This is a genomic window from Streptomyces inhibens (assembly GCF_003389455.1).
In the GTDB taxonomy this organism is placed as follows: Bacteria; Actinomycetota; Actinomycetes; order Streptomycetales; family Streptomycetaceae; genus Streptomyces; species Streptomyces inhibens.
Genome location: NZ_QUAC01000483.1, coordinates 1 through 57671 on the forward strand (window position 1 = coordinate 1; position 57671 = coordinate 57671).

At 66.1% G+C, this 57671-nt stretch carries 43 protein-coding genes and 8 pseudogenes; 32 read left to right on the plus strand and 19 right to left on the minus strand.

Annotated elements, in window-relative coordinates:
* Positions 1-43: 43 nt before the first annotated feature.
* Positions 44-2089 (minus strand): prolyl oligopeptidase family serine peptidase, encoded by a 2046-nt coding sequence (locus DY245_RS42660; RefSeq protein ID WP_244943616.1) that lies wholly within the window; start codon positions 2087-2089, stop codon positions 44-46.
* On the minus strand, positions 2082-2981 hold the full coding sequence (locus DY245_RS42665; protein WP_128512500.1) for a TauD/TfdA dioxygenase family protein: 900 nt from the start codon (positions 2979-2981) through the stop codon (positions 2082-2084). Before DY245_RS42665 ends, DY245_RS42660 begins: the two co-directional genes overlap by 8 nt.
* 250 nt (positions 2982-3231) lie before the next feature.
* Between DY245_RS42665 and DY245_RS42670 the strand changes: the two genes are divergently transcribed.
* The 5 genes and pseudogenes from DY245_RS42670 (at position 3232) to DY245_RS47360 (ending at position 8625) form a co-directional block, all read left to right on the plus strand.
* Positions 3232-5184, plus strand: a complete 1953-nt coding sequence (locus DY245_RS42670) for a non-ribosomal peptide synthetase (RefSeq protein WP_128512501.1) — start codon at positions 3232-3234, stop codon at positions 5182-5184.
* The gene (locus DY245_RS42675; protein ID WP_128512502.1) at positions 5181-5939 is read left to right on the plus strand and encodes a thioesterase II family protein; all 759 of its coding nucleotides are present in this window, start codon (positions 5181-5183) and stop codon (positions 5937-5939) included. The genes DY245_RS42670 and DY245_RS42675 overlap by 4 nt, the downstream gene beginning before the upstream one ends.
* A gap of 150 nt (positions 5940-6089) precedes the next feature.
* Positions 6090-7157, plus strand: coding sequence for an AMP-binding protein (locus tag DY245_RS42680; protein WP_128512503.1), 1068 nt, complete (start codon positions 6090-6092; stop codon positions 7155-7157).
* A gap of 35 nt (positions 7158-7192) precedes the next feature.
* Positions 7193-8032: pseudogene (locus tag DY245_RS47355) on the plus strand (GNAT family N-acetyltransferase); the annotation flags it as partial.
* Between the two features lie 137 nt (positions 8033-8169).
* Entirely contained in the window at positions 8170-8625 is a 456-nt protein-coding gene (locus DY245_RS47360) for a sterol carrier protein domain-containing protein (protein WP_244943620.1), read from the plus strand.
* Between the two features lie 550 nt (positions 8626-9175).
* Here the strand turns inward: DY245_RS47360 and DY245_RS42690 are convergent.
* The 6 genes from DY245_RS42690 to DY245_RS42715 all read right to left on the minus strand — a co-directional run bounded on the left by DY245_RS42690 (position 9176) and on the right by DY245_RS42715 (position 17004).
* A complete protein-coding gene (locus DY245_RS42690; RefSeq protein WP_128512505.1) occupies positions 9176-10486 on the minus strand; it encodes an alanine racemase in 1311 nt (436 codons plus the stop codon).
* Between the two features lie 119 nt (positions 10487-10605).
* Positions 10606-11742 carry an aminotransferase class V-fold PLP-dependent enzyme gene (locus DY245_RS42695; RefSeq protein WP_128512506.1) on the minus strand — a complete coding sequence of 379 codons (1137 nt, stop codon included), beginning with the start codon at positions 11740-11742 and terminating at the stop codon, positions 10606-10608.
* A gap of 30 nt (positions 11743-11772) precedes the next feature.
* Positions 11773-12870, minus strand: a complete 1098-nt coding sequence (locus tag DY245_RS42700; RefSeq protein ID WP_220378003.1) for a fatty acid desaturase family protein — start codon at positions 12868-12870, stop codon at positions 11773-11775.
* A gap of 511 nt (positions 12871-13381) precedes the next feature.
* Entirely contained in the window at positions 13382-14473 is a 1092-nt protein-coding gene (locus DY245_RS42705) for an N-acetyltransferase DgcN family protein (protein WP_128512508.1), read from the minus strand.
* A 1-nt stretch (position 14474) separates the two neighbouring features.
* The gene (locus DY245_RS42710; RefSeq protein ID WP_128512509.1) at positions 14475-15728 is read right to left on the minus strand and encodes an MFS transporter; all 1254 of its coding nucleotides are present in this window, start codon (positions 15726-15728) and stop codon (positions 14475-14477) included.
* Entirely contained in the window at positions 15721-17004 is a 1284-nt protein-coding gene (locus tag DY245_RS42715; RefSeq protein ID WP_181924102.1) for an ATP-grasp domain-containing protein, read from the minus strand. Before DY245_RS42715 ends, DY245_RS42710 begins: the two co-directional genes overlap by 8 nt.
* A gap of 1104 nt (positions 17005-18108) precedes the next feature.
* On the opposite strand from DY245_RS42715, the gene DY245_RS42720 reads away from it, so the two are divergent.
* Complete coding sequence (locus tag DY245_RS42720) at positions 18109-18723, plus strand: reverse transcriptase domain-containing protein (RefSeq protein WP_244943621.1); 615 nt, start codon at positions 18109-18111, stop codon at positions 18721-18723.
* A 320-nt stretch (positions 18724-19043) separates the two neighbouring features.
* A pseudogene (locus tag DY245_RS42725) lies at positions 19044-19199 on the plus strand (transposase); the annotation flags it as partial.
* Positions 19200-19252: 53 nt separating this feature from the next.
* On the opposite strand, the gene DY245_RS42730 reads toward DY245_RS42725, so the two are convergent.
* On the minus strand, positions 19253-20086 hold the full coding sequence (locus tag DY245_RS42730; RefSeq protein WP_220378004.1) for a ParB/RepB/Spo0J family partition protein: 834 nt from the start codon (positions 20084-20086) through the stop codon (positions 19253-19255).
* A 386-nt stretch (positions 20087-20472) separates the two neighbouring features.
* Positions 20473-21144 (minus strand): condensation domain-containing protein, encoded by a 672-nt coding sequence (locus DY245_RS42735; RefSeq protein WP_128512512.1) that lies wholly within the window; start codon positions 21142-21144, stop codon positions 20473-20475.
* Between the two features lie 310 nt (positions 21145-21454).
* Between DY245_RS42735 and DY245_RS47365 the strand changes: the two genes are divergently transcribed.
* Entirely contained in the window at positions 21455-21808 is a 354-nt protein-coding gene (locus DY245_RS47365; RefSeq protein ID WP_244943617.1) for a hypothetical protein, read from the plus strand.
* A gap of 325 nt (positions 21809-22133) precedes the next feature.
* On the opposite strand, the gene DY245_RS47370 is transcribed toward DY245_RS47365, so the two are convergent.
* The 5 genes and pseudogenes from DY245_RS47370 to DY245_RS48070 form a co-directional block, all read right to left on the minus strand.
* Entirely contained in the window at positions 22134-22565 is a 432-nt protein-coding gene (locus DY245_RS47370; RefSeq protein WP_244943618.1) for a hypothetical protein, read from the minus strand.
* Positions 22566-22606: 41 nt separating this feature from the next.
* Positions 22607-23332, minus strand: coding sequence for a LuxR C-terminal-related transcriptional regulator (locus DY245_RS42745; protein ID WP_181924104.1), 726 nt, complete (start codon positions 23330-23332; stop codon positions 22607-22609).
* Between the two features lie 649 nt (positions 23333-23981).
* Positions 23982-24176 (minus strand): hypothetical protein, encoded by a 195-nt coding sequence (locus DY245_RS45555; protein ID WP_220378005.1) that lies wholly within the window; start codon positions 24174-24176, stop codon positions 23982-23984.
* A gap of 991 nt (positions 24177-25167) precedes the next feature.
* Entirely contained in the window at positions 25168-25752 is a 585-nt protein-coding gene (locus DY245_RS48580) for a helix-turn-helix domain-containing protein (protein WP_425329527.1), read from the minus strand.
* A 302-nt stretch (positions 25753-26054) separates the two neighbouring features.
* A pseudogene (locus tag DY245_RS48070) lies at positions 26055-26351 on the minus strand (NF041680 family putative transposase); the annotation flags it as partial.
* Positions 26352-26443: 92 nt separating this feature from the next.
* On the opposite strand from DY245_RS48070, the gene DY245_RS48585 reads away from it, so the two are divergent.
* From DY245_RS48585 to DY245_RS45045, 4 genes are all read left to right on the plus strand, one after another.
* Positions 26444-26704 carry a transposase domain-containing protein gene (locus DY245_RS48585; protein WP_425329528.1) on the plus strand — a complete coding sequence of 87 codons (261 nt, stop codon included), beginning with the start codon at positions 26444-26446 and terminating at the stop codon, positions 26702-26704.
* Positions 26705-26725: 21 nt separating this feature from the next.
* On the plus strand, positions 26726-27142 hold the full coding sequence (locus DY245_RS42770) for a hypothetical protein (protein ID WP_128512515.1): 417 nt from the start codon (positions 26726-26728) through the stop codon (positions 27140-27142).
* 173 nt (positions 27143-27315) lie between these two features.
* Positions 27316-28119: an IS3 family transposase gene (locus DY245_RS42775; RefSeq protein ID WP_128512516.1), complete on the plus strand. Its 804-nt coding sequence runs from the start codon at positions 27316-27318 to the stop codon at positions 28117-28119.
* Positions 28116-28295 carry an integrase core domain-containing protein gene (locus DY245_RS45045; RefSeq protein ID WP_181924106.1) on the plus strand — a complete coding sequence of 60 codons (180 nt, stop codon included), beginning with the start codon at positions 28116-28118 and terminating at the stop codon, positions 28293-28295. Before DY245_RS42775 ends, DY245_RS45045 begins: the two co-directional genes overlap by 4 nt.
* Positions 28296-28831: 536 nt before the next feature.
* Here DY245_RS45045 and DY245_RS42785 read toward each other — a convergent pair.
* Positions 28832-29218, minus strand: a complete 387-nt coding sequence (locus DY245_RS42785) for a hypothetical protein (RefSeq protein WP_128512518.1) — start codon at positions 29216-29218, stop codon at positions 28832-28834.
* 1213 nt (positions 29219-30431) lie between these two features.
* Here DY245_RS42785 and DY245_RS42790 point away from each other — a divergent pair.
* Positions 30432-31655 (plus strand): annotated as a pseudogene (locus DY245_RS42790) (beta-ketoacyl-[acyl-carrier-protein] synthase family protein).
* Positions 31656-31854: 199 nt separating this feature from the next.
* Positions 31855-32385 (plus strand): annotated as a pseudogene (locus tag DY245_RS42795) (transposase); the annotation flags it as partial.
* 89 nt (positions 32386-32474) lie between these two features.
* On the opposite strand, the gene DY245_RS42800 reads toward DY245_RS42795, so the two are convergent.
* On the minus strand, positions 32475-34283 hold the full coding sequence (locus DY245_RS42800) for a helix-turn-helix domain-containing protein (RefSeq protein ID WP_128512519.1): 1809 nt from the start codon (positions 34281-34283) through the stop codon (positions 32475-32477).
* A gap of 951 nt (positions 34284-35234) precedes the next feature.
* Between DY245_RS42800 and DY245_RS42805 the strand changes: the two genes are divergently transcribed.
* The 12 genes and pseudogenes from DY245_RS42805 (at position 35235) to DY245_RS42850 (ending at position 50863) form a co-directional block, all read left to right on the plus strand.
* A complete protein-coding gene (locus DY245_RS42805; protein WP_244943619.1) occupies positions 35235-36200 on the plus strand; it encodes a cytochrome P450 in 966 nt (321 codons plus the stop codon).
* Positions 36201-36311: 111 nt separating this feature from the next.
* Positions 36312-37145 (plus strand): helix-turn-helix domain-containing protein, encoded by an 834-nt coding sequence (locus tag DY245_RS42810; RefSeq protein WP_128512521.1) that lies wholly within the window; start codon positions 36312-36314, stop codon positions 37143-37145.
* Between the two features lie 309 nt (positions 37146-37454).
* Positions 37455-37883 carry a beta-ketoacyl-[acyl-carrier-protein] synthase family protein gene (locus tag DY245_RS42815; RefSeq protein WP_128512522.1) on the plus strand — a complete coding sequence of 143 codons (429 nt, stop codon included), beginning with the start codon at positions 37455-37457 and terminating at the stop codon, positions 37881-37883.
* Entirely contained in the window at positions 37880-38221 is a 342-nt protein-coding gene (locus DY245_RS42820) for a beta-ketoacyl-[acyl-carrier-protein] synthase family protein (RefSeq protein WP_181924107.1), read from the plus strand. The genes DY245_RS42815 and DY245_RS42820 overlap by 4 nt, the downstream gene beginning before the upstream one ends.
* Before the next feature lie 267 nt (positions 38222-38488).
* Entirely contained in the window at positions 38489-39286 is a 798-nt protein-coding gene (locus DY245_RS42825; protein ID WP_128512524.1) for a hypothetical protein, read from the plus strand.
* Between the two features lie 505 nt (positions 39287-39791).
* The gene (locus tag DY245_RS42830; protein ID WP_280525058.1) at positions 39792-40487 is read left to right on the plus strand and encodes a TetR/AcrR family transcriptional regulator; all 696 of its coding nucleotides are present in this window, start codon (positions 39792-39794) and stop codon (positions 40485-40487) included.
* Between the two features lie 244 nt (positions 40488-40731).
* The gene (locus tag DY245_RS42835; RefSeq protein WP_280525059.1) at positions 40732-41469 is read left to right on the plus strand and encodes a TetR family transcriptional regulator; all 738 of its coding nucleotides are present in this window, start codon (positions 40732-40734) and stop codon (positions 41467-41469) included.
* Positions 41470-42230: 761 nt separating this feature from the next.
* Positions 42231-42797, plus strand: coding sequence for an amidohydrolase family protein (locus tag DY245_RS45560; protein WP_220378006.1), 567 nt, complete (start codon positions 42231-42233; stop codon positions 42795-42797).
* Positions 42754-42942, plus strand: a pseudogene (locus tag DY245_RS48590) (amidohydrolase family protein); the annotation flags it as partial. The gene DY245_RS45560 and the pseudogene DY245_RS48590, both read left to right, overlap by 44 nt.
* 55 nt (positions 42943-42997) lie before the next feature.
* Positions 42998-43699, plus strand: coding sequence for a Wadjet anti-phage system protein JetD domain-containing protein (locus DY245_RS45570; protein ID WP_220378007.1), 702 nt, complete (start codon positions 42998-43000; stop codon positions 43697-43699).
* A gap of 360 nt (positions 43700-44059) precedes the next feature.
* Positions 44060-45544 carry a helicase associated domain-containing protein gene (locus tag DY245_RS42845; RefSeq protein ID WP_128512527.1) on the plus strand — a complete coding sequence of 495 codons (1485 nt, stop codon included), beginning with the start codon at positions 44060-44062 and terminating at the stop codon, positions 45542-45544.
* Positions 45545-45814: 270 nt separating this feature from the next.
* The gene (locus DY245_RS42850; protein WP_128512528.1) at positions 45815-50863 is read left to right on the plus strand and encodes a hypothetical protein; all 5049 of its coding nucleotides are present in this window, start codon (positions 45815-45817) and stop codon (positions 50861-50863) included.
* A gap of 16 nt (positions 50864-50879) precedes the next feature.
* Here DY245_RS42850 and DY245_RS42855 read toward each other — a convergent pair whose 3' ends face one another.
* On the minus strand, positions 50880-51308 hold the full coding sequence (locus tag DY245_RS42855; RefSeq protein ID WP_128512529.1) for a hypothetical protein: 429 nt from the start codon (positions 51306-51308) through the stop codon (positions 50880-50882).
* A 265-nt stretch (positions 51309-51573) separates the two neighbouring features.
* On the opposite strand from DY245_RS42855, the gene DY245_RS42860 reads away from it, so the two are divergent.
* The 6 genes and pseudogenes from DY245_RS42860 (at position 51574) to DY245_RS42885 (ending at position 57280) form a co-directional block, all read left to right on the plus strand.
* Entirely contained in the window at positions 51574-52950 is a 1377-nt protein-coding gene (locus DY245_RS42860; RefSeq protein WP_128512530.1) for a VMAP-C domain-containing protein, read from the plus strand.
* Positions 52951-52994: 44 nt separating this feature from the next.
* Complete coding sequence (locus DY245_RS42865) at positions 52995-54446, plus strand: SAV_2336 N-terminal domain-related protein (RefSeq protein ID WP_280525060.1); 1452 nt, start codon at positions 52995-52997, stop codon at positions 54444-54446.
* Positions 54447-54765: 319 nt separating this feature from the next.
* The gene (locus DY245_RS42870) at positions 54766-55092 is read left to right on the plus strand and encodes a PadR family transcriptional regulator (protein WP_128512532.1); all 327 of its coding nucleotides are present in this window, start codon (positions 54766-54768) and stop codon (positions 55090-55092) included.
* Complete coding sequence (locus DY245_RS42875; protein WP_128512533.1) at positions 55089-55445, plus strand: DUF1048 domain-containing protein; 357 nt, start codon at positions 55089-55091, stop codon at positions 55443-55445. Before DY245_RS42870 ends, DY245_RS42875 begins: the two co-directional genes overlap by 4 nt.
* Position 55446: 1 nt before the next feature.
* The gene (locus tag DY245_RS42880) at positions 55447-55773 is read left to right on the plus strand and encodes a DUF1048 domain-containing protein (protein WP_128512534.1); all 327 of its coding nucleotides are present in this window, start codon (positions 55447-55449) and stop codon (positions 55771-55773) included.
* 252 nt (positions 55774-56025) lie between these two features.
* A pseudogene (locus DY245_RS42885) lies at positions 56026-57280 on the plus strand (IS256 family transposase).
* On the opposite strand, the pseudogene DY245_RS42890 reads toward DY245_RS42885, so the two are convergent.
* A pseudogene (locus tag DY245_RS42890) lies at positions 57262-57630 on the minus strand (MBL fold metallo-hydrolase); the annotation flags it as partial. The pseudogenes DY245_RS42885 and DY245_RS42890 overlap by 19 nt on opposite strands.
* Positions 57631-57671: the final 41 nt, after the last annotated feature.

Sequence of the window (57671 nt, forward strand, 5' to 3'; positions counted from 1 at the left end):
GCCCCCGGACATCGTCCGGGGGCGGCGGCCGTTCGGCTGAGACTTATGCTGCCTGCTCGGTCCGGAGGCCGGCCGTCAGCTCGGTCCGGGGCACACCCGGCGCCTCGAAGCCGAAGCTCTGTGCGTAGGCGGAGAGTTCGGCGTGCAGGCAGGCGACAACCGTCTCCGCCCGGCGGAAGCCGTGCTGCTCGCCCGGGAACGTGAGATACGCATGCGGCACCCCGCTGTCCTTCAGCCGCTCCAGGAAGGCCTCCGCCTGGGACGGCAGACAGATCGGGTCGTCGAGGCCCTGCAGAAGCACGAACGGCGCGCGGACGCGGTCGGCCCCGCGCAGCGGGGACACCTCGGCGTACCGTGCCGCGGCCTCCGGCCAGGGGCCGACCAGGCTGTCCAGGTAGCGGGACTCGAAGTCGTGCGTGCCGCGTTCGCTCCACCCCTCCGGGTCCAGGAGCGGGTAGTAGATGCCGGCGACGCAGTACAGCTCCGGCTCGGTGACGAGGGATGCCGCCGCCGTCCAGCCGCCCGCGCTGCCGCCGCGGATACCGAGGCGCTGCGGGTCGGCCAGGCCCTGGGCGACCAGCCCGCGGGCGGCGGTCGCGCAGTCGCGTACGTCGACCACGCCCCACTGACCGCGCAGCCGGTCGCGGTAGCGCCGGCCGAAGCCGGTGGAGCCGCCGTACTGCACGTCGACGACGCCGATGCCGCGGCTGGTGAAGAAGGCGACGGACAGATCGGCTACCAGCTGGCTGCGGGTGGTGGGGCCGCCGTGGGCCTGCACCAGGAAGGGCGGGAGCTCCCCCTCCGGTGCCGTGTGGCCGGAGTGGTGGGGCGGGTACACGTAGGCGTGTACCTCCTCGCCGTCCTCGCCGTGGAAGACGGCGTAGTAGCCCGGCGGGAGGTAGTCCGCGTACGCCGTGTAGGGCGCGCGCAGGACCTCGGCCCCGGACACCGGCTCGTCCCCTTCCGGGTCGATCAGGAGCAGGGTGCGCGGGTGGCGCGGACCCGCGGCGGTCGCCACGAGTCTGCGGCCGTCGGTGGCGAGCACCGCCCACTCGGTGTACTGCTCTGCGCCGTTGAGGTCCCGCAGCGTACCGTCCGCCTCCAGCACCGCGAGCCTGCGTCCGGCGGTGCCGTGGGCCACGAACAGGCGCCCGCCGCCGACGGGGAAGAACCACTGCGCCCCGATGCGCCACAGCGCCTCGCCGAACTCCTCGGCACGCGGGCACAGGGCCCGGCTCATGCCGCCGGGGGTGAGCTCGTGGAGATTCCACCAGCCGTCCTGGTCGCTGAGCAGGTACAGAACGTCCGGCCGGTCCGGGTCCCATTCGACCTGGCTCACGGAGGCGCCGGGCCCGCCCGCCACCACTTGGGCCGTGCCGAGCGCGCCGTCCGGGCCGATCGGTGCGCACATCACGACCGTGCCGTCCCATGGCATGGCCGGGTGGTCCCAGCCGAGCCAGCACACCCGGGTGCCGTCCGGCGACACCTTGGGGCCGGACATGAAGTGGTGGCTCGCCGCGAGCACCCGCACCGCCGCCGGGTCCCGTCCGGCCGTGCCGTCGAGCGGCAGCGCCACCAACTCGCGGCGCACGTCGGCCTGGTGGCTGCCGGTGGCCGCCTCGCGCAGGCACCACACCTCGTCGCCGACCCGCGTGACGTCGCAGTAGCGGGCGCCCTGGGGCACGGCGGGCTCCGGACTGATCGGCTCCGGCGTGCTGCCGGGCCGCATCCGGTACACCCGCTGGTCGGCCCAGTGGGTGAAGACGCAGCCCGCCGCCGGGTCGTCGCCGAGCGGGAGCCAGGGTCGGCCGCCGTACTCGATGACGCGGGTGCGCACGTCCCAGTCGGGGCCGAGCACCTCGCCGACCGTGCCGTCCGGGGTGCGGCGGACGAGTGCGCTGCGGCCGCCCTCGGCGGGCCTCAGCTCGGTCCACCACACCTCGTCGCCGACGAAGGCAACCCATTCGGTCCGCGCCTCGCCCGCCGCCGCGGCGGCCGCGGTGACCGGGGAGGCCCAGCTGCCGTACGGTGCGCGCGGTGTCTCCTGTCCGGGCCGCAGCGTCGGCCCGGACAGCCCGCGGTCAGTCACGGCTGGTTCCGTACGCCGTGGTGTCGCCGCGCAGCGCCTCGCTGGGGCGGCCGTCGACGCCGACCGGTACGGGGGCGACGACGGTGAGGCGCTCGCCGTGACGGTACTTGTTGCCGTAGTCGTAGATCGCGTAGTGCGCCGTGGCCTGGTTGTCCCAGATGGCGATGTCGCCGACCCGCCACTGCCAGCGGAAGGTCTGCTCGGGCCGGGTCAGGTATCTCTGCAGCAGCCGGATGATGTCGCGGGACGCCTCGGGGCCGTAGCCCACGACCCGGCGGGCGAAGCCGCCGAGCAGCAGCGACCGTTCACCGGTCTCCGTGTGCACGCGGACCGCGGGGTGCTCCGCCTCGTAAGGGGTGGCGATGTAGTGGCCGCGTTCGATGACGGTGTCGTCGGTGAAGTCGCAGTCGTTGCTGTGCACGATCCGCAGCCGGTCGGCGAAGTCGCGCAGCTCGGGCGGCATCCTCTGGTACGCACTCGCGGCGTTGGCCCAGAAGACGGTGTCCCCGCCGACCGGCGGGATCACATTGCTGTGCAGGAACGCGAAGGCCGGCGGGCGTTCGATGAAGGTGAGATCGGTGTGCCAGTGGCTGGCGCGGGTGCCCTGCTTGGAGTCCATCTCGCGCAGGTTCGGTCGGCCTTCGGGGGCGCTGTAGATCGGGTGCCCGAGGGGCAGCTTGCCGAAGCGCCCGGCGAAGGCGGCCTGGGCGTCGTAGGCGAGGTCCTGGTCGCGAAGGAAGATCACCTTGTGCGTGAGGAGCGCGGCACGGATCTGCGCGACGGTCGCGTCGTCGAGCGGGCCGCTCGCGTCCACGCCGCCGATCTCGGCACCGATGTTCGTGGCGAGCGGCGTGACGGTCACGCCGGTCTGCGGAAGCAGAGTCTCCGTCATGGCTGTTGCCTTTCCGTGGAGTTTCCTGGACCGGGATGTCGCACATCCAGACTTGGCAAGAGATTGCCATTTTTGTGACTAGGCTGGCAATATCGATTGCCGTGCAGCTCCACGAGGCGGCGGGACACGTCTGTCGGGCCGGGGATCCGCAGCCCACGGGGGCGTACGAGGACGCCCCGCCTCACCGCCGCTTCGCGCGGACCGCCGCGTCCACGAGTCACCGGTCAGCAGCACCAGCAAAGGAGTCCTGATGGCATCGCTGAAGCAGTACGAGGCGCCGGCCATATCGCCCGCCGCCCCCCGACCGCCCGGACACGGCGAACCACTGCCCGCCGGACCACTGTCCCCGGTCCACGAACTGGTGCGCCGCTTCGCGCGGGGCACCCCGGCGCGCACGGCCGTACGGAGCGGAACGGACAGCATCGGCTACGGCGAACTCGACGCCTGGGCCGAGCGGATAGCCGCCCGCCTCATCGCCGAGGGCGTCGGGCACGGCGCGCGCGTCGGGGTGCTCGCCGAGCCGTCCACCGCCATGATCGCCGCGGTCCTCGGCATCCTGCGCTGCGGCGCCGCCTACGTGCCCGTGGCCCCCTCGCATCCGGACCGGCGCATCACCGGCATCCTGGCGGACGCCCAGGTGAGCGCCGTCGTAGTCACCGGCACGGGCGGGAAACGCCTGGCCTGCACGGGAGTGCCGGTGATACGGGCGGACAGCCCCGGTGACGAGGCCGGGAGTGCCCCAGGGCCGCCCGCCGCAGCCGTGAGCGAGAGCGACCCCGCGTACCTCATCTACACCTCGGGCAGCACCGGGGAGCCGAAGGGAGTCGTCGTCGACCACGGCCGGCTCGCCGCCTCCACCGCGGCCCGCCGCATGGTCTACCCCGGCGAGCCGGTCTTCCTCCTCGTCTCCCTGCTCGCCTTCGACTCCTCAGTCGCAGGACTGTGGGGAACCCTCACCGCTGGTGGATGCCTGATCGTGGCCTCCGCCGACGAGGTGCGGGACCCCGAGCGCCTGGTCGAGCTGGTCGAGCGGCACGAGGTCACCCACCTGCTGTGCGTGCCCTCCCTGTACAGCGTGCTGCTCGACGCCGCCCGGCGGCTGGGCAGCGACCGGTTGCGCTCCCTGGACACCGTGATCGTGGCGGGCGAGCCGCTTCCGCCCGAACTGGTCACCCGGCACTTCGCCCAGCGCACCGGCCCGACCGCACTGGTCAACGAGTACGGGCCCACCGAGGCGACCGTGTGGGCGAGTTACCACCGCTTCGACGCCCCGGGGCCGGTCTCGATCGGCCGCGCGGTGCCGGGAGCCCGGCTGTACGTCCTGGACGACGCGCTGTGCCCCGTGTCGCCGGGCTGCGAGGGCGAGCTCTACATCGGCGGTGCGGGTGTGACGCGCGGGTACCACGGCAGGCCGGAGGCGACCGCGAAGGCGTTTCTCCGGGATCCGTTCGCCGAGTCGCCCGAGGCGCGCATGTACCGCACGGGTGACCTCGTACGCCAGGAGCCGGACGGCACGCTGGTGTTCCTCGGCCGCCGTGACCACCAGGTCAAGATCCGCGGCCACCGTGTGGAGCTGGGCGCCGTCGAGGCGCAGCTGTGCGAGCTGCCGGGCGTGCGCGAAGCGGCCGTCGTCGTGCACGGCACTGGCAGCGCCCTGGTGGGCTTCGTCCTCGCCCCGGCTCCGGTGGACGCCGCATCCCTCAGGGAGCAGCTAGCCGCACGGCTGCCCGCCGCCATGGTGCCCGCGCGGATCGTGGTGCTCGACCGGTTCCCGCGCACGGTCAACGGCAAGACCGACCGAGCGGCGCTGCGCGAGCGCGCCGACGCGCAGCCGTCCTCGGCGGTGCCGGTCGGCCCGGCCCAGCCGGCCGCAAGCGATCTCACCGCGCAGGTGTCCGCGGCCTGGGCCGAGGTGCTCAAGACCGCGCACGTGCCCGTCGATGTCAACTTCTTCGACGTCGGCGGCCATTCGCTCGCGATATACCAGCTGCGGGAGGCTTTGGAGCGGCACACCGGGCAACGGCCGCCCGTGGTCGCCCTGTTCCAGCACACCACGGTGGCGGCGCAGGCCGCGATGCTCCGCGACGGCGCGGGACAGGCGGCGGACAACGGTCAGGACACGCGGGCGCGCCAGGCTGCGGCTCGCAGGGCCCGGGCGCTGCGGGCGGGCCGCCGGGCCGCGGACCAGCAGGAGGCGTCATGAGCGGCGTTGTCAGCACGCACCCCGCCCGCTGGCTGCAGTGCACGGCCCCCGATCCCGATGCGCGGATCCGCCTCGTCTGCTTCCCGCACGCCGGGGGTTCCGCGGCGTTCTTCCGCAGCTGGGGCACGGACCTGCCCGGGATAGAGGTGCACGCGGTGTGCTACCCGGGACGGGGCCAGCGCATCGACGAGCCGCCGTCGACCGACCTGCGGCAACTCGCCCACGGCGTCGCCGACGCGGTCGCGCAGCTGGCCGACCGGCCCGTGGCCCTGTTTGGGCACAGCATGGGCGCACCCATCGCCCTGGAGACCGCCACGGCGCTGGAGGCCCGGGGCGTCCAGCCGGTCCGCCTGTTCGCATCGGGCTCCCGCAACGCCCCGTACCCGCCAGCCGAGGACTGGCAGAACGCGGACGACGAGGACGACGCGGCCGTGGTCGAACGGCTGCTCACGCTCGGCGGAACCGACCCCGAACTGGCCGCCGACCCGGAGTTCCAGGAGCTGGTCCTGCCTTATGTGCGGGCCGACGGGCAGATGTTCCACTCGTACGTCCCCCGGCCCGGCCTCTCCGCGCAGTGCCCGGTGACGACGATCACGGGGGACATCGACGAGGACGCCGACCTGCGGCCATGGGCGGAGCTGACGCGGGGCGGCCTGCAGGAACACGGGGTGTCGGGCGATCACTTCTATCTGGTGTCCGAGCCTCCCTACGCCCTGCTCCGGGAGGCCCTGACGGCGCCCGCCGCCGTGAGGTGACGTGTCCGTCGGGCGCGTGCGTGGCCGCGTACCGGCCACCGTACGTGCCCGACGGACGCGCCGTACGAGTCAGTGCCCGGCCGTGCGTCTCCGGCCACTTCCGGTGGCGCACGGCGCGCAACCAACCGTGGAGCAGTCGGAGGAGTCCCGATGCCCAAACCGGACCATGTCGACGTCGTCCGAACCCATCCGCCCGTGCACGACGTGGTGGCCGCCGTCAGCCGGGAGCTTCCGGCCCGTACCGCCGTGCGCACCGGAACCGACGCGGTCACCTACCGCGAACTCGACCTGTGGGCGGGGCAGATCGCCCGCCGACTCGCTGCGGCAGGGGTGGGCCGAGGCGACCGCGTGGGCGTGCTCGTCGAACCGTCGCCCGCCCTAGTGGCCGCGATGCTGGGCGTCCTGCGCGCGGGCTGCGCCTACGTTCCCCTCGACCCGTGCGCGCCGCTCGCCTTGTCCCCTGCGGCCTTGCGCTGCGCCGTGCTGCGACGCAGCGGCGCGCGCCGCCTCGCCCGGCTGGGCCTGTCACAACTTCCCACGCTGGCCGTGGAACGCCACGGCACCCTGCCGGAAACGGGAGATGCGGCGGGGAACCGCCGGGAACCCGTGATCCATCGGAGCGCACCGGACGATCCCGCCTGCGTGGCCCGGCCGGGCGGCGTAGGCCTCACGCATGCCCAGCTGTCCGCCGCGACGGCGGTGCGGCGCGCGCTGTGTCCGGGCACGCCGGTCCTGCTCCTGGCCGCGCCACTCACCCGCGACTTCGCCGTGGCCGGACTGTGGGCCACGCTGACCGCCGGGGGACGCCTGATCCTCGCCGGCGAGGAGGAAACGCGTGACCGCGAGGCCGTGGCGGGGCTCGTGGAGCGGCACCGGGTCACCCAGCTGCTGTGCACGCCCGCCCTGTTCGGCGAGGTGCTGGAGGCCTCGGCGGAGTCGGGCGTGCAGCGGCTGCGCACGCTGGATACCGTGACGCTGACCGGAGGACCGCTGCCGCCATCCCTGGCGGAGCGTCATGAGGCCGTGCTGGGCGGTGCAGTGGCGCTCGTCGACGTCAATCCGCCCGCCTTTCCCCGACACGATCGGTACGCCGGGCCGGGGCCGTTGGCCGCCGTCGGCCCGGACGCGCGCGGCCGCTTCGGCCGTCCGGACGCCGTCGTCCGCAGGCTCGCCCTGCCGCTCGCCGGCCCGCAGACGAACACCGTGCCCACGCGGTAGCATCCCGGCGCTGAACCCGAAGGAGCACGTCCTGCATGTCCTCCGTCCCGCCTGAACCCGCCCCTCCCTGTCCACTGCGCCCGATCCGTCCCGACGAGTTCGAGGCGTGGGCGCTGGCCGTCGCCAACAGCTACGGCGAGGACCGGACGGCGTCCCAGCTCGCCGTGGAACGCGGCACGAGCGAACTCGACCGCACCCTCGGCGCGTTCGACGGCGGCGTCCCGGTCGGCGGCGCCGCGCTGTACACCCGGGCCCTCACCGTGCCCGGCGCGGTCGTTCCGACCGCTCGCGTGGTCTGGGTGGGCGTGGCGCCGACCCACCGCCGGCGCGGCATCCTCACCTCGCTCATGCGCCGGCAGCTGACCGATGTCTACGCGGCGGGGCGCGAGCCGATCGCCGTCCTCAACGCCTCCGAGGCGGCGATCTACGAGCGCTTCGGCTACGGCGTCGCCTCGTACCAGGCCGACTACCTGGGCGGCACCCGGGCGATGGGCTTCCGCCCCAGTATGGACCTCGGACGGGGCACCATCCGGCTGGTGCCCCCCCTCCAACGGCCCGGCCGGTCCTGGAGAAGCTCTACGACACCGCCCGCACCCTGGCCGTGGGCCGCATCGACCGGCCGGGCCCCTTCTGGGACGACCGGCTGTACGACGAGGAGCACGCGCGCCACGGGGCGACGGCCTGCGCTTCGCCGTGCACACCGAGCCCGGCGGCGAGGTGAGCGGCTACGCCTCTACCGGCTCAACGGCGGCGGCCACGAGAATCCGGACAGCGCGGTGGAAGTCGGCGAGGTGGGGACCACGACCCGGCCGGCGTACGCAGCCCTGTGGCGCTACCTGATCGACATCGACGTCCACCCGTGGATCCGCCACTGCGGCGCGCCGGGCGAGCCGCTGCTGCACCTGCTGGCCGACATGCGGGCCTGCGCACCACGGTCTCCGACGGCCTGTGGGTGCGTCTGGTCGACGTCGGCCGGGCGCTCGCGGCGCGCCGCTACGCGGCACCCCTGGATGTGGTCCTCGAGGCCGAGGACGCGTTCTGCCCGTGGCACACCGGGCGTTACCGGCTGTCCGCCGACGGCGAGCACGTCTCCTGCGAGCGCACGACGGACCGCCGCGCAGCTCAGGATGACGGCGGCCGAGCTCGGCGCCGCGTACCTGGGGGCACGACGCTGGAAGCACTCGCCCTGGCCGGCTCACCGAGCTGGTCCCGGGCACACTGGCCCGCCGCTCACTCGCCTTCCGGGGCAGCCAGGAGCCGTGGTACTCAGCGGAGTTCTGAGCTCGGGGGGAGGCAGCCGGACGTGTGCGTACGTACGGACACTGCTCGGCGTCGTGCCACCCCGCCGCTGTCCGCACGTACGCACCGTGTCTCCACGCCGCCGGAAGGCCGCCGGTCAGGGGTGTCCGCTCGTGGACCCAGCGGCGACGACCGGCAGGCCACGGTTCCTGGGACGCGGGGCGGCTGAGCTGCCGCCGGACGGCGGCCGACCTCGCCGCACCGGGCAGGCGCGGCATGAACGGTCCCGCCACGAGTAGCGTCAGCGCTGCCGCGTCCAGGGCGGCGAGCGTCGCGAAGGGCACGCCCGGGCCGACGAGGAGGGAGACGAGCACACCGAGCGGCGACCCGGCGCTCCAGACCAGGACCGTGCCCGCCGGTGTCGCACGTGGCCTGATCGCCGTGGCACATCCGACCAGGCACATGAGTACCGCCACCGCCAGCTGCGGCAGCAAAGGGCCGACGGCCAGTCCGGCCTCGGCGACCGCGCCGAGACAGAGTGCCAGGGCGGAGCGCGTGCGAGCGCGGACGCGTCGCGCAAGGCACGCACCGAGCGTCGCCGCGGCCGCGAGCGCCGCGGCGAGCACCGCCCCGAAGGCGTAGCCGCCGGGCATTGGGCCTGCCAGGAGCCGGCTCGCCGGAAGGGCGACGGCCGTGTGTAGGGAGTACAGAAGCCCGGTCGCGTTCACGCTTCGCTGTCCGGCCGGCGTCATCCGTCGCCCCCCTTCCGCTGCCGCACGTCAGAAGAACGTCCGTACGAAATCGATCACGGTCTCGCCGCGGGTCACCGGTATCAGCTGCCATTTGTCGAAGGCCGTGCACGGGTAGGCGAGGCCGATGCCCGCCCAGTCGCCGACGCGGATGTCGTTGCCGGGCGCCAGGCGGATGAAGGCGTGCTGGTCGTTGATCTCCTTGATCACACAGTCGTGCAGCGGGTGGGTCGATCCGTCGTCCCGGCGGACCAGCTGCGGCTCGGGCTGCCAAGCATCGAAGGACAGATCGCGCTTACCGGCCGTGACCAGGGCGAGGCCCGGTTCCGGCCGCGAGGTCACCCGGCCCCAGGCGCGCAGCGCGGGGCGCAGTGAGCTCTCTCCGGCCGTCTCCCGCGAGAACGGCGACATCCAGCGGTAGAACCCGTCGTCGTGGACGATGTAGCAGCCGCTGCGCAGGACCGGCAGCACGGTCAACCCGGCCGGCCACGGCGCGGTGAGCACGTCGGCCACCTGGTCGAAGAAGCAGCTGCCGCCGGCCGTCACGATGACCGTGTCGGTCTCGAACAGACCATCCTGATGGATGAGTTCCGTTACCTCGCGCATCCGGCGCAGGAAGGAGTCGATCACTTCGAGGCTGTACGGCGAGGGGTCGTTGACCAGGACGCCTTCGTATCCCCCGACCCCGACTAGGCGCAGGACCGGGCTTTTCGCCACCGCGCGGGCCGTCGCGAGGGCGTCCGCCACGGTGCGGGCGCCGGCCCGGCCGCCCGTACGGCCGATCTCGACCAGGACGTCGATGGGCCGCGTCGGCGCGGGCCGCAGCGCGGTGAGCGCGTCGTGCATGCGCTGGACGACTTCGGGCGAGTCGGCGAAGCAGCTGAACCGGTAGCCGGGGTCGCGGTCCAGGTCGGTGCTGATCCAGTGCAGGGAGGGGGCGTCGGCGAGTTCGTTGGCGAAGAGCACGTTCGCCACGCCGAAGGCGCGGTAGACCCGCAGCTGCGCGGTGTTGGCCGCGGTGATGCCCCAGGCTCCGGCGTCGAGTTGCCGGGCCCACAGCTGCGGTGCCATGGTGGTCTTGCCGTGCGGCGCGAGCTGGACGCCGCGTTCAGCGCACCATTTGGCCATGGTGGTGGTGTTGTGCTCCAGGGCGTCGGCGTCGATCGTGAGCACGGGCCCCACGAAGCCGTCGTCGAAGACGTTCGGCCGCCGGGCCGCCAGCTCCGCCACGGTGCTGGCCTCCGCCGAGACCGGCAGCCCCTTGAAGCGCCAGTCGATGCGCTCGTCGCCGAGGGCGCGCAACGCGCCCCGGTCGATCCCCTCGTGCGGTGTGGTCACCATGCCTCCTGCCTCGCCCGAGTCCTCGGGCCGAACGTGAAAAGAGAATCGTCAAGTGGAGGTGCGCAGCACGCCATTGCCCGGCGCGGCCGCGCACCGTGGGGCGCCAGTAAGGTGTGGACTCAGCCGATGATCGCCCGCAGTTCCCGGGCGAACACGTCGATGTCCTCGGCGCCGTTGTAGTAATGGGGCGACACGCGCACGGCGTGCTCGACCCCCTCCTGTCGCATGAACAGGGGCGTGTGGCTCCCCTGCGCCACCCACACAGCGACCCCGCGAGCGGAGAGTTCGTCCCGCAGTCGCCTCGCCGGGACGCGGTCGCAGACGAAGGTGACGATGGACGCGTGACGGGTGCCGGGGTCGATGAGCCGGGTGCTCGGCAGTTCCCCGACGGCCGCGCGCACGAAGTCGCGCATCGTCTCCCCGAAGGGCCCGCAGACGGCCGGTGGATGGCGGAGGTGGTGCCGCAGGGCCGCGTCGAGTCCCATGACCGCGGCCGTGGCCCGCTCGGCGTACTCGAATCGCCGTGCGCTGCCGGTGTGCACCTCGTAGGTGTCGTTGGAGGTCATGTCGGCTACGTGCAGATCGTGGAAGGGCGGCCGAGCCGTGGCGCGCAGGCGCGGCCCGATGTAGGCGAAGCCGGTGCCGCGCGGCCCGCACAGGAACTTGCGGCCCGCACCCGTCAGCAGGTCGCAGCCGATGTCCCGTACCGAGACGGGGAGCTGGCCCACCGACTGGCAGGCGTCAACGAGATACAGGCACGGCCAGGGTGCGAGGAGCTGTCCGATCTCCTCGACGGGGTTGACGATGCCACACCCCGAGGGCACGTGCGGGACGGAGACGACGGTCACGTCCTCCCGGATGTTGCTCCGCATCCAGTCCAGATCCAGGTCGCCGCAGGGCAGCAGAGGCACGACCTCGATCCGCACCCCGGTGCGCCGGCGCAGCTCGGTCCACAGGATGAGGCTGCCCGCGTACTCATACGGGGTGATCCAGATCCGGTCCCGTGACGTCACGGACAGGGTCGTCACGGCCGATGTCCACCCGCGCGTGGCGCTGTCGAACAGCGCCAGGTCTTCGACGGGCGCGTCGAGCACGCTGGCGAGGTTTTCGTAGACGCCCTTCTCGAGCGTGTCCGCGTACCGTGTCTCCGTCTCGTACGCGCCGTCCAGCGCTTCTCGGCGCAGGCAGCCGGTCATAGCGTCCACCACGGCGGCCGGCATGAGTCCGGCGCCCGCGGTGTTGAGGTGTATGGGCATGGCGCTCCTCCTCCGTTCCAGGTGTGCGGGTCAGGAGGTCCGGCCCAGGGCGGCGACCTCGGCGAAGGAACCGTCCTCGCCGAGCTGCTGCGGAGCCCCTCCGGCGCGGCGCCACTGGCGGTACTTGGCGGCGTAGCTGAGCAGGGTCTCCTGCTCCCACCGCCCACGGGGCCGGGTCAGGATGCCCGCCCACAGGCCGTCCCAGCGGGCGTAGGCGCTGTCCTGGAGCAGGACGTGGTGGGCGCGCTTCATGTGCCAGAACGGCACACCGGTGTTGAGGTGGTGCACCAGGTGGTAGTTGTCGTGGTGGCGGCCAAGCAGGAACCGCTCGATCGCCCAGCCGTGCCGGTTGCGCGTCATCAGGATCTGCCGGGACTCGCTCTCCGGCAGCGGGTAGTGCTCCGCCAGCTCCGACAGCCAGCCGATGGCGATGGCGGTGGTGAACAGCGGGACGAACCAGAAGAGCAGCAGCTCCAGCAGCCAACCCTGCCAGGCGCACACGGATCCGATCAGGATCCACTGCACCAGCAGCAGCACACGCTCGGTGCGCTGGCGGACCGGCATGGACACCGCGACGTCGTCGGCCTTGAAGAGGATGCGGTCGCGTACGACGTACGTCACGTACGCAGCGGCCCGCAGACCGAGGACGGCGCACGCAATGTTGCGGAGGAAGAACCTGCGGTCGGACTGCGTGTGGTCGTAGATGCCGATACCGACGTGGAAGTTGTAGTCGGGGTCCTTCTCTGGGTCTCCGAGGAACCGGTGGTGGAAGCCTATGTGGGAGTTCCGGTACGGGTTGTACATGTGCAGCACGAGATAGCCGGAGAACACCGTGCCCAGTAGGAGGTTGAGCCGGCCGTTGCGGGCGAGCACCTTGTGCGAGGACTCGTGCAGCAGGTTCACGAAGGCCCGCTGCGTGGACCCGATGAGGACCACCGAGACGGGATAGAACCAGTAGGAGACGCCCACGCACAACCAGACCGAGGCGGCGAGGAGCAGGTAATCACCCAGCAGCGCCAGCGGAGCGTGGTGATTGTCCAGCGTGCACAGCTCTCTGAGCTCCTTGCGTACGCTGCGGTCGAGCCTGCTGAAGTCGAGGGTGCGGAAGTCGTTCCGTACGGTTGTCATCATGTTTCTTCTCCAGGTGCAGGGAAGGCGGCACGGCGCGGACCGAGGCAGAGTGGGCGTGCGACAGCTCGCGGCGTGATGGATCGAACTGGCGGTTGCGCGGGCGCTGTGAACGCAGACAGATCCCGGACCGGGAAGGTCGTCAGGTTGTCCCGCATGCCGCCCTCGCCGATGCTGGCGACGCGTGCCGGCCGGCTTGGCCGACGTACTCGGTGCGGGTGTGCAGCGCTTGTGCGGGGGGCCGGGGCGGTGCCGGCCGGCGTAGTGTTGCGCGCCCGAGGGGGGTATCACATCGCGCGGGATCGCGAACGCCGACGGATCGCGGCAGCGATCCCCCCTCGGCGCGGGAATCAGGTGACCGGGAATCGGGACGCGGGAATGGGGTGGCCGGGAGGCAGCTGCCGTTGCGGAGGCCGAACGCCACGGCCGGTCGTCATCGAGGTCGTGGTTCCGCTGGACGCTGATACCCCGGTGGGTCAGGCCGGGACGCTTCCCCGACGGCTTCGACGGTTCAGGCGGTCGGGCCGGCGAGGATCGCGTCCAGCAGCGGCGCGGCTCCGTAGCGGACCACATCCGTGGCCGGCAGGCCGGTGGCCGCCTCGATCGCGGCGATCTCCTCGCGTGCCCGGTCGTCCGGCAGCCCCGCGGTGATCAGCGAGATGCCCACGATCGGGCAGCGGCCCTTCGGCCACAGCCAGCTCGCTCCCTCCGCGTGCATCTCGATCGCCCGCTCCAGCGACGGCAGCGGGTGGTCCGGCAGGAGCTTGATGGTGGGCCGGCTGAGGTCGTGGCACATGATCAGGGAGTCCGCGCGGCTGCCGTGCATCAGAAACAACGGCCCGCCGGAGCCCCGCGGGTGGTTCAGCGCACCCTGGCCCTCGACCAGGACGAGGTCGCTCTCCTCGACGGCGGCGCACACCTCGTCCTCGATGATCTTGGCGACGTAGTCGACCATGATCGCGTCGATCGACACGCCCCTACCGGTGATCATGGTGCCGATCTGCCCGGTCGCCACGAACGCGGGCGCCAAACCACGGTGTAGCGCCTCCCTCTCGATCTCCAGCATCGTGGTCATTTTGCCGATGCCGCAGTCGGTGCCGACCGCGAGCACCGTGCGCGAGCCGGGGCGGTGCTTCCTGATCTCGAAGACCGGCTTGCCGTCCTCGCGGAGCTCGACGGTGTAGCGCTCCTTCGGCTCCCGGCGGACGTCCCAGATCCGGGCCCCGCTGCGCTCGGCCGCGGCGCTGAACTCCTCGTCCTCGCCCAGCATGGTGTGCAGGCCGTTGATCACGTCGAGGCCCCTGCCGATCACCTCCAGGATCAGCGGCCGCCAACTGGGCGGCAGAATGCCGCCGGTGGGCTCGGTTCCCAGCAGGACCGAGTCCGGCTCGAAGGCCATGGCGGCCGCGATGTCCGCCACGATCGGGATCCCAGCGCCGAGGCCGCCGCCGACGGCCTCCCCGGTGTCCCGGCCAGCGTTGTGGTTGTCGACCACCGCGACCACCCGGTCGGACCGGTACCGCAGAATGCCAGTCAGGGTCTTGGCCGGGCTCGGCGTAATCTCGTCGTCGGCGAGGATGACGATGCGCTTCAGGTGGTCCATTTCAGTGCCCTTCGTCTGGACGTACAGTGATGGTGGTGTGAGCCTTCGCCAGGCGGAGGCAGACGCCGGCGACGGTGGCCGTGCCGAGCGCCAGCCAGTACCAGTCGCCCCCGCCGTGGTGGTAGCAAGCCAGGAAGACGGCTCCGCCGAACAGCGATCCGAGGGCCTCGCCCGTGGTCAGCGAGACACCCTGGAGGTTGGATGAGGTGAGGGGAGAAACGTTGGTGAGGCGGTTGAATGCGATGCTGACCATCGGGGTGTAGAGCATCTCGGCGAACGCGAACACCGCCATGGCTACCGTCGCCCCGACGACGGCGGGCAGGCCGATACCCAGCAGTGCGATCGCGCCGCCGAAGACGATCACCCCGAGGGCGAGCAGGGTGTTCGGCGCCACACCGGCCCGCAGGCCGCGGTTGGCCAGGGCCGTCGCCCCGGACTGGAACAGCACGATGGCGACCGGGGGGCCGCCGAGCAGCACCGCGCGGAGCACCGGTGAGTCGATCGCCAGGCTGACAAACAGCGCGAACGCGGAGTAGAACTGCCCGTAGACGAAGGCTCCGACCACCGTGAACGTGATGGCGCGCACGCACTCCGGATGGCGCAGGGCACGGATCCGTGCGCGGGCTCCGTCGGTGCACCGGATTGTGCTCGGCGGCCGCAGCCTGCCCGGCAGGCCGAGGAGGAGTGTCGCGGCTGCGGCCAGGTAGGCGACGGAGACGAAACCGAGCAGCGGCCGGCCGTCGCCGGAGACGTAGAGCGCGCCGGCGATGAACGGGCCGAGGGCCGCGGCGATGTTGGTGGCAATCTGCATGATCGCGTAGACGATGTTGCGGGCCGGCTCGGCAGCGAGGCTCTCCGCGACCAGCACGCGTACGAGCACACCGTGGACGCTGTTGCCGAATCCGGCCAGGCACAGCGCGAGCAGGGTGGGCACCGGGTGGGTCGTGTACGCCAGAGCGCCGAACCCGGCGGCCGAGCACACCATGCCCGCGGCCATCGTCACGGAGTATGGCAGTCTCGGCAACCAGCGGCTGATCGGTAACGAGGACAGGCCGACGCACAGCAGGAAGGCGAACATGCCGAACCCGGCGGCTGACGCGTTGCCCTTGCCGCCATGCGTCAGCATGACGACCAGCACCGGCAAAAGGGAGAACTTGCCGAACTGGCAGCACAGATAGTTGATGCCGATAGTCCGCCGCAGCGCCGTCTCGCTCAACCGGGGCCCCACGCTGTGCTGTTCGATCAGTTCAGTCATCGGCGGTGCCGTCCGTCCGCTGATAGCCGACGTGCCGGGACAGGTCGTTCTCGCGGCTGAGATTCCGGTCCTCCGGCCGCACGGACGACGGCCCGGCCGGCTTCACGCCGAACTCCAGCCGTGCCGCGCCTGCCGCGGCCCTGGCCGCCGCTTCCTCCGGGGTGCTCCCGGTGGCGATCACGTACCCGGCGCGATCGCCCGACCAGCGCACCGGGCCGATGTGCTGACCAGCCTCGTACAGCACGCGAACCTCCGTCACATCCGGGTCGGCGAGGACCTGCTCCTCCCCGGTCACCGCGACCAGTTCGCCACAGGGGGCGTCAGCGAACTTGATCGCCGACGCGCGCAGGGCCGGCGGGGGCCCGGCCAGGGGTTCGGCCTGCCCCAGCGCCCATGCCACGGTCAGCTCTTCCATGTCCACGCCGTAGGCGAGACGCACCAGTTCGTTGATGCGGTCGCCGCCGCGCCGGCAGTGTCCTTCGACGACCCGCGGACCGTCGCTGGTCAGCTTCACCTCGACGTGGGAGGGCCCGTCGGTCAGACCGACGGCGTCAAGGAAGGTCCCGACCAGCTCGACCACCTCCGCGACGACGGCCTCGTCCAAGGTGGCGGGCACGGTGTGCCCGCCCTCGACGAACCCTTGGCCGATCAGCTTGTCGGTGAGCGCGAGCACGACGTGCCGGCCGGCGAAGGTGAAGCTCTCGACGCTGATCTCGGGCCCGTCCAAGTACTCCTCCATCAGGAACGCACTCGCCCCGGTGCCGGCGAACCGCTTAACGACCGCCTCAACCTCGTCCGGCTCGACCCGGACCACGCCAAAGCTGCCCGTCGCCGCCACCGGCTTGGCCATGAACGGGAAACCCCGCTCGGCACCGAACGCGCGCAGGTCGTCCGCCGTCCGCCCCAGCGCGGCAGCCACGGGACTCAGGCCCCGCTCGGCGAGTCTCGTGCGCATGGCCCACTTGTCAGTGACGATGCGGACCGTCTCCCGACCGGGCCCGCTCAGCCCCAGCCGCTCGTTGAGCGCAGCGAGGGACAGCAGGGCGTGCTCCTGGATGCTCACCACCGCGTCGAACGGCCGGAGCAGGTGCAGATGCGCGACAAGATCGACGAAAGCCGGCTCGGTGTAGTCAGCCAGCAGTGTCACGGCCGTAGCGGCGGCCTCGCCGGGCCGGACACGCTCGGAATGCTGCGCCCACCACACCTCGGCGCCCAGCTTGACTGCCGCGTCAACCATGGACTGCTGGTCGCCAAGGACCAGTACACGAGGCTTCATGGCAAGAACTATGACAGTAACTTGCCCAGCTTGGCAATGCATTGGACGTAAGATTGACAACCCAGAGCGAGGCGCGGTGGGGGTGATGTAGGACCACGTCGGATTTTCTTCGTTGGGCTTTCGTAACAGGAGCCCGCACAACCGAAAGGGGCGGACGGAAGCGAGTGCTGGCGCCACACCCAGCCACGGCACTCAGGACACGCCGAGCGACTGCAGACGACTTCCACGGGCGACCCGGGTCCTCGCCGTTCCGCGTCGGCAACTCGGTGAAAAGCTATCGGCGTTCGGACCGCGCCTCGACGGCATCCGCATATCAAGTCGATGCGCTCGCTGGCGCCCCTGAGGCGAGCGAGCCCACACGCGACCTTGCAGGGCAGCCGCAGCCAGCCTCCGTCAGCGACGGCCCTTCCGGCAGGTGCGGCGCCGAATCCGCTGTGATGCCACCGCCGATCACAACCGCAGCGACGGTCACCACCGTGCCCTCGTCCTGTGCCAGACCAAGGTGGCGCCCTCAGCACAGCCACTCGTGCAGCTCGCTGGCGTGCTCATCGGTGCGCACCAGCGCATTCTGCGCTTGGGGCTGTGCATCAGCCGCTATCCGGCCAACCGTCGCTCCGCGCGGCCGGCCACGGCCACCTCCACCCGAGGTTCCTCGCGTCCAGTAGACCACCGTTCTGCCCCTGCGCACCGCGCATGACTGCCAGGAACACCCGCGAGTGCAGTGTGCTCCAACACCCAGCGCTCATGCACGTGAACAGCTCCTTGCATACGAGGCTTGTGCAGGTCTCCGGCTATGCTGTGGCTTGTCTTGGGCAAGTAGCGAGTTAAGGGCTGTCCCGTAACTGCTGAGCGGTCCGCACGTATCCCGGGGTCTGGCACAGGGGCGATCCGGAAACCAGCGGGTCCGCGGAATCTGAACGCTGGTGTGTGACGAACCCGCGGGTGGCCGTGGCTCCGCGAGGGGAAAGGCGACGGGGGATTTCGCTGGCTGACAGGATGTCGGCTCCAGCAGGGAACGTTTGGCCCGGTGAACCTCCCGCGACCACCACCACATGCCCAGGAGAACAGACCATAGCCGACAAGGACAGGCGTGTATTGAGCCTGGTGAAGGCATTCCTCAAGTCGGGCATCCTCAGCCAGGATGGCCAGACGCAGGAGACCTACACCGGCACCCCGCAAGGAGGCATTCTGTCGCCGCTACTGGCGAACGTCGCCCTGTCGGTCCTGGATGAGCATGTCGCCGGGATGGCCGGTGGTCCGAAGTCAGATCAGAGAGAGCGTGCGAAGCGCAGGCGCCACGGGTTGGCCAACTACCGGCTCATTCGGTACGCGGACGACTTCTTGGTGCTTGTCTCAGGCAACCGCGAACAGGCGGAGGCCGTACGCGCCGAAGTGGCCTCGGTTCTCGCACCGATGGGCTTGACCTTGTCGGCGGAGAAGACACTCATCACGCACATCGACGATGGTTTCGACTTCCTCGGGTGGCGCATCCAGCGTCATATCAAGCGGGGCACAGATAAGCGGTACGTCTACACCTATCCCGCCAGGAAGGCGCTCGACGCCGTCAAGGCAAAGGTGAAGAAGATTTGCCGGAAGAGTAAGAACTTGCCCCTCACCGTTCTACTGCACCAGCTCAACTCAGTGTTGCGGGGATGGTGTGCCTACTTCCGCCCCGGCGTGTCCAAGGCGACGTTCCAGTATCTCGGCCACTTCACGTAGACGAGAGTCTTCATCTGGGCGTGCCGCAAGCACAAAGGAATGCGGCTCAGTGGGTTCCGTCGGGTCTACTGCAACGGCGGACGGCGGCCCGTTACGGAGAGAGGACGGCTGTTCCAAGCCGGTGAGGTCACCACGACTCGCTACAGGTTCAGGGGATACAGCATTCCGACGCCGTGGACGGTCACCGGATGAGATCGGAGGTTGTTGAGATGGGACTTGTGGAGAGCCCGGTGCCTGGAGACGGGCACGCCGGGTTCGGAAGGCGGTCCGGGGAAACCCACCAGCGGCAACGCCGGCAGGGCGCCCCGGGCCGACCTAACAACACCTCCCACCGCAAGGTCCGAGCCCGCGTCGAGCACGCCTTCGCCCGGAGGAAGAGCTGGAAGATCCTTCGCGACTGCCGCCTGAAAGGCGACGGTGTACACCACGCCATGCTTGGTATCGCCCGCCTGCACAACCTCACTCTCACGGGGTGACCAGGCAGAAAGCAGCCTGAAGCACACGTCAGAGATCGTTTACAGGACAGCCCTTAGCCAACCGCTTCCAGGACTTGCTCGTCGTCGGCTCTCTCTTCACACGCCTCCAGTTGTTTGGCGAACTGGTACCAGTCACGCGAGCGGGAGTAGGAAAGTTCTGTAATGATGGACCGCCAACGACGGGGAATCCACTCGATAAGTCGCTGCTGCTGCCGTTTGTTGACGATGCTTGTGGCAAACAGGCGTAACAGGAGCCGCCCCTCCTCGGACATGCGCAGCTGTGGATCTCGCATGAGCGCTTGTGTCGCCCTCTTCTGGTCCAGGCCCCCGATGGCAGCGGTGCTACCACCCTTCGCGGCGCGAGCCTTCTGCGCGGCGTTGAGCTCGGCCCTACGCTGGCGGGGAGGGACCGGATCCTCGTTGCGCCGAAGGCGCTGGCGCACATCACGCACCGTGCCGGGCGATACACCGGCAGCCTGAGCGACCTCCCGCAATGAGGCGTCGGGGTTCTCCGCGAGCAGAGTACTCGCCAGCCTGCGCCCCTCCGCGCTGTTGACCGGGCGGGCCTTGCCATCCCGCCCAATCCGCATGTGCAACTGGGAAACTTCTCCAGTTGCTGGCCGCCGACGAATCGCAGCGACGGTCTTGGCCGCCAGCCCGGTCGCTGCGGCGATCGCGCGATCAGACCACTCCGGGTACGACTTGACGATACGTCCTGCTGCGGCGGTGCGGTCGGACAGGGTCAGCGGCAAGCCATGTTGCACATTGGACTCAACAGCAAGTACAAATGCGTCCTTCTCGCTTCCATCGAAATACTTGACGTCGACTTCATCCTGACCCTGTAACATCGCGGCACGCAGTCGATGAATTCCGTCGATGATCGTCATCGACGAGCGATGCACGATGATTGGAGGAAATTTAGTCTCGGACTGAGCAAGCATGTTAGCGTGCTCTACATTTTCCCCAGCCAGCCGTGGCGAGTCTGCCGCAATCAGCGAAGCAACGGATACACTTTCAATATGCGGATCTAATGACTTACTCGCGCGTGAAGGCTTCGTGGATACGCATTCCGTCATCGTGCACCCTCCCTAGGATGTGAACGAGCTTGCGTCGGGTCATTCAGCCCGAGAAGCCTGGGTATCGGCCGCAAGGCCAGGTTCGGTCTTCCACAAGCGGCCGCTCCAGCCAGGCCTCGAAGCGAACGACGTTGCCCGCACGCGATCGCTGCGCCGTCCTGGCACGGTCTGTCGGAACTTCCAGGGTGACCGCACCGTCAAGCCAATTGCGCCAGTAGGACAGCAGGCGTTCCCTGGCCTTGGGATCGCCGTTCCCGTCCTCGTACACCGGCTCCAGGGGGCCGGTGGCAGGGCGGCGGCCGGTCCTCGCCGGCAGCGCTCGCCCCGTAGGCCGTGGCGAGGTCAGCCAGCAGGATGTCCGTCGACCAGTCGTCGAAAACCGTGTGGTGCACGCTGAGCGCGCACACATGCTCCTCGTCGGCGTTGCGCAGCAACAGCGCGCGCACCAGCGGCCCGGTATCGAGGTTCATCGGCGTCCAGGCAAAGTCACCGATCGCCCCCTCGATATCATTCTCATCGGCGCCGCGCATCGGCCGTACGGTGATGCGTACGTGGCTGTCGTCCACGGTCCAGCGCACGGGGGAGCCGTCGCGGTCCGCACCGAACCGTGAGCGCAGTGCAGCATGGCGGGCGAAGGTCAGATCCAGTGCCGCCTGCAGGGCCCTGAGGTCGAGCGAGCTGCTCAGTCGCAGAGCATGCGTCACGTTGCACTCGGGTGATGCTCCGGTCCACGAGCCACAGACGGCGCTGGGCGGCAGACACGGGCGTCGGCTCGTGCATGGCGATCCCCTTCCCCTTACGTGATGCCAGCCCCGCGTCAGGGCCAGCCGCTCGTGCCCAAAGGGTAGGGACAGCCGTCGACTTGGCACTTCGGCTGCTCAGCCGAATCGGGTGCGTCCGCTGGTTGCGGTCCCATGCCACCGTTCGGCGGGCAGCGTGCCTACGCCACCATGCCTGCCCCTCTTCGGGCAGGGTGTAGATCGGGTCGTAGTACTCGTAGGCGCGGGTGAGTGCCTCGGGCGGCAGGGTCTCCGTGCTGGTGAGGTAGTTCTTGGTCCAGTAGGAGATGCCCCTGGTCCGGTCGTACTGGGCGACCTGATGGACCCAGCGCTTGCCGACGTAGGGGACGTCGCAGACAAGCCTCGGTGTGGCGAATCCGGGCAGGTACCCCATGATCTGGTGTTGCAAGTTCTGTGCTTCACCGAGCGAAAGCCGCCAGTGCTCGCTGAACGGGATCATGTCGCAGAGGTAGAAGTAGTACGGCATGATCGCGGCGTCGTCGAGCAGGGCTGTGCACAGGTCGAGCAGGGCGTGCATGCTGTCGTTCACGCCACGCAGCAGCACGCCTTGGTTGCGTACGTCGCGCAAGCCAGCGTCGAGCACGGACCGTGCAACTGCCGCGACCAGCGGAGTGACTTGTTGGACCGCGTTGGCGTGGGTGTGCAGGGCCAGGTTGACCCCACGGTCACGGGCGGCGCGGCCCAGTCGCTCCAGTCCGGCTCTGATGTCGTCGGCGAGCCAGTGCTGCGGTAGCGCGACCAGGGACTTGCTGGCCAGCCGGATGTCGCGCACCGATTCGATACCTAGCAGTTCCATGACGAAGGCCTCGAGTCGGGGCCAGGCGATATTGGCCACGTCGCCCCCCGACACCACCACATCGCGCACTGAGGGGGTGGCTCGCAGGTAGTCGAGCATGGCGGCGGTCCGGTCGACCGGTTTGAGTGTTAGCCGGTTCTTGCGAACCTGCGGAGTGGAATTGCCCACCAGGTCCATCCGGGTGCAATGTCCGCAGTACTGGGGCAGGTGGCGGTCAGTTCGGCGAGCACCTTGGTCGGGTAACGATGGGTGAGCCCTTCCGTCACCCACATCTCGCTCTCGTGCAGCGAGTCCCGCGCAGCGAATGGGTGGGATGGGTAGTCGGAATGGCGGTCCGAGAGACCGGAAGCGTATAGCGCCGAACCGGATCAGAACGAAAAGCAGCCGTGAGGCTTCCTGCACCGCGCACCAAGGCGAGGGGCGCCATGGTGTTGAGCATGTGCGGGGGGATGAGCAGCGACATGGTAGCCCGCTCGCGCTGGTCCCGGTCGAGGTCTGTGTAGAAGTACTCGTCGAGCAGGTCGCCGTAAACGGCCTGCAACTGGCTGATGTTGCGGACACAATGAGCGCGCTGCCACTGTGCGGAGCGCCACTCGGTCACGGTGACGTGTCGCCAGGCGGGAATCCGCCGCCAGTCGGGCTCCGCCATCTCTCGTCGGCGATACAGATAGGGCTGATCGTTCTGGTTGGGCACCCCACGCTCCATTCTCTGCTGTCAAGGGTTGATAGGTCGTGTCAGCTCGCGACGATCGTGAGCAACTCGCTGCTGGCCGGGTCTCTGTCGTGCAGGGGGACGAGCCCGAGTCGGACGGCGAGCAGCGCGATTTGTACGCGGTCGCGCATGTCGAGCTTGGTGAGAAGCCGGGAGACATGAGACTTCACCGTCGCCTCAGACACCCCGAGTTCTCGTGCGATCTCGCGGTTGGACCTGGCCGTCCCGATGGAACGCACCACGTCGATCTCTCGTCGGCTCAGTCCGATATCGGCGACACGGTGCTCGGCATCCGAGGGCAGAAGCTGGAAGTGTTCGAAGAGGTGCCTGGTGATGATGGCGGACAAGAACGCCGATCCCTCCGCCACCGCCCTGACGGCAGCAACCAGTTCACGCGCCGGGCAATCACTGGAGAGAAAGGCGTCGACCCGGGCCCTGATGACTTCCGATAACGACCGAGTGGCCATGCCGTTGCCTATCAAGATCGTGCGGATGGTCTCTCCGTGCGGCGTGGCGGCAAGCCGGCGCGTCAGCTCCAGTCCGCTGATCTGCGGCAGTTCGAAGTCGGCGATGACGATGTCGGGACGCAGGGCCAGGGCACGACTGAGGGCTTCCACACCATCGGCCGCCTGTCCGACGACCACCATGTCTAACTCTTCGCCGACTATTTCCAGCACTCCGCGTCTGGAGAACTCGTTTCCATCAGCGATGAGCAGCCGCACCTGGCGACGCGCCTTATCGGTACTCACGAAAATACTCCTCCATGGGCACAGCAGTGCAGCACCCGAATTTCGGGAAATACGGTGAGAAGTTGCGTTTCTGCAGCAGAATAGGAATTTCTGGTACGTCACAGCATTGGATCGACCCGGGCCTAGGGGCTTAGTCGCGCCCGCCAGCCGCAAGACCCGTTGATCGCGTCCAGTCCCAACTAGGTGCATCTGGCGCGCCCGCACCCCCTCCCAGTTCCGCACTAGCGCCTCCGGGCCGAACGGGCTACGAAAAGTCAGATCCGCAAGGCATCGCGCATATCGGTTGTGAAGTGCACGCGGTAACGAGAGCGCCCTCTTTTGCCACCACATTTCGGTTCATCCTCCTGGAGGGCGCCACCGCCACTGCCGGGCGGCTGGGAGGGGGGTCTTCTATGGGCTTTGGTATGGGTGGCATTCCTCCGCGAGCTGGCGTACCTGGCGCGGCGGGTCTTGCATGATGACTCACGCCTGCACGCTGACCCAGGTCTGGCCACACGTCGCTCAGGGTGGGGCCTTCGGCACCCCTGGCCGGGCGGGGCAGTCCCGATCAATCCGCGTGTGCAGCTGGGGAAATTCCTCAGTTGCTGACCGCCGGCGAATAGCAGCGACGGTCTTGGCCGCCAGCCCAGTCGCTACGGCAACCGCGCGATCAGACCCACTCCGGATGTGACTTGACGATGCGTCTTGCCGCCGCGGTGCGGTCGGACAGAGTCAGCGGCAAGCCGTGATGCACATTGGACTCAACAGCAAGTACGAATGCGTCTTTCTCGCTTCCATCGAAGAACTTGACGCCGATTTCGCCCCCTGCCCTGTAAAATCGCAGCGCGCAGTCGATGTATTCCATCGGCGATCCTCATCAACGAGCGATGCACAATGATCGGGGGAAGTTCAGTCTCAGACTGAGCAAGCGTGCGCCCGTGCTCTACATTTTCCCCAGCCAGTCGCGGCGAGTCCGCTGTTACCAGCGAAGCGACGGAAACGCTTTCAACGTTCGGATCTAATAAATCACTCGGGCATGAAGGCTTCCTAGCCACGCCTTCCATCACTACGCACCCTCCTCGATGTGAACGCTTACGTGGGGGTTATTGAGCCCGAGGTGCCTGGGTATCGGCTGCAATTGAGCTAGGTTCGATCTTCCCCAAGAGACCTCCAACCAGGTCACCTTCGTCCGCCGGTGTGCAGCCCAGCAGCCGCGCCATCGGCTCCCCCGAACCTCTGCAATCCATGTCCACTGTCCCTGGGCGCAACCGGAATCAGCCTCGCTCCCGCGTCAACGGCATCTTCCGAAATAGGCTCAGTCGGCCCGTGGCCGGCCTGCGTCCTCTCGGCCCAGCAAGCAGCCCGATTGGCGCAGCAGACAGCATGATCCGCTGACGGCTGCGACGCGCCAGCCATCGGGCCACTTCACGGGTCCGGCTCTCGTAAGACTGCCGGCGAATTTGGGCCTCGGTCATAAGAATCATGGCTGCCAGGCGCGCCGCATCCACCAGTCCCTCGACGGCTAGATACGTCGAGGGATGCATGTACCGCGGCTTGCGTCCTCCAGCGCATCTCTCGTCCGAGCAGGAAAGAGTGCCCCGGTAGGGGCTGCGACTCCCGTTCCCACTCCGGGACTTCGGAACCGCGGGATCCCCCGGTTATCAGGTAGCAGCGCGGTGCGGATCGGATGTCAGGCATGTGTGGGTGCTCCGTGCTGAGGTGGCGTGGCGGCGATCAGGCCGCCCACTGGAGGGGCTGGTGTGTGAGGTGCTCGGTGATGGCGTCGGCGCTGTCCAGGACGGCTCGAACGAAGTCGGTCCTCCGCCTGGCCGAGCGCATCTGTACGCGCGGCGGCATCAGGGCAACGGAGCCGGCGACGGCGGAGCCGTACCAGATGGGAGCGGCGAGGACGTCGGGGTGGTCGCCCTACAACAGCCCATGGCTGCGGCGATGGCCATCCCGGGTGCATGGGCCGAGAGCGGGGCGGATTTGACGTCCGCGTGCGTGATGGGCTGGTCGGAGGGCGAGGCGTGGGCGGTGCAGACACGTCTCGGCTGCTCGGAGACGGAGTACGGCACGTAGAGCAGCGCGATCTGTCCTGTCTGGCCTGCCAGTTTGACCAGCCGATCTCGGGTGGCCTGCGAGGGTCTGCCCTCCGGGAGTTCGTCTGCCGGCGTGGGCCACTGGACGTGGTAGCGGCCTCGGGAGGGAGCGCGGGAAGCGTCGTTCCTTGGTTGAACCACGACTCCGGCCTGCAGAAGCGACTGGAGGCACCGGTGTGCGGTCAGGGTCGGAAGGCCCGTCGCAGCGACAACTTCGCGCAGGTTCGAGGCTCGGCCGTGGGTCTTGTCTAGCCCCTGGAGGGCTTGCATTACCGCGATGGCCCGCCGCACGGCGATGTTGCCCTTCAGTGACTGGGCATCAGGCACAGCCTTAAGCACGTGAATCCCCCTGGTGTCACAGATTGCGGATGGGGCGTCCCGTCACGCTCCGCATCCGGCTGCCGATTCTCGCCTGGCGAGAAGGCGTTGACCAGGACCAACATTTTCCCGCACTCAAATACGGGGTCTGGTAGAGGTACATTAATGCCGTGGACACGGCTACCGAACGCAATGACTCCCCCGGTGACTTACAGCAGCCGCAGCTGCGCTACCTGCTCAAAGAACTGCTCACGGCACACAGGTTGCAGGTGGATCCACGAGACTTCGGTTGGGAGCCTCACAAGCGACCAGACCAAGGAGTTGTTCTTCCTGCCGACTGGACGGCCGGGACCAGCGCGGGTGCGTTTTGGTGCACTGGCTGGCTGCGCGGTTGTTCTGTGGAGGCGGCGAATTCCTCGGCGGACTCGCGCGGGGGTGAGGCGTCCTGGGTGCGCGGGCCGCTCCCAGGGCCTGCGAAGATCCTCCGCGAGAGGCCGCGCGAGGCGAAGTTGGGTATGGCGACGACGACCAGCCAGGTCCAGGGTCGGCGGCAGTCGGATCTCGGAGTTTGGGGGCCATCCCAAGGACTGCTTGATCATTCTGAAAGTGTGTTCAAGATCCAATACCGTTAGTTTAAGAGGTCATTGGTACCTGTGTGACGAGATGCCAGGCAGGGGCGGCGAGTGGTATCGCGGCTCGTGATGTGGTGGATGTGGGGCTGTTGGCTCGGGTGTACCCGGCGAGTGCGGTAGACCGGGCCGTTGAGGCGTGCGGACGGCGCGAGCGCCGGTCCTGGGTGCTGCCTGCGCGACTGGTGCTGTACTTCGTGCTCGGGCTGGCCCTGTTCTCCCCGGATCCGTACCTGGAGGTCATGCGCAAGTTGACATACGGGTTGCGGCAAGTCGGCTTGCTGGGCGCCTGGCGGGAGCCGGACAAACCCTCCATCTCACTGGCGCGTCGACGGCTGGGGTGAGAGCCGCTGCGGGAGCTGGTCGTGCGGACCGTGGTGCCGCTGGCCGAGCCATCGGATGGGTGGGCTTTCTGGCGCGGACTGCGTTTGATGGCGGTGGACGGCACATGCGTGGACATCGCCGGCACCCCGGCCAACGACGGGGTGTTCGGGCGGCAAGGTGGCAAGCCTAAGCCGGGGAAACGGCCGTACAAGCGCGCCGCATTCCCGCAGACGCGGATCGTGGGCCTGGTGGAGTGTGGCACGCACGCCGTCGTGGACGCGGAGGTCACCGACTACCACACGCACGAGACCACTGCCGGCAAGGAACTGGCCCGGTCGATGCAGCCAGGCATGCTGGTACGCCGACCGCGGCTACCCGGTGTAGAGCTGTGGCGGGACTGGGCAGCCTCGGGCGAGGGCAGCCTCGGGCGCCGACCTGCTGATGCGGCTGGCGGGTAGCCGCTACAGCCTCGTTCCCGATCAGATCCTGGCGGATGGGTCATGGCTCACCACCATCTATGGGTACACCGACCGGCGGCGCGAGCACGGCATTCAGGTCCGCGCCGTGTGCTGCCAACTCAAGGCAGCCGGTGAGGAGTACACGCTGACCGACCACGAACGGTATCCAGCCAGTGAGCTCGGCGCCCTTTACACCGAAACGCTGGGAGATCGAAACGACGATCAAGGAACTCAAGCCCCAACAGATCGGCGCAGGAGAAGTCCTCTCCATTAAGACACCCGACAGCATCCGCCAGCAGATCTGGGGCCATCTACTGGTCCACTACGCGCAAACGTGTGCAGATGCTCCAGGCCGCACCCGCGGCCCGCACCGTCCGCGACGCCAAGCTGAAGACCTCATCACAGAGGTGTACGAGGCGAACTACCGTGTCTACGGGGCCCGGAAGATCTGGCGGCACCTGAACCTCCAGGATGTCGCGGTGGCCCGCTGCACCGTCGAGCGCCTCATGCGTGGACTCGGCATCACCGGAGCGGTCCGCGACAAAAAGGTGATCATCACCATCCCCGACGCGAGCGCGGAACGGGCCCCGGACCTCGTGGACCGCGACTTCGTCGCCCCCGCCCCGAACCGCTGCTGGGTCGCGGACTTCACCCACGTCACCACGTTAGCCAGCGTCGTCTACGTCGCCTTCGTCGTGGACGCCTTCTCCCGCCGCATCGTCGGCTGGTCAGCAGCCACCTCGACGGAGACGCAGCTCGCCCTGGACGCCCTCGAGATGGCCTTGTGGCAGCGCGACCGAGATCAATACCCCTACGGAAAGGCGAGTTGGTACATCACTCCGATGCCGGGTCGCAGTACACATCGTTCGCGCTCTCCGAGCACCTCGACCGGGCAGGCATCGCCGCGTCGATCGGATCGGTCGGCGACCTACGACAATGCCCTGAGTCCACGATCGGCCTGTTCAAGACCGAGTTGATCAAGCCCCGTCGGCCCTGGAAGACACTGTCCGAGGCGGAGCTGGCCACCGCTGAGTGGATCGACTGGTACTGCCACCGCCGACTGCACGGTGAGATCGGGCACACCCCGCCCGCCGAATACGAGACCAACTACTACCGAGCAACCACGAAACCCCAGGTCACAGTCGCAACGTAGAGTCTCGATCAAACCCGGAACGCTTCAGGCCGCTGAAATTGCGGTGGCGTGAGCCGGCCGGGACACCGACTCTCACCACCACGACACCAACCCAAGAAGTCGCAGATGGCTGCTGCCCACTTGCGAACGCATCTGACGATGCGGACACGGCCGCCGACTAGGCACGCCTGCCGCATCCCAGCCAGCGCAGTTCACACAAGAGCTCGAATGCCCCTCCGGCATCACCTGCACCGCCATCGTGCCCGGTCCTGCGAGGCAACTCGAGTTCATCCACAACCGCGCCCCCGAAAGCCGCAAGCCCTCCAGAGCGGCGAGACCATCGGCGCAGCAGGCGTCACCGACGACTTCGTGGTCGCCATCGCCCTCGACATGCGCAGCTAGAGGATCACCCAGCTCATCGTCGCCAAAGGCGCCAGGAAGGGCCAGCTTCCGTCATCTGCCACAGTGATGCGCACGCTGCGCGAGCACAACGAGTACACGGGAACGGCCTGCACGCGGCATTCAACTACATGTACGCCGTACCATCTCGCGAGCTCTCAGCCAGTGAGCCTACCGAGGGGGATCTTGACCGGTGCCGACGACCACATCCCGCCGTTGGCACTGTAGGTTACTTCGGCCATCACATGGCCATCGGAGCTGACGCGTGTCGTCACATGTACGTCTCCAAGCGGGTCCTGACTCAGCGTACCGGTCGCGCCATCCTTGACGTCGATAACCTGCCTTCTGACGTGATCCACGGAGCTATCGGTAATTTGGAGCTTCCTAGCCGTCTTGTTCAAGGCCAGTTGAATCTCGGAGTTCCCTACAAACAGGGTAATCGGCGCATCTTCCTCGAACGGAGATACTGCATTTGCGTCAGGCATCTTGCCGATGCCGCCCAAGGCCGCTGCAAAGCGATCTGACTTCCAACCAGTTTCCGACATCCGACGTCCTTCCCTCAGTTGCAGTGCTCAACGGCTACTATTCCGGCCCCGTCAAGACAGCGGTGCTTTTTCAGACAATCGAATGTTCTCGGCGAGCAGGACCGCGAAGACAGTGGCCGCAGCGTCAACCTGGTCCTGGAGTCGGGGGCGAGGAAGCCTGCTCGCTTCGCCCCGGGGTCGCAGCCAGCTCCCGCACCACCCGCAACTCGCCTGCCTCGACGCGGCATCGGCTGGCACTCGTTACCCTCGGCATACGGAAGCTGGAGAGGTACCACGATGAATACTCGCTCCGGACTGTTGGCCCAGATAACGGCCTCCCTCCTGCACGGACGCAGAGCCCGCCTCGATCACCCTGAATCGCACCGTCTCGCCAGACCGGACCAGCACGCCGGGCTCGCCACGCACTACCGGCCCTCCTCTCCTGACCGCGAGCGGGGCACGGGCGACCCGACGAAGCACTCATACCCCGACGGCTACCCCGACCGCGGTGACGGTGGCCAAGCAGATCAGCCAGCCTCACCACGGTTGCGCAGGCACTGCACTGTTGGCGACGCCGATGTAGCTCACGACCTGCAAGTCCGCCCTCGTGCCTGGTGCATCGGTAACGGCCTCGCCGTCGAGCGGTGTGCGGGCGGACCAGTGCGCCGCGGTCCCGTCCGCGTCCGTCGGTAGTAGACACAACACCCTGCTGTCGCCGGATCGGACCGATCAGTGGCGCCTCAACAGGTGGCGAGTTCCTGGCCGGGGCCAATGTCCACCAGCAGGTGGGAGCCAGTGCACAGCAGCGCATCGGCTGCCGACCAAAAATGGACCGGCGCCGCGAGCTGACCACCCCAGAATTCTGGGCGGCGGGCCTCTTCCTCGGTAATCCGACGACCAGTGCGGGTAGACCACACCGACACCGCGGGCGGTTGCGGCCGCGGACGGCCGATCACCTCAGTGCTGCATCGTGCGGCCGGCAGTGCGGCCGGACCATGAAATGGCTGTCGCGCGCGCTTCGGCAGACCAGACCAGCCCGGTCGGCCATGCCGTGGTGCTGAGCGCCCTGTCCAGGCAAGAGGAGCGCAATCGGGAGTCGGCGCGGCATGGTGCCTCCGTGATGTGGGCAGCGCGGGTTGCTCTCTCCCTCGTTCCTGTTTCTTGACGCCAGCTCAAGAAATCTTGCGACGCGCGCCGCTGCGAGCAGCGCTGTACCGCACGACTTCGATGCGGTGTGCAGGCCCCTGGCGGGGCAGGCACCAAGACCTTCTGGGAGCTACTGACCTCCGGGCAGCAGCTCCCAGAAGGATCCGTTACTTCGCCCCTTCGCCCTTCCGGTCGCGGGTGGCGGCCGAGTGTGGCTTCGACCCCGCGACCATCGGCTTCACGCACCGCGAGACCCGTCGCATGGACCGCGCCACGCTACTGGCCGTGGTGGCTTGTGCCAGGGACTGCTTGGAGCACAGCGGAATCAGTTTCGACGCAAAAAATGGATTCGGAGCGGATCCCTGTGAGCGTCGGCAGCGCGGTGGGCGCGACGACCAGCCTGGAGCGGGAGTACTTGGTGTTGCCCGATACCGGTCGCGACTGGCTGGTCGATACGGGGTACGCCTCTCCGCCCCTTCACGACTACTTGACTCCGGGGACGATCGCCGCCGAGGTCGCCCGTGCAGTCGGAGCAGAAGGACCGGCGGCAATTGTCTCCTCGGGGTGCGCCTCCGGCCTGGGCTCGGTCGGGTATGCCTATCAACTGATCGTCGAGGGCACTGCGGACGTTCTCGTCATCGGCGCGACGGACGCACCTATCTCCCCCATCGCGGTGGCCTGCTTCGACACCATCAAGGCCACCACACCCAGCAATGACGCCCCCGAACCACGCGTCCCGCCCGTTCAACCGCACCCGCAACGGCTTCATACTCGCCGAGGCGCGGCGATGTTCGTGCTGGAGGAGTACGAGCACGCGGTCCGGCGCGGGGCCCACATCTACGCGGAGAACACCGGTTACGCGACCCGCTGCAACGCCTATCACATGACCGGGCTGAAGCCGGACGGCCGCGAGATGGCCGAGTCCATCGACGCGGCCCTGCACCAGTCCCGGATCAACCCGGAGGCCGTCGGCTACGTCGACACGCACAGCTCCGGCACCAAGCAGAACGACCAACACGAAAACGCTGCCTTCAAACGATCGCTCGGCGCTCACGCCTACCCTGTTCCGGTCAGCTCCATCAAGTCGATGATCGGGCACTCGCTGGGCGCCGCCTCGTGCGCTCTCGCCATCGAGTACGGCGCCGTGCCGCCCGCGGCGAACCTGCACGAGAGGGACCCGGAGTGCGATCTGGACTACGTGCCGCTGACAGCCCGTGAGGCGAGACTCGGCACGGCGCTGACGGTGGGCAGTGGCTTCGGCGGCTTCCAGTCGGCCATGGTACTGCGCCGGCACACGGACGTGGCGGCATGAACGGGTCCACTCTGACGAGGGCGGCGGGCGTTTCTGCGGACCGGTCCGCCGTAAGGCCATGGTCACCGGACTGGGCGTGGTCGCGCCCAGCGGCATCGGCGTTGAGGAATTCTGGGCGGCGGTCCTTGAGGGCCAACACCGGCGTCTCCCGGCTGAACGGATTCGATCTCCCCCGGTATCCGGTACGTCTGCCGGGCAGGTCCCTCACCGGCTGGTCTCGTTGGCCGACCCCGTTGCCCGGCCGATCCGTAAGGGCAAGCCTCAACACCCCGCCCAGTTCGGCTACACGGCACTGGTTGCCGAGGACGAACGCGGCTTCGTCGTCGACCACCAGGTCCAGCGCTGGAACCCATCCGACGCACCGCAGCTGGTGCCGTCGGTGGAGCGCGTCACCACGCTGAACCGGCCGCCCACCAGGCACGGTCGTCGCCGACTGGGGCTTTGGCTCCGCGGCCAACGACCAGGCCCTGTCCGAACTCGTGTCGGCATCCAGCGGATCAGCCTCCAACACGCTGGAGGATCTGGCAAGGCACGGCGTGAGTACGAACACAGTCGCCCGTTCCGTCGTATGAGCAACTGGAGAGTCGGTATCGAGACCCGCATCAGCCATCTCAAGCGCGGCTTCGGCTTCCGTCGCACACGCCTCCGCCGCCTGACCGGCGCCCAGACCTGGGCCGGACTCGGAGTCTTCGCCTACAAACTCCAACGAATGACCACCCTCAGCCGGTGAGGCAGGGACCAACGGCAGCCCGGCGGCCTGGTGCTGTCCAACAGCTCCGACCCCGTCACCGGCCGAAACCCTTTTTCAGGGGCAAGTAGCTAGTCGGTTTGGACGTCGAGAGACACCGTCTGGCATCCGTATTCGGTCAGGCCGAAGAGCGGCGCGCCGGCCGTGACGAGGACCTTGTATCGTTTCCGGTTTGCAGCGAGGTTGTTTCGACAGTAGCCAGGCGTGGGCAGATTCAATCTTCTGACTCCGCCGTCGATCAAAGGCCCGGTTCCTGCTCCGCCACTATGCAGCTCCGCCTTGACCGGCCCATTGAGTGCATCCCAGAGAAGGGGATCATCTCGGATATCTTCAAGCATCTGTGCATGCTCGGGGTGCCTGCTATTACCGTGAAGCATGAGCTTTGCGCCGAATTCAACGAGGAACGGTATGGCCCATTCCTCGTACCAATTAGCGAGCGTATGACGGGCGTCGTCATGAAACAGGACGTAGCGGAATGAACTCTTTGTTGGGTGATTTCGAGTAGCCTCAGCATGGCTGAAGAGTTGCGCGAATGCCGCATTGTGACAGATGACGTTCCATTGGCCATCTTCAAGCGAGGTAGGGATGGACTGCACGTCCACGTGCCTTTGCGCCCAGATCTTGGCCCGCCTCTCGAAATCAGCTTTACCCCGCACGGCCTTCGTGGGAGGGTTCCCACCCGTAACCATACAGTAAAGGAGGCGGTCGACAGGTTCCGGAATCTCCAGGGCTTTGACGATATTGGTGAGCTGGGGTGGAGTCGGAAACATCTTACCGCCCTCCAAATCCCTATACTTCCGGTCGGACATCCCGATAGACGTCAGGTGAGGCAACAGGTTTTGCGGAATGCCTACGCGTTCTCCAATAACTAGACGATCTCGATAGGTGTGAAATATCTGTCCCGTGGTGATGGCCACGTCGGGGTGCGTGAGCCCGTGTGCGGGCTGAGCCGCTATCGCTTGATAGCCAGCATATGCAGCGCGGTCTTGAGGCGGGCGCCCCCCTCCTCCTGAAGCATTATCCGGAGTCCGCGCCAGCGCTAGCGGTGCCCCAGCCTCGTAGGCCGTACGACTTCCTTGGACATCAGGAGATAACTCCGGAAGAAGTAGTTTCCCAGGAACGGCATGGCTCAGTTGAAACGCCTGGTAGCCGACCGCTCGGGCATGCCAGGGAATGAATCCTGTCAGCACACATGGCGTCACTCCATCGGGTCCTACTATTTCTCGCTGCTCTCCATCTGACGCGAAGATCCGATCCAATCCTCGCTCGGCGAGTTCTTTGTGTACCACTACGGTGAACAGGTATTCTAACCGATGATCCTCGCTGATACCTTCCCGTAGTGCACGGAGTTCCGGGTTATCGTGGTTGAGGTAATAGTGGTGTGCAATTTGACACAGGCTGGGAATAATCCACCTTTCTTCCCAGTCCACGAACAGTTTCCTTGCATCCTTGTGGAAGAGCTGAAAGCGAATGGGATTAACGAGGGGGTGATCATGGGGGTGAGGTGCGACACCGTCAAAGAGTGCGGCCCAGGCGGCGTTATAGTGGAGCGTGTTCCATCCGCCGTCCAGTAGAACTGTCGGCTCTTTGAGCGGGGTAACATGAGCGTCTACCCAGCGTTGTGTCACGTGATCAAGTCCTGTGTTCCTGATCCCTTTGAACGAGGGCGCCACGCCGGTGGCCGAAAGGACGGCCTGCTCGAATTCGTCGTCGGGAATGAGGAGCGCGAGTCGCATGGTGAGCAAGGTCGCCATAGTGATCTTCCCACCCCTCTCCACCCTCGCCCACCATTCGGGAGAGAATCCGAATTCGAGGGCGGCTTCCTCCCGCGTGAATCCCAGCTTCTCCCGGTTCGCGCGGATAATATCTGCGGCCGTCACCGGGGTTCCCAACTCGGCGACAGCCCACGGAATGGCTCCCCGAGCCTGCGCTCGCTGCGTGGTCGCACGATGGCGTAACGCCCCCGCAGGATCTCGCCAAGCACCCTCTCCCTGATCTCCCATCGACCCACCCCCCAACCCGGATCAACTTCCCAAGATGTCGTGATGCTGCCCGCCAGAGCCCGGCGGGCAGCACCCGCACCCGCATGGTGGCATCTGTGCAGGCGGGGAGCGTAGTACAACACGTCAGTTGGAGCCCGTAGTTAATTCCCGTACCTGAATCACCATCTTGTCCTTACATGCTTTGGGGCACAGACAAGACGTACCGCGCTATTCACCACAGGAAGGCTAAGTTACGCAAAGAGGGCTGTAGCTCTCGGTTCTTCTTCATCGCTTTCTCGCGAAGGGCCGGCCTTGAGGGACAAGCAACTTGAGCGGGTTCAACTCCCCGGCGGCGAGCGGGAGACGACGCGTTCCCGCGCCACGCTCACCGCTCGCGCGGGCAGGTCACCCCAAGACCACTGAGAGGACAATTGCGCGGCTGGTTGGCGGCTACAACTTCCTGCCGTGGGCAAACTGTGGGCAGCCGGGCACCGCTCTCGGGGCACGTGAAGGTGAAGGGCACAACCGCTGCTTCGCGATGGTCCCTGCGGCGCCGTAGCCACCGTCAACGGAGGAATGATGACAGTTCTCGCCGAGCACGACCCCCTTCATCTGGATCCCAGCGGTAGGGACCACCACGGCGAGGCGGCATGCCTGCGGGAGGCCGGACCAGTTACCCGGGTCATTCTCCCTGGTGGCGTCCCAGCATGGGCAGTTACACGACACGACGAGCTTCGAGACCTGGTCAGGGACCCGCGCGTCAGTAAGGACTGGCGTCGCTGGAGCGCCGTCACAAACAACCTGCTTCCCGAGAACTGGTCACTGACGGGCGTCGTCAAGGTGACGAACATGTTCAGCGCCGACGGCGAGCAGCACCGGCGTTTGCGCACAGCGGTGACCAATGCGCTGACTCCGCAGTCCGTCCGCGCTCTCCAGCCGCGGCTGGACGAAATCGTGGCGACCCTAGTTCGCGATCTACCACGGAATATATCTGAGGATGGCTCAGTCGACCTATGTCGGTATTTCGCCAACCCATTGCCTCTGAACGTTATTTGCGAGTTACTGGGTGTTCCCGAATACCTTCATTCTCGGATACGAGATTTGACCGCCAGCGTATTCGATCACACCATACAAGGCGACCAGGTAAACAATACCCAAAAAGAGATTCTCCGCACCATGGCCGAACTGGTCACATACCGAAGCGATAATCACGGAAAGGATCTGACGAGTTCACTTATTGTCACGCGACGGGAGAATCCTGAGCTGCTTACTGAAGAGGAGTTGTACAGCACTCTTTGGCTGGTGGCTTCAGCCGGGCACGAGACCACACGCAACCTGCTAGTTAATGCAGTGCGCGCCTTGTTGAAGCATCCCGGCCAACTCGCCATGGCTCGCGAGGGGGCCACGGGCACGTGGGAGGCGGTGGTCGAAGAGACCTTGCGGTGGGATGGTCCCGTAGGAAACATATTGACCCGTGTGGCACTCGTGGACATCACGATAGCTGATGTCACTATCCCAGCCGGCGAGGCAATTGTTGCTCCCTACAGCGCGGTGGGCCGCGATCCACTTAAATACGGTGAGGACGCTGAGAGATTCGATATCACGCGCAAAGACAAGAAACATATGGCGTTCGGTGGTGGCCCACACTTCTGTGTTGGTGCTCTGCTGGCACGGCGGGAAGCAGTGACCGCGCTTCCTGCACTCATGTGCGCCTACCCTCACATGAGGCTCGCGGTCGATGACACTGCCCCGAAGCCTCTTCCGTCCATGCTGTCCAACTCCGTGATGGAATTGCCCGTGCACCTCATGCCATAGGAGTTCCCGGGTGGCGTATCCGGCGCACGACGCTGCGCGCATCTGATGAGTGCATTATCACCCCATTTGACCCGATGACCACTCCACCTCAACGAATGGAGAGCCGATCGCATGGAATATCATGATTGGGATTCCCCAATACGAACAAAAAGGCTCAACGAGATACTGAAATCCAAGCGAAAGGAGGCGGGGCTCACCCAGTCGCGAGGCGCCTATGAGATGAGGTGCCACGATTCTTACCTTCAACGGGTCGAAAAAGGCAAAGCTAAACCTTCCATTACCTTCCTGGTCGATTTGATCGAACTGTATAAAATCCAGGACGCTCAAACAATTCATAAAATCTGGTGGCTGGCGCGTGGCCATGCCCCTCCCGGCAACGTAAACCCTTTAGCCGGCATGAGCATCGATAGCAATTTTCGCGACCTGGTGCTCCAGGACAACAAATGTATGGCTTACTTGACAGACGGGGCGTACAACGTCCTGGCATACAACCAGCTCTGGGCGGACGTGTTCGAAGGTTCCCCACCGAAGAACATGCTTGAGTGGATGATGCTCAATGATCAGGCGCGAGGTGGTCCGATGGTGAAGAACCCTGTTCTCGTGGACTGGGGATCACAATGGGCTCCCTGCTTCGTCACTCAACTGAAACACGTCGTTGAAATGTCGGGAGGCAAGAACCAGCAATTGAATCAGATGCTGACGAAGGTGAAGGCCGACCCCCGAGCCCTACGCGCATACTCAAGCTATGCCGACACGCCAATCCACTCTGATGGCGCATGCCGGCCTTTTCACCATCCCAACGAAGGGCGCGGCTACGTCCGGCTTTTCCCGGTGTCGCTGGTCGGCTCGGCGGCTACCATTATGCGCCTGGAATTCACGAAGATGCGTCCGACATATCAGACTGTGCTGACCGCGGAGGGAGAGGTCCAGGAGGAGATCGCCTGATCGAGGCACGTATCGGTGGACCGATGCCACTGTCGCGTGGCGCCGGGGCGTTGGGGCGCGGGACGGTGCTCGCGGAGGGACGCCGCTGGCGACCGGTGTTTAGCCCTGGGACGGGCCGCCCCTTGCTGCGGGGTGGCCCGTGCAGTACCCGATCCAGGGAAGGGCTCGGTCTGGCAGGTTTACTTTCCGTTCGCGAATTTCGGGGCACCTGGGTATTCCCCTGGCAGTCGCGGTGCGAGTTGATCCGTACGCTGCGCTCGCAACCACGCTGTGCGCGTGGTGCGGAACATGCTCATAGGAAGGCAGCGTATGGTCAGCGCACACGTCGGCGCCCCACATATCGTCCGCGGGAAGTACACCGTGCCCCACGCCGAGATGTGCGAGGAGCTGATATCCCACTACCCCCTCGGCCTGGACGGACGGCTGACGGAGGTGGCTCGGAAGGTCTCGATCATGCTCCGGAACTTGGGGATCGAATCACTCTCCCTAACCCGGCCGCTTCGGAGTCCCACCATCTCTGGCACTGCGGAGGTCGAGGACCGCAACGACGTGGTCTTCGAGGACTCCCTGGAGATGGCCGCGCAGGCGGCCACGCAGGCCCTCGAAGCTGAGGGCATGAGGCCGGCCGAGGTGGGATGCCGTCTACTTGAGTCACAGCTTGTCACTTCGCCTGCCGGGCCTGGGGGCCCCTGTGCAATGCGTTGGGGCTCCGTCCGGATGTGGATCTGTGCAACGTGAGCGCAGCGACGTGCGCCGGAGGAGGGCTGAGCCTGGTCCACGCCTTCAACCGCCTGCAGGGCTTCCTGGATGACAAGGTGCTGGTGGTCGTGGCTGAGAAGCTCACAACGGCCATCCCAAGGAGCCAACACCGGATCGTGGAGAAGGTCTACGGCGGCCTGTTCGCGGATACGGCCGGCGCCTGCATCGTGACCTCCGCCCGGCGCCCAGGGCTCGTCATCGAGCATGCCGGGCAGCGCAGGCTGCCTAACAGCGAGGACCGCTACTTCGTGCGCCTTCGCCAAGCCGGAGTCCGATTCGCTTCGGAGGGAAGTCGACCGGCATACCGCGCCATTTGATGCCGTTGTCAGACGGGCCACTGCAATCTGCTGACCTGCGAAGCCCATGGGGCCTGCTTGAGCCGGATGCCGGGACGACTGGCACGTCCGGTTCTGAGGGGGCCGGGTCACGGCAACGTGATCCGGCTACCCGACCCACAGATTGCGGATGGGGCGTCCCGTCACGCTCCGCATCCGGCTGCCGATTCTCGCCTGGGGAGAAGGTGTTGACCAGGACCAACATTTCCCGCACTCAAATACGGGGTCTGGTAGAGGTACATTATTGCCGTGGACACGGCTACCGAACGCAATGACTCCCCCGGTAACTTACAGCAGCCGCACCTGCGCTACCTGCTCAAAGAACTGCTCACGGCACACAGGTTGCAGGCAGATCCACGAGACTTCGATTGGGAACCCCACAAGCGACCAGCCCAAGGAAGAAAATCAGGGGAGCGCGTCAACCACAAGCAGATTGCCGCCAAACTAGGCAAAGAAGCGAAATGGTATATGCGGCGCGAGTCGATGCAACTCCGCTTCACGCCGAAGGAACTTAAGCAGGTGGCGGACCTCTTGCAGATGACATGGCGCGCGCGGGTCGCCCTCTACCGCCGAGCCCTGCGGTCCGAGCCACACCCCTCCTCTGGTGGGCCCGTCACCCCAGCCAGTGACTCGTCATGGGCGAGAGGGCTCCTCTCCCAGCCGACCTGCCTAGTCGACACGAGCTTCGCGGTCCTGGACTGGAACCAACCGTTTGCCAAGCTCGTCCGAGTCAGCGAAAGACGGCTGGCACGAGGCAACTTGATGTCATTGCTGCTCATGGAGGACGTGGCTCGCGAATGGGCGGATGGGGATACCTGGCAAGAGATCCTCGCAGCCGAACTCATCGAGGCTGCCGCGCTCCACTGGACGGAGAGCCCGCACTTGCAACAGCTCCACGAAGCCGCGCTGGATGACCCGGTCGTTGGCTCCGTGTATGAGAAGTCCGCCGGCTACACGTTCCCTGAGCGGAATTGCAAACTTGCCATGCGATACCTCCATCCCGGCGTTCAGGAAGTCACATTCACGCACGCGGGCGGCCTTCAGTAATGGCGGAGGGCACGACAAACATCCAATCTCGGTCACTGCTCTTCGCGCCGTGAAGGCATCGCCAGGCGGTATGTCACTGGCGATGCTTGTTTGCCTCCGCGAAGCCTGGGCCTTGCCTTCCAGCTCACTTTCGACTGAACTGGCTCGACGGTGCGCCTTCCCGAGCGGCGCTTCCGTCCCGGGCCAAGCCGGTTGTGAGGGCCGCGCTGTGGCCTCGCAGGGCATGACGGTGACCTCCCCCCACCGGGCTGGGCGCTGCGAATCCCCCCTCCCAGCACTCGGCCCGGTGCCCGACTGGCGCACCGAGCCCATCCCTTTCACCACAGCAACGGGGCCCAGGCGCATCGGTCACCACCGGGTCTGTGCTGCCCCGCCACCGTGGCCTGTTGTCGCGTGATGCATGCCTGTCGCCGGCTGTTCGATAGATTTGATCGCCAACGGGGGCTCATGTTTCCGTCCTCGTAAGGTCGTTGGCCCTTGGGGCCCCTCTTGGAGGGAAGCGCACATGGCGGACCAGTCGCAAAAGAGTAGGTGGACTCGCCGGCACATTTTGGAGTCCGCGGCGAGAGTGATCAGTGAGACCGGCTCCTCTACACCATTAAGGGAAATATTTGCCGAAATCGGCCGGACGTCAGGGACTTTCTATTACCACTTCCCGGACAAAATTGCCCTCATCCAGGGAATCGTCGACGAGGCGGAGGCAGGTTTGCTGCGTTCCACCGAAGTCGCTGAGGGTGGCCTAGAGCTTCAAAAGTGGGTCGACTTCGGCTTGACGGTGGCCTATTGCATACCCCGGATCCCCACGTTGCAGGCCAGCCTCCGTGTCTCCGCTGAGATCCGAGCACGACGTGACATCAAAACACCGCTGGACGCTTGGACAAGCCGAAACTGCCAGTACCTTGCCGCGGCACGCGCCCGCCAGGAACTTCAAGATGGATACTACGAAGACACTGATGCGGCTCATGGTGCGTGCAGCCTTGAGAGCTTGAGCCGTATTGTCGTTGAACATTGGGTCGGGGCTGCGGCGCTGTCAGATCGTGACGACTGTCAGGCTGAGAAGAGCATCCGCGATTGGTACAGGATCATCCTCCCATCTTTGGCTCGGGACGGTGTCCTGAAGCGGTTGAACGTCAGCCCTGAGCGGGGAGAACAGTTGGCGCAGAATCACGCCTACTTTTCGGCCACTTCGATCTCGGCCTGACGCTTGACCTCGTGGAACAGCCCTCGCGTCTCGCGAAACATGCAGTTCGGCGCCCCATGCGTGCTTCACGCGGTGTCAGGCCCCCGGCCTTCGGGATCGCGAGTGCGGGGCTGATGGCGGCGGGCGCCGTCTTTGCCCGGCGCCTGGCCTGCAGGCTCCGCCCTTGAGGGCCGGAGCGGCCTGCAGCGCGTCGGTTTAAGGCCCCCCGCCGCTGGTTAGCGACTCCTTGCCCGTAGATTCGATGATGCCCAAGGAAGTCTGGAGGAAGACCGTGTCAAGTCAATCTGCCCCTCACCTCAGCAGGCGCGAGATATTAGAGGCGGGTGCCCGCGTTTTCGTGGACGTCGACTACGACGAGGCCACGATGACAGATATTTCACGTAGCGCCGGGGTCTCGGAGGAGAAGCTGCGCGAGGTGTTCGAGACAAAGGAAGGCTTTGCAGAGGCTCTGCTGGAGCAATCCGTGGTGGACATCAGCATGGTCGTGGCGCGCGATCCCGAGCCAGTAATCTTGCAGGAACTTTTAAATGCCGGAAACGCCCTGGTCACTCGAAGCGATGACGTACTCCAGCAGGCCTCTGCTCGCCTGACATTGGAAGGGGCAAACGGCCACTCTAACTCATGGAACGGCCTGCGATACTGGGTCCAGTATGTCGAAGGCATTCTGCTGAGGTCACTCAAAAACGGCGAACTCATGGGCCGTTGCACGGAAGTTCGCACGGTTGCTGAAAGCATCGTCAGCTCTTTCGCCGGCCTTCGTCTAATCTCTCTCGCGTCAGCCGGAGATGTAAGCCTTCTCGGCTCACGAATGCCGACCCTTTTCAAAACGATTCTCCCCTCGATCACTCCACCAGGGACCTTGGAGAGACTGCGTTGGAGGCCCGCGGGGGCGAGCGGCACGACGGCACTCGCGGGGCTCACTGGCTACCCGGCCTCCAGGACTGCTCAGCCTGCCAGCTGGCATCACCCACAACGCCGCTGACAATCTGTGCACCGGGGCAGACCCTCGATTTTCGGGCGTTGTCACAACGGAGGGGCAGGCACACCACCGCCGTCCTGAAGATCCCGGCCGACGCGTGGACGCCGACCGTCTTCGGTCATTTGGCGATGTCCAAGCGGCAGCGCCACAGGGCTTTGACGCTGGAGTCGTACGGATTCGTGTGCCCTTGCTACCTGTCCTCGATGAAGAAGGAAGATTCCGTGTCGGCGTCGGCTGAATCCATGGTTCGGCCGTCGTCGAGATTCCTGCCAAGTGGGCGGAAGCTATGGACGCTCACCGTGCCATGGGCACGCCGCTCCGAACGCTGTAAAGCTAGACGCCCATGCAGAACCGGCCAGTCCTGCGGAACAGGCACGACCGGTGACGATGAGGCGATCTACGATCGATGATCGCGGCAGTCAAAGCCCCGTGTAGAAAAGGAGATTGCCTTGTTGCTGAGCAACTTCCTGCACCATTCCGGCTCTCCCCCATCGTCTCCCCGGCCTCCCTGGCGGCGCTGCCCAGTGCCGTTCCTGTCACGTGCAGGGCGCACACTCACCGGTTATCACGGCATCGGTGAATGATCGCCGCAGCCAGCGGACTGAACGGTGAGGAGGAGCATCGGGGTGGTTGCCAGCTGCGAACGATACCTTCAGCATCGACGGACCTGGGCAGTCCGCGCGGCGCGGCTCTTTGACTGGCACGCATTGCGATCCGGGCACCCACTTGTGCTCATCGATGGCTCGCGCATTGCAGGTGTCGACATGACCGGGGCGCATCCTTCTGCAGACCTGCACGTTCTGGACCTCGGTGAAGCCACGCTGTTGCCCGGGCTGATCGACTCTCATGTACACCTCGCCTTCGACCCCGACAGCCAGTCGAAGCAGGCGATGGCAGAAGAAGATGCCCACACGCCCCTGGCACGCATGCGCGTCCACGCCGGGCAACAGCTGCGGGCGGGTATCACCACCGTACGAGACCTCGGTGATCGTCATCACCTCGCAGTAGCACTTCGTGAACATTTCACGGCCGGGACGGAGATAGGACCGGAAATTCTCGCCGCAGGACCGCCCATCACGCGGTCTCGCGGGCACTGCTGGTTCTTGGGCGGCGAAGCCGACGGCATCACGGCCGTGCAGACCGCAGTCAAGGAGCGCATCGCACGCGGCGCCGACGTAATCAAGATTATGGCAACCGGCGGCCTGATCTCCCGGATGGGGACCGCACCAGTCGCAGTACACACTCGACGAACTTCCAGCGGCAACGCGAACAGCCCACGCGCACGGCAGGCCAGTCACCGCGCATGCCCACGGTCGGCAAGGGATCGCTGACGCCGTCGCAGCCGGAATCGACGGCATCGAACACGTCTCCTTTGCGGCCATAGTGCAGGCGGGGATCTTCGTCGGCGTCACCGAAGCATGGCTCCCGGAAGGCTCGATGGTCGCACCACACATGGCCAGGCGAGTAGAGCAACGGAGCGAGAATTTCGCACGGATGCACCGCGAGGGAGCGAAGCTCGTCTGCTGCTCCGATGCCGGCCCCGGTCCCCGCAAACCAGCAGGCCTTCGCCAACCTCATCGGCATGCCCTTCGACCAGGCCGTAGAAGGGACAGACACCGAACTGCGCATGCGCGGCCCGCTGCAGTGGCGCGTCGGATCCGTCGTCGGCGATGCGGCCGCCTGCCGCCCCTGGCTCGGCTTGCCCGCCCGCGGCCTTCGTGTGCTGGGGCTGATCAACTGCGACGCTGCAGGCATCGTCCTGGTCGAGAACGAGGACGCCTTCCAACAGGTCTGCCAAATCCCCGAGATCGTCGACCGCTGGCTGTGTATCTGGGGCGCCGGATACGCCACCGACGGACTCATCGAGTTCCTCCGGACGATGGCCCCGCTGCCGGTTGCCGCCTGGCAAGACCTCGACGCCCACGGCATCCGTATCATCCACAACCTCACCGAACGCATCGAGCGCCCCGTCAGCCCGGTGGGCATGAACGTCGAGCTGTACCGGGCCGGGCCCAAGTACAAGCAGGAGCCAGAGAAACTCGAGGGCAACCGCCAGCTCACCGCCGTACTCGCAGAGAAAGGCCCCGTGGCAATGCGGCCTCTCGCCGCAGAGATCGCCGTCAATGGAGGCGAGGGATGTGAGCACGAAACCCTCTACGCGCACGTCCTGCCCACACTCGCCAAACAGCTGGACGAGGTCCTTGCCCAGCACGAGAACTCCACTGCGCCGTAGGGCCGGCAGAACCGTTACACAGCGCGCCCGGGCAAGGCTGCGGGAGAGTTCACCGCGATCTGCCGGCTCAAGACCAGCTCGACCTGGAGCAGCATAGCGAGCGCACCATCGAAGGCTGGGTCAGCTTGAGGCCGATCGGGCCTTCCCTCACAGAGAGAATGCAAAGCTGAGCGGTCCTCCCCTCCCCCGTCACTCCCCCGGAGCGCATGCCATACCGGTCTGCACGAAATTGACACCGGCTTTCGTCACCCATGTCACTAGTAATCGGCAGACGATGTCAGCAGCTTTCCCCTGTTCGAGCCGGGCCTAAGCTGACATCGCAGTGACGATCAGCAACTGACAATCTCATGCAGACCATCAATGGAGACCGGGCTGCACTACGCCCGGGCCTGGGCAGCCGAACACCGAACCCTCGACCTGCCCCGCACCGCCCACCACTTCGGCTTTCCCCTCGGCCGCTGGCTGGCCAGACAACGGCACCAGGCCAACCTCCACCGCGAACTCTTCGACACCCCCTGGCCGCACGAGGAACCCCTCGCCCGCATCGACCCGTACTGGAACCCGCCTTGGGGCATGGTCTGGCAACGGCGCTACCAAGCCGCCCGCGCACAGCTCACTCCCGGCCAAGACCTCGCCCCGGGCAAAGGCTTCCCCGGCACACCGGACTGGACCGGGCAATGGCTGTACGAACAGTGCACCCACTACGACGAACTCCACCCCCGACAGCGGCAGCTGCTCACCGGCCTCGGCCTCACGACTGAAGGTGCCCGGGCCGCCCGGCCCCGCCGCATCCCCCAGGCCGCAGCCTTCGCAGCCGGGCTGGTCCACGCTGCGGCCTGGGCTGACCAGCACGGACACCTCACGGTCACCGGAGACACCCGCCTCGACGGCTACCCGCTCGGCCGATGGCTTGCCCACCAACGCAAACGTGCCGCCCGCGGACGGCTACCGGAGGACCGCATCAAAGCACTGGAGGCTATCGATCCCCACTGGAACCCGACGGGAGGCCTGCGCTGGCACCAGGCCTACCTCACCGCCCGCACCCACACCACCAACCGACCTCTGGGCACCACGGCCGACCTCGACGCACTCCCATCTGCCACAGCGAAATGGCTGTTCACACAGTGCTCCAGCTACGACAGCCTCCACCTCGAACAGCAGCAACTGCTCGCCGACATCGGCCTCACAGACGAACGCGCCCGCATGCTGGCACCACCACCGAAACCTCAACGACCAGCCCGCCCCGCCCGCCCCCGCCTGAAGAACCCGCCCTCGTCACTCGCTGCCGGTCTGCCCTACGCCCAAGCCTGGGCCGCCCAGTACGGAAACCTCACCTCAGCCGGATACTGCACCGAACGCGAAGGCTTCCCCCTCGGATGGTGGCTGTACAAACAACGCCGAGCCGCCCACGCCCACCTGAAACGAACCGGCCGGCCATGGCCCCACGAGGCACAGCTCGCCGCCCTCGACCCGTGGTGGAACCCGCCCTGGCGAGCCAACTGGAACCACAGCTGGCACCAAGCCCACACCTACTACAGCACCGGACGGCCCTTCCCCAACAACACCACAAAATGGATCCGCACCCAGCAACGAGCCTGGGAACAGCTCCACCCCCACCAGCAACACCTGCTGGCCACCTTCGGCATCCACGGCCCCACGCCCCTACACCGCTATAACAGCCGTCCAGCGAACCCGACCGGTCAGCCAAACAAACTGACCAACAGCCACCCCGCCACCCCGAAACGAGAAAACCGCAGCTCACAAACCCGTCCAGCTCCAACCCGCAAGCAACGTCACGCCCCTCGCCAGCACACAGCACACTGCCAGGCCCAACCAGCCAACTGATCAGCCCAGCTCAACACCCAAGAACCCGATCAGAAACAACGAACCGCGACACCTTCCGTGGTGTACATCAGAACCCACGGCGGTTCGAACTCTAAGACGAATACTTTGGGTGCCTGTAGTGGCGGCAGTTGGTAGGTAGCGCTCTAAGTGGCTTCCACAACCAGGGTACGCGCGGGCGTACTTATCGCTACACTCTCGCTCTGCTAAGGGGGCACTACGCAGAGCAAGCGCCAGCGATGGGCCGACTGCGGGTGAGTTCGGGGGGCACATATGGTTCCACAGGTTGAGTTCGCTCCCACGTGTGGTATCGATCTTGATGATCAGCCGTACATCATCGATGCTCTGTGCGATGTCGCCGTGTTGGAGAGCGACGTCACCGTCGAGGAGGGCGAGGATCCGCCGAAGGGGTACTGGCCTGGTGGTGTTCACACGGTCACGGTGCTGCGGAGGCTTGCTGGTGGGCGCAGTGGTTCGGAAGTCCTGGAGATCGAGGTCAGCGTAAAGAAGGCCGCCAGCTTCCTTCAGGTCGCAAAGCTGATGCGCCATGACGAGGCCATGAAAGAGTGGACAGCTTTCAACGCCTTGGCGAGGAAACACGACGACACCCTTTACGTGCCGATCGTGGCTGTGAGTCGGTCTGTGATCGACAAGCAGTATGCGGTGGACTTCAAACAACATGTGGTGGTCTATGCGCATGTGCGGGACCGCGATCAGAACACCGAGGGGACTCTCCGGTCACTGGAAGACGTGGTGGTCGAAGCGATTGAGGATCCAGAGTCGACTGGTCAGGGCGTGGCGGCCCTTTCGGCAATGATGAGTACGCTCAGGAACAAGCTCTACCGGAACGCCTCCTCGGCGTCGGAACAATTATTGGGGCAGGAGAACTGGAGTCTTGGCCCCAATGCGGTGCTGAAGGTCGATGAGATCGACGCGGAAGGCCAAGGACCGGTTCGACTCATAGACGGAAACCCCGGTGCGAAGGATCTCGAGAAGCCTGCGGTGACTTCTACCGAGCTCTTGCAAGCATCCACCTCGCCTCCAGGTATCGGCCGCAGTCTGGCCAAGGGGGACAAGGCCCGCCTGATGTTGCGCAAGGCCAAGGTAGAGGGCTCGGTGGTGTCAGGTCAGTTCAACACCCTTCGAGTGCACGTCGAGCTGACTGGCGGAGTAGGTGATCGGACTGACGTGGCCGACCTGATCGGCGAGCGGCCTCTCGATGTGTACGGGACGGTTCAGTACACCCGGTCCCAGCGCTGGTCGGATCTCTACGCGTCCTGTCTGCTGGCGAAGGGCGACTTCACCGAGACGGAAGGTTTGCTGCAGTACGACGGAACAACGGTGGAGCACCCCATGAAGGCGCTGCTCAGCGTCCTTTCAGCCTCCGTTGAAGCGAGGACAAGATCGCAAGTTCACGGCGACCTCAATCCACGCAACATCATGTTCTGCGACAAGAATCCGTACTTGATCGACTTTGCGTCCTTTGAGCAGGACAGTTATCTGCTCTCCGACCTGGCGTGGATGGAGGTATGCACCCTCCGGGACTGCGTATCGCCCTTCCTGTCCTGGGCTGACCTGGTGAGGTTGCAGCGGTACTTAGCATTGCTCACCATTGTCATTCCCCTCTGGGGAGCTGACGCGGTGGCCTCGGCTGCGGCATTTTTGGTGGAATCAGTCCGCGAGGATGCGCCTGTCCTGAGTCGTTGCCTAGCGCTGTTGTGGGCGCTCCGGCTGGGCATCTGGAAGACCGTGCCAGTCGATGACCGCGAGGCATGGCCCAGGCATTATTTTCAGCACTTGACCTTGGCGGCCTGTCGCACGTTCAAGTGGGAGTCTTCTCGACAGTCCGAGCATCAGGTCGGTGCCTCCACCGCGGTTGCCGGAGTAGCTTCAGAGTGTCTCGGCCCCGGATTCAGCACCCTCTTTGACCAGTGGAGCGCCAACCAGGCACGGATCGCTCGCGAGATGCTGCTGGAGCACTCCGATGAGCTCAGCTGGCCGTCCGCTGATCTGCTGACTGCCGCCTTGGTGGCTGAAGGTATCGAACGGCCACGGAAGGCGGGCTCGGCGGCAAGGCGGGCGATGGAGCGTCTGTTCAGCGGTCCGCTGGCATCGGCGTTCGAGGAACTGCAACGTCACTGCAGGAACAAGGAGTTCGACAGCTCTCAGCACTACCATGACTTCACTTACATCCCCCTTGAGGGGCGTGTACTGGCCCCGGGAGAACCCTACGTCCAGCAGGGCGAAGGGGCTTTGACCGTAGCTCCCAAGAGCTGCTTACGTCTCCTGGCACAGCATGATGTTGTGGTTCTGGTGGCTGACTCGGGGTCGGGGAAGAGCGTGGTGACCCGCGAGCTGAAGATGCGCATGATGAACGCGTTCTCCAAGAACGCAGATCCAGCGAAGACCGCCGGTACCCCGTGCTGTCTCCCGTTGTCTGTCAGCGCGGTGCAGCTGAGTATTGAGCTGCACGCGGCTTCAGAGTTGACCCCTTCCAAGATCCTTCGTGGCCTGATTCAGCTTCCGGATGAGGTATCGCAAGGGCGGCTGGAGCGCCTCTTGGAAATTGGGGCCGTTCACCTGACGGTGGACGATCTGCACAAAGTTGAGCTGCGGCGTCGAAGAGGTGTGACGGCTTGGCTCAAGGAGCTTCACGTCAAACACCCACAGATGCGCATCGTAGTGTGCCAGCGTGGTGGAGATTATCAGCCTGAGGTCTTCGGGTGGCCGGCTGTCGTGCTACACAAGGTCCGGGAGTTGCCTGCGCGCACCTTCATAGCCGATGAGCTGCGCAAGAGACACCCGGCCACGTGGCAGGCGGAATTCGCTCAGCTGGAAGAGCTGCTCTTCAAAGACCCTGCAGCTGTGGCGTTACGCGAACTCGCTGGCCGACCGCTGTTTTTGAAGATGCTGGTGAGGCACTTCGTGGATACCGGCGAGGTTCCCTCCAACCCGGGAATCCTGGTCCACAAGTACCTGGAGCGCATGCTGAAGTCGGGGGAGCATGCCATCCCGGTTGCTCAGCAGAAGCAGATGCTGAACAAGCTGGTGAGCAAGCTCGGAGATTCTGGGGCGCTGAGTCGCGAAGAGGCCGTCCAGGTCGTCGGGGATCCGGCGCGTCATGATGCGGAGCAGGATCTGGAGACGCTGCTGTCGACGACCGCTGTGCAGGAGGACTCTGCGCGGATCACCTTCTGCAACCCCCTGGTGCAGGCACTGTGTGCAGCGTCCGTCCTTCTGGAGGATGCGCAAGACCATCCACCTTCGGTCACTGACCGTATCCGAAAATTTGGTTGGCGGGACGCGGCTCTCTTCCTGGTCGCTGACCCTCATGCAGATGAGGAGACAGTTGCTGCGGTGCTTAGCACTGCAGTGGAAGCGAATCCCTGGTACGGGGCGATGCTCTTGCAGGCGGCTCCTGAGGATGCTGTGCCGGGAGTGCGGCAGGCGTTTTTAGAAGCTCAGCATGCGGTGCTGCGTTCGGAGGCGAGTGGCAGGCCGGCGTGGCGTCAGTCTGCCTACGCCCTTGCCAAGTACGGTGCGCCGTCGGCCATGGATGTCCTGCAGCAGGTGGCGCTCAACGAAAGTAGCGCTCCGCAGGCGGTGAAGGCGGCTCTGGACGGCTTGGTGATGATGCACCAGTGGTTCGTTCCGGACGCAACGTCCACCTTGCAAGGGGTCCTATGTCACCTGCTTGATCCGGCACCTGGGGTGAGCGTGGAGGACTCTGTTGTCGTCCGGGCTCTGCGCAGCATTCAGGCGGCGGGGCTGACGAGCCTGGCGGGCTATGCGTGGTCCCGTCTCGAACAGTCCGGTGCCTCATGGGAGGTGATTTCCCAGGCATGGGACACGCTCGCGCAGTTGAGGGTGCTGCCCAACAGGGCATTGCGGGCTGTATATGCCCAGGCGTGCACACGGCAGTTGTCGCAGATCGACAGGGAGCTGGGGGTTACGGCGGCAACTGCTGCGGCTGAAGAGCTCAATGAAGAGCGTCTGTTCTTGCTGAAGCGGCTGGCTGCTGAAGGGGATATCGAGTCTCTGCTCGCTTACCGTTTTCGAGCTGGCCTGGCTGAGTGCCCCGACTGGCGGGAGATGCTGGATCAAGCTGCCAGAGCTGTGCAAGCCGGCTCTCCCCAGAACGTCTTGGCCGGTGCCTTGCTCGACCAGGAGATGTTCGGTACAGGGCCTGATGGCTGGAGGGACCTGCTCACGCAGCCCAATGAGCATCTGGCGATAATCGGGGCACATCGTTTGCTGTCCGACGGTCGCGTCTTGGGTGCCCCGCTGCTGGAAGAGGTCGGTGCTCAGGCGTCAGCAAAGAGACTGTCGATCGTGGCAGCGTTCGTCCACTGCTTGTCACCTGGCGGCCAGGGAGTGCTGGAGCGGCTGCTCAAGCCCGTTCTGGCCAAGCTCACAGCGGATTTCATCGACCCGGTCTCCTGCTTGGTGTCCGCAGCGGGAACCCTCGACCACGACTTGGGACTACGGCTGGCACTCAAGGTGCAAGAAGCGCTGTTGGAGCACGGCCTGGATCAGCAGGCAGTGCACTGGCCGTGGTGCACGACGTGGCGCCGCGTTCTGCCGCTGCGCGCGGAGACGGCGTTGTTCGTCGATGAGCAGGGCATCGATTCCCCCTCGTTGACCGCGTTGCTCGGCAGTGTCGATGTACTGCTGGACGCGCCGTTCGTCCAGCCGATGATCCTCACACCGGCGGTGAGGGAGCAGTTGTTTTCGCTGCAGCCGAAGAGCCCTGAGGGGATAGCTGCTCATCAGTTCGTGATGCTTGCAGCAAGCGCGGGATTGTTCGAGGCTCTGCCGTTCGTCCATGAGGTTGCTGCAAATGAGTACAACATCAGCACGATCATTACCCACTCACATGGCGAGCATGGTCTGGTACAGGTGTCACTGGCAGCGCACGCCACCACGGCCATTGGATACCTAGGAAGTCTGGCATTGCTGGAGGACCTGATGCTGGAAGCAGAGACAGCGGAGCAGGCTCTGCACAGGATGGCGCACGAGACCGACTCACTGCATCCAAGTCTGGAGCGGGCCCGTCTGGTCGGTCTGGGCTACTGGGGTCATTGGCAGGACCTGTTGTCTGCTTTGTCCCCGGGAGATCCGGTGCTGTCAGCGGCCGCCCGCAACATCGTCAACTATTGGCTGCCCGGTCCACGGGACCGTCTGGGCGAAGCCTGCTTTCACAGCATCGCGAGGTGGACCCGCCGCGAGCTGGAGACAGGGAAGCTTCCGGCATCGACACAGGCCGTGCTGACGCACATTCACGACAGCACGGAAAACAGACTGGGACGCTATGTGCGGTGAACGTAAAGCCCCTGGGCTAGGGCAGCCCCATCTCCCGTTTGGCCGCAGCCACCACAATGCGGCGGCTGCGAGCGGCGGTGGCCAGTGCTTCCTGCCGGGCAAGGCCCGGCAGGGCTTCCTGGGCTGCGCGCTGGCACCGCAGAAGATCCTCGCCGGCTTGCAGGACTTCTTCCGAGGCAAGCAGGCGCAGCCGGGTCAGCTGGCTGCGCATCTCGGCGTAAAACGCTTGAGCGGTGTCGACGTTGAGGGGGTGCTCGGCGGGGGTGTCTCGGACGATGTCGGAGTGCGCCCAGCTGGCTTCAAGGAAGGCGACGAAGGCATCCGTGAGCGACTCGCGCGCCCACTTTCGGTGTTCGCGACGGCCGCCGATCACCGTCGTCACGATCAAGGTGGCCAGGCTTGTCGCGGCCGCCACCCATGCTGCCCACGCGCTCGCGTCCCCCATCGTCGTATTGTCTCCGCCCGGAGGCGGCCCCGGGGGCGCAATCAGCAAGATGTGGCAGGTGTCAAGCTCGCAAACTCATCTCATTTTCTCCTTGGCCTAGCGGCGTCTGCTGCTGGACAGTCATGGCAAGGGAGTCAGGCGGTCGGCGCCGATGCCGGCATGTTCGACAGTTCCTTGGGGGGGCTTTGCCATGGCGGCAGCTGAGTCAGGTCGGCCGAACGACCCGGGAAGCGGGGTCGCTGCACCAGCGTCTCTGCAGCAGGCGATGGTGGACGTGTTGTCCAGCTCACCACGTCTTGCCTCTCTCTCGGGGCGTCGCGCCCTGGTCCGGATGCTCGCCCGGTCCCTGGATGATCCGCTCAGTGAGTCTGATGCCCAAGTCCGCTCCCTTGACCAGTTCTCACAGCTGGTGGCGCAATGCACCGCCCTGGCGGAGGGCGCCGATGTGCTGGCGGATGCCGTCAGCACGCTGACCGGGGATCTGCGCACCACTCAGCGGATGCGGCTGTTGTGCGACCGCTGGTCAGCGCGGACGTGGCTGCCCGAAGGGGAGCTGTGTGCGCTGGAGAGGCTGTTAAGTCAGGCCTCGCCCGACGATGTTCACGTCATTGCTCAGGCCTCACTGCAGCCGCTGGCTGCCCCTTTGCCACTCCACTGCACTCATGCGTGGAGCATTCTGCTCCATCTGTTGCGACGTAATGCCTTGCCCAACGGGCTGCCCCCCTTCATGGCCTTCCTTGAGTACCTGGCGGCCGCGGTCGGTGACAGCGTCGGCGAGCAGATCCGCAGCTGGACACTCAATCACGCAGAGGCATCCGGGCTGGTGCCTTCACTGCGGGAGTGCAGAGCACGAGCCACCTCGGTTCAGTTGCCTGACGCCACCGGCCGTCGGGTGATGTTCGTACTGATGCCAGATGGCTTGGAGAGCGACTACTACGTCCTGCGGGTGTGGCACGAGGAGGGAGGCGCCTACGACGGGCCTCCGCTGCGGGACGACGACACACGGGTGCGCCATCCAGACATTGCCCGGGCTGTTGCCAACAAGCTTCGCCATGCTCTTATCGCTGGCCAACGCACTGATCTGACAGTCGAGTTCTGGCTGCCGCTGGCATTGGTGAACCAACCTGTGTGGGAGTGGTGCCAGCCGGCGAGCGAGCCGGATGTCGAGTGGGACTGCCGCGTGCTGGTACGCAGTCTTGACCGACCTCAATCGCCCGACTCCCATTCCTCCTGGCGCAAACGCTGGACACGCCTTATGCGCGAAGATGCCTCGCCCTGCACCAGTCGCCGTGACCTGGCAGACGACGAGCGGCAGTCGAGGGAACCACTTGTACTGAGCTCCCCCCCTGACGTGGAAGACGGCCGCAAAGAGCTCATGGAGGCCATTCGCTCCGGTGTCCCGGCGATCTTGTGGCACCGCCAGAATTGCTCCAAGCCTTTTCGCGAATCCGTGCAGAACTTCATCCACAGCGGCCCTCTCAAAGACCTTCCGAGCAGGATTGGCGAAATCCATTTGTCACCGGGACCGCTGGGAGACGAGGCAGAGCTCCTGCGCGAAGTGACTTTGCTGTGGGATGACCCCGACCGTCCGCTGCCGGTGCTCAAGCCGCTCGTCGCTCCGGATGAGGTTCCCACCCTGTGAGTACGCCTGAGGCCGCGACATGGCTCATCACCGCTGCCCCCGCCATGCCCGTCACGCCTGCCCAGCTACGCGGCCCGGGGCATCTCGCTGCTTCCCGGAAGGTCTTCGCGCCAGCGCCGGAAGGGTGGCCTTCCTCCCTTCCTCTTCCTGCCGCCGAAGCGTCGGTCAGCGCTCTGTATGCGCTGAGTCAACTGCACCCGGAGCTAGCGGATTTCTGCAAAACGCCCCAGGACGCTTATGCCATACCCTCGGCACCTGGACCGGTCTGTCCTCCGGTGTCAGACCTCCCGGTACGCGAGCTGATCCTTGTGGTCGACACCGGCCTTTCGATGTCCGCCTGGTACCCGACCGTCAACGCTTTCGCCGCGTGTGCCTGTGAACTGCCAATTTTCAATGACGTCCACATCGTCAAGCTGCGCAGCCAGCCCTCGTCAACGTACCCGGAGCTTTTTGACCGCCCTGCGGTGAACAAACTCGGGCTTGGTCTGCCTGCACCGCCCCATCGCCAAAAGACGATCTTCGTCCTCACAGATGCTGTCGGCGCTGCATGGAAGCGTGGACTGATCTGGAACGATCTTCGCGCGTGGGCCCAGAACCACACCGTGGCAATCCTGCACGTGCTCCCCCACCACGACTGGTACTTGTCGGGCATTCACGCCCGGCCCCATCAGCTGCGCGCTCGAGAGCCGGGCTGTTCCAACAGCGCTCTGGAGGTCGCGCCCCCCGAGGCCGTGCCGCCTTCTGCTGGGGAGGGCGGGGGGCTGGAGCGAGACCGGCACAAGGTTTTGGTTCCGGTACTGGAAATACGGAAACGATGGCTGGACCAATGGGTTCGGCTGATGACGTCCCGGCTGTTGGTGCACCAGCAGGTGCTAGAGATTCCACCGCCGTCGGCGACTGCTGGGTTGGTGCCCACCCCCAGCCCTGCGCCAGACGCTGTTGCCAGTCCTGAACAGAGCATCGGGGAGTTCCGCACCGCCGCCTCCGAGAACGCCTTCAGCCTCGCCGTACTCCTGGCCGCCGCCCCGCTCAACCGCCACATCATGCAGCTCTTGGCCGCCGAACTCCTGCCCGCCGCAAGTCCTGGCGACCTGGCCGCCGTCCTCACCAGCGGACTTCTTGTCACCATGGAGAACAGTGCGGAACATAGTGACCCGCACGACCAGGTGGTATTCGACTTCACCCCCGACGTGCGAGAAAAACTGCTGTCTCTCGGGGAATCCGCGAAGACCCGACGCGTCGTCGCCCTCCTCGATCATTACCTGGGCCCGCACGTGCCGGCCATCCGCGGCATCACCCAAAGAGTCAAAAACCCTGCCACAGCGTTCCCTCCCGGCATCACGGCCGAGACTCTCCCCTACCTCCGCGTCGAATGCGCCGTGCTCACCGCCCTCTCAGGCGCCTCCACGCCTCACCGCGAAGCAGCAGAACGGCTACGTACAAAGGTCGACGAGTTCGAAACCGAGCAACGACGGGCCACAGCGGCCAATCCCTAAGGGCTGTCCCGTAAATGATCTTCGGGTTGCCTCAGCTTGTTCTTTAAGGTCCGAGAAGCTGTGTCCAATATCCCTCCTCATGTGGCTAGTTGGCGGTTTGATCTGATTCGCTCGCTGTTCGGTCGAGCCATGGAAGCCCTCGGTTGTTGGTGGGCGCTCGGAGACGCCACTTTGGAGATCGAACCGCTGCGGTCATGGCGGCCATCTGTCGGTAGGCGAGGACATGGGCCCCCGCTTGCCAGGCATGGTCCACTACTCCGTGATACCGTGTAGTGGTACTTGGTACTACGTAGTACCAGGAGACCGAAGAGGACCCGCGATGGACGATCTGACGGAGATGCTGAAGGGCACGCTTGAGGGCTGCGTGCTTCAAATCATCGGCAGCGAGGAGACCTACGGGTACGCCATCACGCGTCGGCTGAACGAACTTGGCTTCGCCGACGTCGTCGAGGGGACGATCTACACCATCTTGCTGCGACTGGAGAGGAACGGGCTCGTCCAGGTGACGAAACGACCATCCGGACTGGGTCCACCGCGCAAGTTCTTTGCGCTCAACGACGCAGGGCGCGAAGAACTCGCGACGTTCTGGGCGAAATGGGAGTACCTCTCATCACGAATCGACAAGCTCAAGGAGGGCGGGCGATGAACTTCTGGGAAACCATTACGGGCAGCGACCTCACGAGGGAATGCAAGGCGTTCGAAACCCGGGCCGAGGCATTGCCGGCCGACTACCGGGCGGCGTGGGAACAGATCAAGGTTCACGTCTCCCCCTACTCGGGCTTCACGGGTCGCAACCTGATGCCGATTCTTGGTGGCGCCCTGGGGCTGCTCGAAGAAACAGCGGCGGATGGGCAGAGCATTCACGAGGTGCTCGGCGACGACATCGATGGCTTCTGCGCGGCGCTGACCGGCGGAGAAGGGGCCCGGAGCTATCGCGACCGGTGGCGCGAGCAGTTGAACAGGAACGTCGCAAAGAAACTGGGCCAGCTAGGAGGCTGACGTGGGCATCCAAGACATCATCCGGGGCAAGAAGCAGTGGCGGGCGCACATGGCGCGGGTCCAGGCGCTGCCGCCGGACTACCAGATCGTCTACAAGGAGATGCAGAGGTACCTCTTCAAGGTCGGACCGATCGACTTGCCTGACGGGCACCTGCTCTCAGGGATTGTCGATTTCTTCGAGGAGGGCGTGGCGGCCGGCAAGGGAGTCCTGGAACTCATCGGCAACGACGTCGCTGCCTTCTGCGACGACCTGGTCAAGGACTCGCGCACCAACGCGGACATCTATCAGGAGTCCATCAGCGGGGAGCCCGGCACAGCCGAGAAGTAACACCCGTCGATTTGGTCGGTGGCTCAGCGCATCCGGTCAGCCGCTGAGCTTGTTCATTACGGAATCGCTTCGGAGATGCCCGCTTCGTCGACGATCTGTCGCTTGAGCAGCAAGTCGAGGGGGTGCTGGAGCAATGCTCAGTACCTGTGGATCGGACTCGGGTCGGAACGTGAAGGGCGTACCTTCCCGAGTGATCGATTGAAGGTCACCGAGTAGACCGGCGTTCGCAGCGCCGGCGGGGAAGGTACACCCATGCTCACGGTAGTCACCGACGACAAGTTCGACGCGAGACGGGTCTCTGATCGACGAGATCGTCCGGGAAGGCGCAAGGCGAATGCTGGCCGCCGCCCTGGAGGCCGAAGTCGACGCATACATAGCTGAGTTGGCCCATGAGAAGGATGAGCGGGGGCGTCGGCTCGTGGTCCGCAACGGTCACCACCTGCCGCGGAAGGTCACCACCGCTGCCGGAACCGTCGAGGTGCGGGCTCCGCGGGTCAACGACAAGCGGATCGACGGGCAGTCGGGCGAGCGCAAGCGGTTCTCCTCGGCGATCCTGCCGCCCTGGTGCCGCAAGTCCCCGAAGATCAGCGAGGTGCTGCCGCTGCTCTACCTGCACGGCCTGTCGTCGGGCGACTTCGTGCCCGCACTCGAGCAGTTCCTCGGGTCGTCGGCCGGCCTCTCACCGGCCACGGTCACCCGGCTGACCACGCAGTGGCAGGCCGACCACAAGGCATTCGGTGAGCGTGACCTGTCCGCCACGGACTACGTCTACGTCTGGGCCGACGTCATCCACCTGCGCATACGCCTGGAAGAGGCCAAGGCCGCCGTGCTGGTGGTGATGGGCGTGCGGGCGGACGGCACCAAGGAACTGATCGCGATGACGGACGGCTACCGCGAATCGTCGGAGTCCTGGGCGAATCTGCTGCGGGACTGCGCCCGCCGGGGCATGCATGTTCCCGTCCTGGCAGTCGGTGATGCCGCGCTCGGCTTCTGGAACGCGCTGAACGAGGTCTTCCCGGCCACCCGCCATCAGCGGTGCTGGGTCCACAAAACGGCCAATGTGCTGGACAGTCTGCCCAAGTCGGCCCAGCCCGCGGCGAAGAAGGCCATCCAGGACATCTACAACGCCGAGGACAAGGAGCACGCGGCTGAGGCGATCAAGACGTTCGCCCAGCAGTACGGGGCGAAGTTCCCCAAGGCCGTCAAGAAGAACGTCACCGACGAGGCCGAGTTGCTGGCCTTCTACGACTTCCCCACCGAGCACTGGATCCACCTGCGAACCACGAACCCGATCGAGTCGACCTTCGCGACCGTGCGGCTGCGGACGAAGGTCACCAAGGGTGCGGGCAGCAGAGCGGCCGCCCTGGCGATGGTGTTCAAGCTGGTCGAGTCGGCTCAGGCTCGCTGGCGAGCCGTGAACGCACCCCACCTCGTCGCCCTCGTCCGCGCCGGAGCCCGTTTCGAACGTGGCCAGCTCGTTGAACGCCCTCAATCCGCCGCTGCTTGACCAACCGAGAAACCGGCACCGGGTGCGGCGTAATCGATGGGGCCGCCGAACCGTGCCGAGGCACGGGCTACCGCCTGCTGCGGGGTGAGGAAACGACCGACATGCGTGATGATCAACCGTCCTGCCCGGGCCGCACTGGCCGTGTCGCCGGTGTCTTCGGGCGTGTGGTGAACCTGTTGGCCCTCGGTTGGCACCTGTGCGCTCTCGGCCTCGCACAGCAGTACGTCGCACCCATCCGCCAGGCTCGTGAGGCCGGGGCAGGGTGCCGTATCCCCGGAGTAGACCAACGACCGGCCTGCCGTCTCGACGCGCAGGACGAAGGCCGGGATGCCGTGCGCTACCGCGCGAGCCGCCGGAAACGGCCTGACAGTGGGGTTCTGCCGGCGCGGCT

Coding starts and splice junctions, on each gene's coding strand:
- DY245_RS42665 (WP_128512500.1), bottom strand. CDS start 2,981: ATGACGGAGACTCTGCTTCCGCAGACCGGCGTGACCGTCACGCCGCTC.
- DY245_RS42670 (WP_128512501.1), top strand. CDS start 3,232: ATGGCATCGCTGAAGCAGTACGAGGCGCCGGCCATATCGCCCGCCGCC.
- DY245_RS42675 (WP_128512502.1), top strand. CDS start 5,181: ATGAGCGGCGTTGTCAGCACGCACCCCGCCCGCTGGCTGCAGTGCACG.
- DY245_RS42680 (WP_128512503.1), top strand. CDS start 6,090: ATGCCCAAACCGGACCATGTCGACGTCGTCCGAACCCATCCGCCCGTG.
- DY245_RS42690 (WP_128512505.1), bottom strand. CDS start 10,486: ATGGTGACCACACCGCACGAGGGGATCGACCGGGGCGCGTTGCGCGCC.
- DY245_RS42695 (WP_128512506.1), bottom strand. CDS start 11,742: ATGCCCATACACCTCAACACCGCGGGCGCCGGACTCATGCCGGCCGCC.
- DY245_RS42700 (WP_220378003.1), bottom strand. CDS start 12,870: ATGACAACCGTACGGAACGACTTCCGCACCCTCGACTTCAGCAGGCTC.
- DY245_RS42705 (WP_128512508.1), bottom strand. CDS start 14,473: ATGGACCACCTGAAGCGCATCGTCATCCTCGCCGACGACGAGATTACG.
- DY245_RS42710 (WP_128512509.1), bottom strand. CDS start 15,728: ATGACTGAACTGATCGAACAGCACAGCGTGGGGCCCCGGTTGAGCGAG.
- DY245_RS42715 (WP_181924102.1), bottom strand. CDS start 17,004: ATGAAGCCTCGTGTACTGGTCCTTGGCGACCAGCAGTCCATGGTTGAC.
- DY245_RS42730 (WP_220378004.1), bottom strand. CDS start 20,086: ATGACGATCATCGACGGAATTCATCGACTGCGTGCCGCGATGTTACAG.
- DY245_RS45555 (WP_220378005.1), bottom strand. CDS start 24,176: ATGGAATACATCGACTGCGCGCTGCGATTTTACAGGGCAGGGGGCGAA.
- DY245_RS42785 (WP_128512518.1), bottom strand. CDS start 29,218: ATGTCGGAAACTGGTTGGAAGTCAGATCGCTTTGCAGCGGCCTTGGGC.
- DY245_RS42805 (WP_244943619.1), top strand. CDS start 35,235: ATGTTCAGCGCCGACGGCGAGCAGCACCGGCGTTTGCGCACAGCGGTG.
- DY245_RS42810 (WP_128512521.1), top strand. CDS start 36,312: ATGGAATATCATGATTGGGATTCCCCAATACGAACAAAAAGGCTCAAC.
- DY245_RS42815 (WP_128512522.1), top strand. CDS start 37,455: ATGGTCAGCGCACACGTCGGCGCCCCACATATCGTCCGCGGGAAGTAC.
- DY245_RS42830 (WP_280525058.1), top strand. CDS start 39,792: ATGGCGGACCAGTCGCAAAAGAGTAGGTGGACTCGCCGGCACATTTTG.
- DY245_RS42835 (WP_280525059.1), top strand. CDS start 40,732: ATGCCCAAGGAAGTCTGGAGGAAGACCGTGTCAAGTCAATCTGCCCCT.
- DY245_RS45560 (WP_220378006.1), top strand. CDS start 42,231: ATGACCGGGGCGCATCCTTCTGCAGACCTGCACGTTCTGGACCTCGGT.
- DY245_RS45570 (WP_220378007.1), top strand. CDS start 42,998: ATGCCGGCCCCGGTCCCCGCAAACCAGCAGGCCTTCGCCAACCTCATC.
- DY245_RS42845 (WP_128512527.1), top strand. CDS start 44,060: ATGGAGACCGGGCTGCACTACGCCCGGGCCTGGGCAGCCGAACACCGA.
- DY245_RS42850 (WP_128512528.1), top strand. CDS start 45,815: ATGGTTCCACAGGTTGAGTTCGCTCCCACGTGTGGTATCGATCTTGAT.
- DY245_RS42855 (WP_128512529.1), bottom strand. CDS start 51,308: ATGGGGGACGCGAGCGCGTGGGCAGCATGGGTGGCGGCCGCGACAAGC.
- DY245_RS42860 (WP_128512530.1), top strand. CDS start 51,574: ATGGTGGACGTGTTGTCCAGCTCACCACGTCTTGCCTCTCTCTCGGGG.
- DY245_RS42865 (WP_280525060.1), top strand. CDS start 52,995: ATGCCCGTCACGCCTGCCCAGCTACGCGGCCCGGGGCATCTCGCTGCT.
- DY245_RS42870 (WP_128512532.1), top strand. CDS start 54,766: ATGGACGATCTGACGGAGATGCTGAAGGGCACGCTTGAGGGCTGCGTG.
- DY245_RS42875 (WP_128512533.1), top strand. CDS start 55,089: ATGAACTTCTGGGAAACCATTACGGGCAGCGACCTCACGAGGGAATGC.